Source organism: Methylosinus sp. RM1, from assembly GCF_011378635.1.
In the GTDB taxonomy this organism is placed as follows: Bacteria; Pseudomonadota; Alphaproteobacteria; order Rhizobiales; family Beijerinckiaceae; genus Methylosinus; species Methylosinus sporium.
The window spans coordinates 1-56882 of the sequence record NZ_WOVC01000020.1; the positions used below are offsets into that span (position 1 = coordinate 1).

Genomic DNA, 56882 nt, shown 5'->3' on the forward strand with positions numbered 1-56882 from the left:
AGGAGCGGCGGATCACGCCATAGACTTCATAGCCTTTGCCGAGCAGAAGCTGTGCGAGATAGGCTCCGTCCTGTCCGGTAATGCCCGTCAACAGCGCGCGTTTGGTCATCCGAAGAACCTCGTTTCGGTGTGCTCCGCGCATTCGCAGGGTCCGTTTCGCCTGCGCTCGGATACCCAGTCGGGCGTCGCCGACGAGTCGTTCGTCTCGGCCGCTCGGCGCCGAGGCCCGCGAGCCGTGGCGTATTACAAAAGGCTCCGCCGGAAGGCAAGTCCGCTCGGAATCGCCTGTTCGGAATCGCCTGCTCGAAACCGCCGGCTTTCAGCGGCGGGGCGATTCGTGCTAGCGGATCGCGAGCAGTCGAAAGGCGAAGAAAATGGCGCAGGCGGAAGCAATCGTGACGAGCGAGCGGGCGATCGGCGAGCTGATGTCCACGCTCGGCGCCGGCGCCCGGCGGGCGGCGCGGTCGGTCGCGCTGGCGTCGGCCGAGACCAAAAACGCCGCTCTGCGCGCTGCTGCGGCGGAGCTGCGCCGGCGCATGGGCGAGCTGCTCGCCGCCAATGCGCTGGATGTCGCGGAGGCGAAATCGCGTGGAACCGCCGCCGCTTTTCTCGATCGGCTGACGCTCGATCCCGCGCGCGTCGAGGCGATGGCGCGCGGCCTCGAGGAGATCGCCGAGCTGGCCGATCCCGTCGGCCGGCTGCTGGCGTCCTTCGAGCGCCCCAATGGCCTCCTCATCGAGCGCGTGGCGACGCCGCTCGGCGTCATCGGGGTGATTTACGAGAGCCGGCCCAATGTCACCGCCGACGCCGGCGGCCTCTGCCTCAAGGCCGGCAACGCCGCCATTCTGCGCGGCGGCTCGGAGAGCCTGCGCTCCTCTCGCGCGATCCATGCCTGTCTCGTCGCCGGCCTCGTCGCCGCCGGCCTGCCGGAAGAGGCGATCTCGCTGGTCCCCGTCGCCGATCGCGCCGCCGTCGGCGCCATGCTCGCCGGTCTGGACGGCAATGTCGACGTCATCGTGCCGCGCGGCGGCAAGAGCCTGGTCGCGCGCGTGCAGCATGAGGCGCGCGTGCCGGTCTTCGCGCATCTCGAGGGCATTGTTCATGTCTTCGTCCACGCGCAAGCCGATCTCGACATGGCGAAGCATATATTGCTCAACGCCAAGCTCCGCCGCACCGGCATTTGCGGCGCCGCCGAGACGCTGCTGGTCGATCGCGCCTGCGCGGCCACGCATCTCGAGCCGCTCGTGAAGATGCTGCTCGACGCCGGCTGCGAGGTGCGCGGCGACGCCGCGACGCAGGATGTCGACGTGCTCGTTCTGCCGGCGAGCGAGGAGGATTGGCGCGCCGAATATCTCGACGCCATCATCGCCGTCCGCGTCGTCGATGGGCTGGAGGCGGCGATCGCGCATATAGAGACTTACGGCTCGCATCACACAGATTGCATCATCACGCAGAATGAGGAAGTGGCGCGGCGCTTCATGGCCGAGGTGGATTCGGCGATCGTGCTGCACAACGCCTCGACGCAATTCGCCGATGGCGGCGAGTTCGGCTTCGGCGCCGAGATCGGCATAGCGACGGGCCGCATGCATGCGCGCGGCCCGGTGGGCGTCGAGCAGCTCACCTCGTTCAAATATCGCGTCCACGGCGCCGGGCAGGTGCGGGGATGAGCGCGCGGAATCTTCGTGCGCGCTCCCTTCTCCCACTTGTGGGAGAAGGTGGCCCGACGCAGTCGGGTCGGATGAGGGTCGCCGAGGTTTTCCGTATGCGAGCCGAGTTGGTCCCAAAGAATGCTGTGGCCGCCAGGGCCCTCATCCGACCTCGCTTCGCGAGGCCACCTTCTCCCACAAGTGGGAGAAGGAAGCGCGAGCTTTCGAAGATTTCGCGATGATCCGCCTGCCGCCTCACGCGCCGGGGATGCGCATCGGCCTCTTCGGCGGCTCTTTCGATCCGCCGCATGAAGGCCACGCCCATGTCTCGCAGGTGGCGTTGCAGAGGCTGGCGCTCGATCGCCTCTGGTGGCTGGTGACGCCCGGCAATCCGCTGAAGGAGACCGCCGGCCTGCCGTCTCTGGCGCAGCGCATCGCCGCGGCGCAGAAAGTCGCCCGCGATCCGCGCATAGTGGTCACGGGGCTCGAGGCGGAGATCGGCGCGCGCTATACGGCGGACACGCTGCGTTTTCTGCATCGGCGCTGTCCAGGCGTGCGCTTCGTCTGGATCATGGGCGCGGACAATCTGCTGCAGTTCCACCGCTGGCGCGATTGGCGGGAGATCGCGCAAACGACGCCGATCGCCATCGTCGATCGGCCGGGCGCGACCTTTCGCGCCGCCTCGGCCAAAGCGGCGCAACGCTATGCGTCCGCCCGCCTGCCGGAGAGCGCGGCGGCGCTGCTCGCCGACATGCCGCCGCCCGCTTTCGTCTATCTCCATGCGCCGCGCGTGGCGCAGTCTTCCACCGCGCTGCGCAATGCGCGATTACTTGCCGGCGCTGCGCCGCTGCCACCAGAGCAGCGCGGCCCCTAGGCCGATCATCGGCACGACGACCAGCACATAGGTCCAGATCGTGCCTTCGTCATAAGGGTGACTGTCGTAATAGCCGAACTCGACCGCCTGCTGATACGGATTGCGGAAGAAGAAGGTGACGAACACCCACAAGGCGAGGATGACCGCCGTGAAGAACATCAGCTGACGGCTGGCCAGCAGACGCGGAATGCGGTCCTTCGGGGGTTCTTCGGTCATGGGCGGCGCTCCTCGGTTATTGTTGTTCAGCATTCGTCGTGCGCGCTCCTTCGCCCACTCGTGGGAGAAGGTGGCCTCGCGAAGCGAGGTCGGATGAGGGTCGCTGCGGTTCGTGGCCTATTTTTATCGTTTATCACTCGCTTTCGCGGCCGGGGCCCTCATCCGACCCGGCTTCGCCGGGCCACCTTCTCCCGCAGGCGGGAGAAGGATGCGCGCGCGGCGAGGCTTCGCGCTCTTATATCACACCGCCGCGCCATAGAGATCATAGGCGTCGGCGCGGTCGATCTTCACTGTTACGATGTCGCCGGCGCGCAGTGGGCGGCGCGAGGAGATATGCACGGTTCCGTCGATCTGCGGCGCGTCCGCCTTGCTGCGTCCGCGTGCGAGGCCTGTGGCGCCGCCGCCGGGCTCGTCCACCAGAACTTGCAGGCGCTTGCCGATCTTGCGCTTCAGGAGGCGGGCGCTCACCTTCTGCTGGCGCTCCATGAAGCGCTTCCAGCGCTGGTCCTTCACCTCGGGCGGGATGGCGTCGCGCGGCAGATCGTTGGCCGGCGCGCCGGCCACGGGCTCGTAGCGGAAGGCGCCGGCGCGGTCGATCTCCGCCTCCTCCAGCCAATCGAGCAGATAGGCGAAATCCTCTTCCGTCTCGCCGGGGAAGCCGACGATGAAAGTGGAGCGCAGCGCGAGATCGGGGCAGATGCGTCGCCACGCCTTGATGCGCTCCAGCGTCTTCTCCTCATTGGCGGGACGCTTCATCGCCTTCAGCACGGAAGGGGCGGCGTGCTGAAAGGGAATGTCGAGATAGGGCAGGATATTGCCCTGCGCCATCAGCTCGACGACCTCGTCCACATGCGGATAGGGATAGACATAATGTAGCCGCACCCAGGCCCCGAGCGAGCCCAGCTCCTTTGCGAGGTCGAGGAAACGCGCGCGCACGCTGCGGTCGCCCCATTGGCTTTCGGAGTAGCGCAGATCGCGGCCATAGGCGCTGGTGTCCTGCGAGATGACCAGCAGCTCCTTGACGCCCGCCTTCACCAGCCGCTCGGCCTCGCGCAGCACCTCGCCCGCGGGCCGCGAGGCCAGCGAGCCGCGCAAATGCGGAATGATACAGAAGGAGCAGCTATTGTCGCAGCCTTCCGAGATTTTGAGATAGGCGTAATGGCGCGGCGTGAGCTTGACGCCCTGCTCGGGCACGAGATCGAGAAACGGATCATGGCTCGGCGCGGCGGCGGCGTGGACGGCCTCGACCACGCTCTCATAGGCTTGCGGGCCGGTGATCGCCAACACGTCGGGGAATTGCTCGGCGATCGCCTGCGGCTCGGCGCCCATGCAGCCGGTGACGACGACCTTGCCATTCTCCTTGAGCGCCGCGCCGATCGCCTCCAGCGACTCGGCCTTGGCGCTGTCCAGAAAGCCGCAGGTGTTCACCACCACGACATCGGCCCCCGCATGGGTGCGCGAAAGCTCATAGCCTTCGGCGCGCAGGCGCGTGAGGATGCGCTCGCTGTCGACGAGCGCCTTGGGGCAGCCGAGCGAGACGAAGGAGACGCGCGGCGCCTCTTTGGCGGGCGCGGGCGGGTCGGAGGGGACGTTCTGCATGGGCGAAGGCTTGCCATGGCGCGCGCGCCGTGGCAATCGCCCCCGGCGCGGATCGAAACGTGAACTCCGCCAAACTCGAGCCAGGCGGAACTCGAGCAGGCAATCTCGAGCTAGGCTTGGGGATTAACGAATTTTAAGGTTCGCGCCTCGCCGATCCCTGCTAGGCATGAGGTATCCCCGGCGGCGCACGCTCGCCGGGGTCAGAAGGAAGAGGCTGCACGCCGTTGCTCAGAACCGTCATACTCGGAACCGGATCCTACGCCCCCGCGAAGGTTCTGACCAACGCCGACCTCGAGAAAATGGTCGCGACCAATGGCGCCTGGATCGTCAGCCGCACCGGGATCGAGGAGCGGCGCATCGCCGCGCCGGGCGAATCCACCTCCGATATGGCCGCCGCAGCAGCGAAAAACGCGTTGGAGCTGGCCGGCGTCGATCCACGCGAGCTGGACCTCATCATCGTCGCCACAGTGACCGGCGACGCGCAGACGCCCGCCTGCGCCGCCTTTCTGCAGGCCAAGATCGGCGCCGAGAACGCTTTCGCCTTCGATGTCTCGGCCGCCTGCGCCGGCTCGCTCTATGCGCTCTCCATCGCCGATCAGTTCATCAAGACCGGCAAGGTCCGCCGCGCGCTGGTCGTGGGGGCGGAGACGCTGAGCCGCGTCGTCGATTGGACCAATCGTGAGACCTGTGTGCTGTTCGGCGACGCCGCCGGCGCCATGGTGCTCGGCCCGGGTGAGGAGGAGGGCCGCGGCCTTCTCGCGACCAGCCTGCGCACCGATGGAACATTGACCAGCATTCTCGGCATTCCGCGCGCCTATGATCCGCGTCAGGACGGGCCGACGCCGGGGGAGGCGCATAAGATCAAAATGCGCGGCCGCGAGGTCTATAAGGTCGCGCTGCGCTTGCTGCCGGAGATCGTCACCGAGGCGTTGGCCATGGCCGGCCTCGAGGCGAAGGATGTCGATCACGTCATCGCGCATCAGGCCAACGCCCGCATCATAGAGGCGTCGCTGGCGCAGCTCGGCGTGCCGCTCGAGAAATGCTGGATGAATATTTCCCGCTTCGGCAACACGTCGAGCGCTTCCATGCCGATCACGCTGGACGAGGCCAATCGCGCCGGCCGGCTGAAGAAGGGCGATGTGATCGCCATGATGGCGATCGGCGCCGGAATGACCTGGGGCGGCGCTGTTCTGCGCTGGTGAGGCGCTTTCAGCGTGGGGCCGTCTCCAGCGCTTGCAGCGCTGCGCGGCGACCGGAGCCGATCGCGCTCTCGATAGATGGGGCGCCTTCGACATGCTGGCCCGCGAAAACGATCGGCCCCAGCGGCGCGCAGGCGATGCGCCGCGGCGCCTGGGCGCGGTCGAGCCTGCCGCTCGCGCCTCGCGTCGCGCCGAAGAGGAAATTCGGCGGCGGCCGCAACATGCTGTGGCCCCAGCGATAGAGGAAGAGCGCGCGCACATCGCGATCGAAATCGAAATCCGCGCCGCGCATCAGCCGCGACAGATCGCTGCGGAGGGAGTCTTCGTAATCGGAAAAGGGCGTGTGCAGCAGCTTCATGCGCGCTTCGGCGAGAGCGCCCAGCGGCGCGTCGCAGCCGCCGTAGAAGGTGAGCGTCGTTTGCCGCTGGGGAGCGGCGCGCTTGTCGCTCATCCAATCGGCGACGATGTAATTGACGAAATGCCGGCCGCCCCACCAGCTCTGACTGTAGCCGAGCCCGAGCTGCGCCAAGGGCGCCGCGTGGCGCAGCACGACATTGGCGGTGACGAGCGGCGCCGCATGGAATTGCGTCCATGCCGCTTTGCGCGCGGCGTCGGAAAGATGCGCGACGAGATGGCGCGCGCTCTGCGCCGGCGCGGCGAGGATAATCCGCTCGCCGAAGATGCGATGAAAGCGGCCATCCTGGAAATAGACGACGTTCGCGCCACGCGCCGTCGTCTCGATCCGTAGCGCCGTGGCGTTGGTTTCGAAACGCGGCGGCGTCTCGCTCTGCGTCAGTCGGCGCGAAATGCGGCGCGCGATTTCCGACGTTCCGCCCGGATAGGCGAAGACGGAGCCGCGGGTCAGCTCGCTCGACAAGAATGTGATGGCGCTATGAGCGTTCACCTGCTCGGCCGTTCCGCCGAAAGCGGTCAGCGTATAGGCGGTGAAAAAGCGCGAGACGATCGCGTCGCAGCCGAGCGTCGTCTCGAGATGCTGCGCGAGGCTGACGCTCGAGAGATCGTCGAGCGCCGGGTCGCTCTCATCGGCCGGTTCGGCGAGGCCTTTTTCGCCGAGCGCGCGGATCGCCGCGAAAGCGCGGGCGAAGTCTTCCCGCAGGCGCGCGTCATAGGGAAGATGCGCGGCGCCGCGCTCGAATGTGTCTATGTTCCAGCCGCGCGCGCCGGCGCCGAGGCCGGGCGCGAATTCGTCGAAGTAGAAGCTGCTCTCCGGGCCGGGGACGCTCTGCGCCAGCCAATCGACGTCGATGGCGCGATAGAATTGCGCGAGCCAATCGGCGGAAGGCGCGGCTCCATAGGCGCCGGCGGTGGAGGCCGGGCCGGGGAGGGGCGGGGCGTCGTCACGGCCGGCGTTGCCGCCGAGGACAGGCGCCGCCTCGAGGATCAGCAGGCGCGCCTGCGGGCGCTCGCGCAGCAGATGATGCGCGGCGGAAAGGCCGGACAGGCCGCCGCCGATGACGATGACGTCGAAGCTTCCATTCGTGTCCAGAATGGGAAAAGTTCCGGCGCTCTCGTCGCATCCCGGCGCGAGCGAGACGGAGCCTTTCTCGAACGTCAGGCGACCGTCGCGCAGCCAATGCGAGACGGCGAAAACGGAAGGGAGATTGCCGCCGCGCAGAGCGCGCGGATCGAGGCCGATCGGCCCGTCGCAGGTTCCGCCCGCGAAAGCGCGCGCGGAAACGCTGCGCGAGACAGCGCCGCCCGCGGCGATCAGCAGGCCATTGAGAAAATCGCGTCGCGCTATGCCGCCGATCGAGGGTGTTCGAGCCATTGGTCGCTCCTCCCTCGCCGGCGGCGGTCGTCAGCGGCCGCCGGGCGAAAACATCATGCGCAAGCGCCCGCGGTGGCCTCGTTCCGCGAAAGCGCCGGGGCGCTTGTCGCTCTGGGAGGCCGCCTCCTCCGCCGGAGCGAAGGAGAGCGCGGAAGCGTTGCTCCGCGTGCGGGCGGCCGGGCCGAAGGAGGCGAGACAGCGATTATAGGCGTCCGCCGCCTGTATCTGCTCGCAATCGCCGATATTGCGCGGCGCGGCGGCCGCGGCGGAGCAAAAACCGGCGAGGCAGGCAATGAAGACGAAGCGAATCATGCGAAGCATCGTCAACCTCTGAGTTGGGCGCCCGTTTTCTTGCCCGCCTCTGTGACAATTTTGTGGGCGAGGGCCTCGAGATCGGCGTCGGTGAGCGTTTTGTCGCGGGGCTGCAGCCGCACGGCGACGCCGACGGATTTCTTGCCCTCCGGCACGCCTTGGCCTTCATAGATGTCGAAGACGCTGACATCGGTGATGAGCGCGCGATCGGCGCCCTGCACGGCGCGAATGAGATCGCCGGCCGGCTGGTCGCGATCCAGCAGAAAGGCGAAATCGCGCGAGACCGGCTGGAGATCGGAGAGCTCCAATTTCGCCTTGGCCTTGGTGGGCTTGGCCTTGGGCGCCGGAAGCGCGTCGAGAATAATCTCGAATGCGGCGATCGGCCCCTCGACGTCGAGCGCCTGCAACACGCGCGGGTGCAATTCGCCGAAATGGCCGATGACCGCCTTGGGGCCGAATTGCAGCGTCGCCGAGCGGCCCGGATGGAGCCAGGAGGGGCCGCCGGCGACGATCTGCAAGCCGCCCGTGGCGACGCCGAGCGTCTGCAGCAGCGCGAGCGCGTCGGCCTTCACGTCGAAGACGCCGACCGCGCGCTCCTTGCCCGACCAATGCCGGCCGGCGCCGGCCGGCAGAGCGAAGCCGCGGCGCAGACCCGTGGCGGCGATCTTCTGGCCCTTCTCATCCTCGCCGAGGAAGATTTGCCCGACCTCGAACAGAGCGACATCGGGAAAGCCGCGCGCGGCGTTGCGGCCGGCGGCGGTGACGAGGCCGGGCAGCAGGCTCGGCCGCATGTCCGAGAGTTCCGCCGCGATCGGATTGGCGAGGGCGAAGCGATTTTCGCCGCTGCTACGGAAAGCTTGTGCCTGCTCCTCGGAGACGAAGGACCAGGTGACGGCCTCGACCATCCCGCGCGCCGCCAGCGCGCGTCGCGCCGCGCGCGTGCGCTTCTGCAGCAGGGTGAGAACTGGCTCGGTTACGCCGGCGTTGCGCGGCAGCGGCGCCGCGGCGATGGTGTCGAAGCCGGCGATGCGGGCGATCTCCTCGACGAGATCGGCCTTGCCTTCAATGTCCGGGCGCCAGCTGGGAACGCCCACCAGCGCCTCCTCGCCCGCCGCCTCGATCGTGAAGCCGAGGCGCGTGAGAATGGCGGTCGACTCGTCTTTCGAGACGTCGAGGCCGGTGAGGCGCTTCGTCTCGCTCCAGGGGAAGCGCAGCCGGCGCGTCGGCGTTTCCGCCGCGCCGCAAATGGCGACGTCGGACGCCTCGCCGCCGCAGAATTCCAGCACCAGCTTCGTCGCCAGCTCGAGGCCGGGCAGAGCGAAGGACGGATCGACGCCGCGCTCGAAACGATAGCGCGCGTCGGTGGAGATGCCGAGCTTGCGGCCGGTGTGGGCGATATTGGCGGGATCCCACAGCGCGGTCTCGATCAGCACGTCCGTCGTGTCGTCGGAGCAGCCGGAATGCTCGCCGCCCATGACGCCGGCGAGAGATTCGGGGCCTTTGTGGTCGGCGATGACGACCATGTCGGAATCGAGCTTATAGGTCTTGCCGTCGAGCGCGAGCAGCTCCTCGCCGGCGCGGGCGCGGCGCACCACGAGCTCGCCCGCCACTTTCTTCGCGTCGAAGACATGCAGCGGACGCGCGCGGTCGAAGGTCAGATAATTGGTGATGTCGACGAGCGCGTTGATCGGGCGCAGGCCGATGGCGCGCAGGCGATCCTGCAGCCAGGCCGGGCTCGGGCCATTCTTCACGCCGCGCACCAGACGCAGAGCGAAGAGCGGCGCGAGATGCTCGTCCGCGTCCACGAAATCGAGCGTGACGCGCTGCGGAATGGCGAAGCGGCTTTCGATCGTTTCCACTGGCGGCGTCTTCAGCGTTCCGAGGCCTGCGGCGGCGAGATCGCGCGCAATGCCATAAATGCCGGCGGCGTCGGAGCGGTTGGGCGTCAGATTGATCTCGACGACCGGATCGTCGAGCCCGGCCCATTTGGCATAGACCGCGCCGATGGGGGCGTCCTCCGGCAGCTCTATGATGCCGTCATGCTCGTCGGAGAGCTCCAGCTCGGCGGCCGAGCACAGCATTCCGAGCGATTCGACGCCGCGGATGACGCCCTTGCCGAGCGTGATCTTCTTGGCCGGAATATAGGTTCCGGGCGCGGAGAAGACGGTCTTCAATCCCGTGCGGGCGTTGGGCGCGCCGCAGACGACCTGCACCGGCGCGCCTTCGCCCGTATCGACCATGCAGACGCGCAGGCGATCGGCGTTGGGATGCGGCTTGGCCTCGATCACATGCGCGATGCGGAAATCCTTCAGCTGCGCGGCGGGATCGTGCAAATGCTCGACCTCGAGGCCGATGCGCGTCAGAGTTTCGACGACCTCCTCGAGCGAGGCGCTCGTCTCGAGATGGTCTTTCAGCCAGGAGAGTGTGAGTTTCATGCGGGAACGTTCCGGAAATCTTCGTGCTTTTTGGGCTGCGCGGCGCTGACGCGCAAGGCGCAGTGTAGGACATTGGCGTAGCCGAGCGCATCGTCGATCGCTCTATGCGTGTGCGCATGGCCGCCGAGCCAGTCTTTGGGAAACGAGACGTCATGCGCTTGCGCATAGCTCCAGCCGAAGAGGCCGATGAGCAGGCTGCCGATGTCGAGACCCGCTCCGTGGAACAGCTGTCGCCCTTCCCAGGGCGCGGAGAAGACGCGCGCGCCGGCGAAGCGGCGCAGATATTCGTCGATCCAGACGCCATCGAGCATCAGCGGGCGAGACGCGAAGACGCGGACGGCGGCGAAGCTCTCCACCCAATCGGCGAAGGCGATCATCGCTTCTTCGGCCGCGCGCGGATCGCGCGTCGACGCTTCATAGGCGAGCGGCTGCGTCGCCCACCAGGCGGCCGTATGCGGATCGGGCGAGCGGCCCGCGAGAGGCGCGACATTGACCTCGAATGTCCCGACGACGCCGCTGTCGGCGTCCAGCGCGGCAGAAGCGAAGCTGATCATCGAATTGCGCGACGGATCTGGTCCATCGAGCTCGACGTCGGTGACGAAATAGATCGTTGAGCTCATCTCGGCGAGGCGCCTCGTGCGGCCTGTGCGGGAGGCGTCGCGCCCGGCGCTTTTTGACCGCGCAGCATGCTGGCGACGCTGATGTCTTCGTCGATCTGCGGCCAATGCATTCCCATCGGCATGAATTCGACGACATTGCGCGCCGAAGGCGACGCGCTCGCGAGGCGGGGATACCACCACAGAGGCGTGCGCAGCTCGCGGCCGTCGGCGAGCGTCACATTCAGGAAGTCGTCGTCGCAATGCGCGGCGATCGGGCGGCTGTCCTCGATGTCAATTTGCAAAATAGTCATGCCACGCCTCCAGAAAGATGCCGCGCTCCTCGCGCGTCTTTCGGATGATCTCGTTCAGCTCCTTGGCGGAGTAACCGAGATTGATCGCGAGATTGAGGTCGTTCAGCCAGATTTTCGCTTCCTTGCCGTCCTTGACCACATGGATATGAGGCGGCTCCCATCCATCCGCCGAGTAGAAGAAGAAGCGATAACCTCGCCATCGCAGCAGGGAGGGCATGCCTCACCCGCTCAACCCGCCCGCCAGCGTCGGGAAATCCAGCGGCCTGAATCCATAATGCGTCAGCCAGCGCGCGTCGGCCTCGAAGAAGGCGCGGAGATCCGACATGCCGTATTTCAGCATGGCGAGACGATCTATGCCGACGCCGAAGGCGAAGCCCTGATATTTGTCGGGATCGAGCCCGCAATTGCGCAGCACATTGGGATGCACCATGCCGCAGCCCAATATCTCCATCCAATCCTCTCCCTCGCCGAAGCGAATGTCGCCGTCCTTGCGGCGGCATTGCACATCCACTTCCGCGGAAGGCTCGGTGAAGGGGAAGAAGGAGGGGCGAAAGCGCATCTTCACCGACTTCACCTCGAAGAAGGCCTTCAGAAACTCCTCCAGCACCCATTTCAAATGGCCCATATGGGTCGTCTCGTCGATGACGAGCCCCTCGACCTGATGGAACATGGGCGTATGCGTCTGGTCGCTGTCGCAGCGATAGGTGCGGCCGGGGCAGATCACGCGGATCGGCGGCGCCTTGCTCAGCATTGTGCGCACCTGCACCGGGCTCGTATGCGTGCGCAGCAGCTTGCGCTTGCCGTCCGCGCCCGGCGGAAAGAAGAAAGTGTCGTGCATCTCCCGCGCGGGATGCCCCTCGGGGAAGTTCAGCTTGGTGAAATTATAATCGTCGCTTTCAATGTCCGGCCCTTCGGCGACGGAAAAGCCCATATCGGCGAAGATCGCCGTCAGCTCGTCCATCACCTGCGAGATCGGATGAATGCGCCCCAGCTCCTGGCCGCTCTCCTGCACCGGCAGCGTCACATCCACCGTCTCGGCGGAAAGGCGCTTCTCCAGCGCTTGCGTCTGCAGGACGTCGCGACGCGCGGCGAGCGCCTCTTGAGCCTTGTCCTTCAGCGCATTGATCTTGGCGCCTTCGGTCTTGCGGTCCTCCGGCGACATTTTGCCGAGCGTGGCCAGCAGCGCCGAAATGCTTCCCTTTTTGCCGAGAGCGCCGACGCGCACGGCCTCGAGCGCGGCCTCATCGGCCGCCGCCGCGATCGCCGCCAGAGTCTCGGTCTCCAGTTCCGCTATGTTCGTCATCGTCCCGCCACGGCTTTTTTGAGATTCCGGGGCGGTTTGTGCCACGCTCGGCAGGCGATGTCGAGAACGCGGGCGGCGGGGGGCGTCGCCGCGCCGGGGCCGCCGCGCCCGCACCGACTATTTTAGATTCTCCAGCGCAGCGCCATGCCGGCCTGCCAGTTCTTGGAGAGCTGCGGGCCGTTGAGGCTTTGATAGACGGGGATGCCCGCCTCCAGCGCGATGGTCAGCGCCTCCTGGCCGATGAGCGCGCCGCCGATCGTCGCGCCGCCCCACAGCTCCACGCGCTGGCCGCCGTAGAAATTGGGATTGGCCGCCTGCGCCTTGCCGCGGATCATCGGATCGAGGCCGCGAATCTCGCCCTGCGTCGTGGCGTTGACGCGGAAAGTGGTGGTCAGGCCCTTTATCCAGCTATAGCCGGCCCAGCCGTTGAACTCGTGCAGATCGCCATAGAGATAGCCTTCCGGATTGGCGGCCAGCGGAAAGCGGCCGCGATAGGAGAGGCCCCAGGACCATTTGTCGATATGGCCGGCGTAGACGATTCCGGGCAGCACGTCGAAAGTGCCGGCGCCCGGCTGCAATGCATAGAAGGCGCGGCTCGTCGCATAGCTGCCGTCCGGCAGCAGCAGGCGGAATGTGTTGTGGGTGCTTCCGGTCGGGAAGCTCATGCCGAGATTGAGCTGAATGCGATGTATCTCGTCCTGATAGACGCGATAGATCGTCGAGGCGGTGAAATCGGTGAGGCCGTCGGTTCCCGTATGGCTGAGCCCGAGACGCTCGAGGCTCGTCGGTCCTTTGAACGCGAGCATGTCGAGATTGCGCTCGATCATGCCGCCGGTGACGACGACGGACCAGTCCTTGGTGATTCCATAGGCGAGCGCCAGCGTCTGCGAGGCGACGGAGACATTCTGCGGCACGAGCCTGAGCTTCGATGTCGGATGGCCGAACCAGGGCGTCGTCGCGACCACCTCTTCCGACGAGAGTCGCCGCGTTCCTTTCAATGTATGCGAGAGATTGGCGAATTGCGGGATGATGGAGACGACGAGCTTGCCGGCGGGCGGCATATCGGCGCCGAAGACGCCGAGCGGCGCCGGCGGCAGGGGCGCAGGGGCGGCGACATCGGGCGCAGGCGCGGCGACGAGCTTGGCTGGCGCGTCCGCGCCGGCCGCCTCTCCGACGCAGACGCCGAGCAGAGCGGCGGCGATGGCCAAAGTCTTCGCGCTCACGAGGATCGGGCGCGGCGGAGCGCTTCGTTTCATTCTCATCATTTTGTGTCTGCCCCTCGTCGGCGCCGCGCTCCGTCGGGGCGCGACGGACAAAAAAAGCCGCCGTCCGACGATCGCGTTTTGGGCGCGACACGATCGGAACAGCGGCGTTGCTGATTTTGGCCCCTCTTTGGGCCGCGCCGAAAGCTCGGCTCTCGGCGTCCGACTAGACGCAATCTCCGCGCCATCTCAGTGCGGCCGGCCTCATCTCGACAAATCAGGCGCTTGTGAAAAAGCGGCGCGCGGGCGGCGCGAAAATTAGCCTGCAAAATATGCGACGGGCGCCGAATTGCTGTGCGATTTTCGGCGCTTCGTCGCTCTCAATGGACGCCGAGCAGCGCCTGCGCGGCCTCGGCGATCACCGCTTCCTCATTGGTCGGAAGCACGAGGGTTTCGACGCGGCTCGACGGCGCGCTGATGACTTGCGCATTGGCCGCATTCGTCGCATCGTCCAGCGCGAGGCCGAGAAAGCCGAGATAGGCGCAGATTCGCGCGCGCATGGACGGCGAATTTTCGCCGACGCCGGCCGTGAAGACGAGGCGATCCAGCCCGTTCAGCGCGCTCGCCAGCGAGCCGATCTCGCGCGCCGCGCGATAGGCGAAGAGCGCCATGGCCTCCTCCGCCGCCGGCGAGGCGCTCGCCTCGAGCGCGCGCAGATCGTCGCTGATTTCGGAGACGCCGAGCAGGCCCGATCGCTCATAGAGCAGAGCATGAACCTCTTTCGGCGAATAGCCCTCCTGCATCACGAGATGCAGCAGCAGTCCGGGGTCGATCGCGCCGCTGCGCGTGCCCATCATCAGCCCGTCGAGCGCCGTGAAGCCCATTGTGGTGGCGACGCTCTCGAGATCGTGCATGGCGCAGAGGCTGGCGCCATGGCCGAGATGCGCGACGATCGTGCGGCCCGGAGCGCGCTCGAGGCGGCGCAGCTCTTCCGCGATGAACTGATAGGAGAGGCCGTGAAAGCCGTAGCGCAGCACGCCGCGCTCGGCGAATTCGCGCGGCAGCGGAAACAGCTGCGCGAGACGCGGCTGCGTGCGGTGAAAGGCCGTGTCGAAACAGGCGATCTGCGGCAGCCTGGGCGCGCTGTCGAGCAGGCTGCGGATCGGCGCGAGATTATGCGGCTGATGGCTCGGCGCGAGCGGCGAGAGCGCCTCCAGCCGCCGCAAAATGTCCGGCGTCACCAGGACGGGGCGGTCGAATTCCGCGCCGCCATGGACGACCCTATGCCCCACGGCCGCGAGGGGAAGCTCCGCCAGCCGCTCGCCGATCGCCGCGATGAGCCAGCGCGCCGCGCCCTCATGGTCTGTGTCCGGCGAGGGGCCTTCTCCCGCCATCAGCGCCGTCGCCGCCTCGCCTTTCGCCGAAAAATGGGCGGGCCGGTCCTTCTCCTTTATGGCGGTGACGCCGCCGCGGCACAGAGGCGCGAGCGTCGCTGCGTCGTAGAGCGCGAATTTGAGGCTCGAGGAGCCGGCGTTGAGCGCCAATAGAACTGCAGAAGCGCCGCTCACACACCCTCCACCACGCGATGGGTGAAGAGCTGCGCCAGCGCGCAGGAGACGATGCGGGCGCGCACGCCATCGGCGCGGCTCGTCAGCACGATCGGCACGCGGGCGCCGAGCACAATGCCGGCGTCCTCGGCGTCGGCGAGATAGACGAGCTGTTTGGCGAGTATGTTGCCGGCCTCGAGATCGGGAACGAGGAGAATGTCGGCATAGCCGGCGACGTTGGAGACAATGCCTTTCGCCTTCGCGGCCTCGGGCGAGATGGCATTGTCGAAGGCGAGCGGACCATCGACGTCGGCGCCGGTGATCTGGCCGCGATCGGCCATTTTGCAGAGCGCGGCGGCCTCGATCGTCGACGGGATTTTGGCGTCCACCGTCTCTACGGCGGAAAGAACGGCGAGCTTCGGCCGTTCTATGCCGAGCGCATGGGCGAGGTCTATGGCGTTTTGCGCAATGTCGCGCTTCTCGGCGAGCGTGGGGGCTATGTTGATCGCCGCGTCGGTGACGAGCAGCGGCTTGCAGTAATTGGGCACGTCGAGCACGAAGACATGGCTGACGCGCCGCTCCGTGCGCAGGCCGGTCCCCTCCCGCACCACGGCTCCCATCAGCTCGTCGGTATGCAGCGAGCCTTTCATCAGCGCCTCGAGCTCGCCGCGACGCACCAGCTCGACGCCATTGTCGGCGGCGGCGTGGCTATGCGGCGCATCGACGATCTCGACGCCCTCGAGCGAGAGGTTCGCGGCGGCGGCCGCCGCCGCGAGCTTGGCGCGTGGCCCGACAAGAACGGGCGTGATGAGCCCTCGGTCGCGCGCGGCGAGGGCGCCTTCTATCGACACGGCGTCGCAGGGATGCACCACGCCGATGCGAATGGGCCGCATCGCCCGGCAGCGCTCGAGCAAGCTCTCGAAATACATGCCGCAAGGCGCGGCAGAGGCCAGAGCATCGCGCCGGAACAGCATCACGACCTCCTTGTGCGCCCGCTCGCTCTCGCCGCCGCCGAGTCAATCGGCGGTGGGCGTCGCTTTGGTCTCGCTCTCGGCGCGTCGCGCCGCCGTTTCCGACCGCACGCAGGCGTCGCTCACCCGCTTCTCGGTCGGCTGCAGGCCGATCCAGGCGCCGATCCGCTCGGGATCGAAACCGGCCTCGCAGCGGCCGCCGACCTTCATGAGAGGTCTGCGGATCAATATCGGGTCGATGATCATCATGACCAGCGCCGCCTGCGGCGTGATCCTGTCGATGTCGATCTCGCCGGATTTGACCTTGGGCGCGGCGAGATTGAACCATTCGCGCACCGGCGTCTCGCCGAAATAGGGCCGCAGGCTGGAGACGCTCCAGGGTTCCGCGAGCAGATTTCGCACCTGCAGCGCATGGCCGGAGGCGAGCAGCAGCGCCTTTTGGCGCGCATTCCCGGAGCAGCCGGGTTTCTCGTAGAAGATCACATCGGCCATACGCCACCTCGATGAGCGACTACCGAAGAAGAAAGCTCGTCTCTTTTATAGCGCATTTTTGTGCGTCGCGGAATGGCGTGATTCGGCGGCGCCGAATTTTTAACCGTTCAGAAACCAAGCGGTCGTGACGGGCCGATGACGGCCGCCGTTCCGGGCCTTTCCGGCGCAGATGAAATCATGTCTCGACGAGGGAGAGCGGAGGGACGGCGCGGCGCTATTCGCTCGCGCCGAATTTGTGCAGATGCGCGCCATGCGTGGAGAGCCAGCCCTCGGCGCGATCCGTCTCCGCGCAGAGGCGCCGCGTCAGCGCCCAGAAGCGATCCGAATGATCGAGATATTCGAGATGGGCGACCTCATGCGCGGCGAGATAGTCGAGCACGAAAGCGGGCGCCATGATCAGCCGCCAGGAGAAGTTCAGCGAGCCCGTCGCCGAGCAGGAGCCCCAGCGGCTCACCGTGTCGCGCAGGCCGACACTGCGCGCGGGCAGGCCGAGCGCGCGCGTATGGCGCTCGACCGCGTCTTCCAGATCGCGGCGCGCTTCGCGTTTCAGAAAATCGGTGACGCGGCGATGAATATGCTCCTGCGCTCCGGCGACGCAGAGCTCGGATCCCGCTATGTCGCTCGACGCTTCCGCGAAACGCGTCTGGATCCATACGGTTCCGCGTGCGCCGGGGCGATGCGCGATCGAATGGTCGACGCCGCGCAGAGGCACGATCGCGCCGTCGCGGAAGGGAATCGTCTCCGGCAGCCGACGAAGCCGCGCGGAAATCCAGGCGGCGTGACGTTCGGTGAATTCGCGCGCCTCGCGCAAGGAGGCGCGCGCCGGCATTGTGAGCACCGCGTCACGCGCGGCGAAGCGAACGCGCAGCGTGAAACGCCGCGCGCTGCTCAGGCGCCGCAGCGAGACGGTGAGCGTCTCGCCGGCGTGAGTGACTGTTATGGCGGTGGAGCCCGCGGTTTTGGCGAATCCGTCGCGTCGCAAACGAAGCATGGCGCGATGCTAACGCAAAGCCATGCCGAGTCGCGACAGGGAAGTGTCCGACTTACGCAAAAAAATGTCGACTGTGTCGTCTCTGCGTCGTCGCGTCTGCGCGGCGCGCGCGTCACAAATAGCGTTCGAGATCGCGCGCGGCGTCGGCGGGCTTGCGTCCGACATTGAAGGAGCTGACGAAGCGGCCGTTCTTGTCCATCAGATAGACGACGGTCGTGTGATCGACCGCATAGTCCTCGCCGCTCTCGGCCGCCTTCTTGGCGTAGATGCGATATTCTTTCAGCATCGGATCGAGCTGCGCGCGCTCGCCGGAGACGCCGACGATGCGCGGATCGAAATTGGAGAGATATTCCTTGAGCACGGGGGGCGTGTCGCGCTCGGGATCGACGGTCACGAATAATGCGCCGACATTGGCCTTCGGCCCCAGCGCGCGCAGGATCTCGGAAATCTCGAACAGAGTCGTATGACAAATGTCCGGGCAATGGGTGTAGCCGAAGAAGACCAGGAAGGGCCGGCCGAGAAAATCCTTCTCGGTGACCGTCTGGCCATTATGGGCGACGAGCTGGAATGGACCGCCGATGGCGGAGGCGGGCGGCGGCTTCATGCTGGTGAATACCACCAATGCGGCGAAGGCCGCGAGAAAGACTCCGCCGATCGCGAAGAGAGGCAGTTTGGGAATATTGCCGCCGTCGGCGCGGCCCTTTCGACTCCGGGCGGAACTCTTGGAGGCGTAACTTTTGGACATGCGTTTGCTTCCCGAAAATTTGGCGTCGTTTCTCGTTTATCGCCGTGACCCGACGGCTCGCGGCCTTGTCGCGATCGCCTGTCGTGAGACCTCTTTCGCGCTCGGCGGGCTTTGCGAGACGTGCGCCCTTCGGCGCGGCGCTCCTGCGTGCGATATGGTTCGACGCTCCTCTCTCGCCGCAGAACTTAGCCTGCGGAAGGGCGTTCGCCAAGCGTCGCCGGGGAGCGTCGCCGGGGAGCGAAGCCAACGCTGCGGCGCCGCGTTGCAGCACGCCGCAGGAAAACGCCCGCTCGGGCGACGGCTCGATATATAATGCCGGTTCGGCGATTCTCCCAATGAGTGCAGGCGCGAGAACATGAGCGACGACCCGAACGCCAGCCCCGGAAAAATTCTCGTCGGCGCGAATGCCGATGGCGTTTACAATTACCTCACTCTTTCCGTCGGCAATCGCCACGGCCTCATCGCCGGCGCGACCGGAGGCGGCAAGACGGTGACGCTGCAGAAATTGGCCGAGGGCTTCTCCAATGCGGGATGCCCGGTGTTTCTCGCCGATGTGAAAGGCGATCTCGCCGGCCTGTCGCAGACGGGCGAGATGCGCCAGGCTTTCGTCGATCGTTCGCTCGAGATCGGCCTCGCCTATGCGGTGGACCGCTTTCCCGTCGTCTTCTGGGACGTGTTCGGCGAGCAAGGACACCCGGTGCGCGCCACCATTTCCGAAATGGGGCCGCTGCTGCTCGCGCGCCTGCTCGAGCTCAACGATGTTCAAGAGGGCGTTCTCAATGTGACGTTCCGCGTCGCCGACGAGCAGGGCCTCTTGCTGCTGGACCTCAAGGATCTGCGCGCCGCTCTGACTTATGTCGCCGACAATGCGGGCCGTTTGAAGACCAAATACGGCAATGTCGCGCCGGCGACCGTGGGCGCCATCCAGCGCCAGCTGCTGGTGCTGGAAGCGCAAGGGGCGGAGAAGTTCTTCGGCGAGCCGGCGCTCGACATCGCCGATTTCCTGCGCGTCGATCGCGACGGCCGCGGCGTCATCAATATATTGGCGGCCGACAAGCTCATGCGCTCGCCGCGGCTCTACGCCACTTTCCTGCTGTGGCTCTTGTCGGAGCTGTTCGAGCAGCTGCCCGAGGTCGGCGATCTCGACAAGCCGAAGCTCGTCTTCTTTTTCGACGAGGCGCATCTCCTCTTCGACGATGCGCCCAAGGCGCTGCTGACGGCGATCGAGCAAGTGGTGCGGCTCATCCGATCCAAGGGCGTCGGCGTCTATTTCGTCACGCAAAACCCGCTCGACGTGCCGGACAGCGTGCTCGGCCAGCTCGGCAATCGCGTGCTGCACGCGCTGCGCGCCTTCACGCCGCGCGACCAGAAGGCGGTGCGCGCGGCGGCGGAAACATTCCGGCAAAATCCGGCTTTCGACACGGCGGAGGCGATCATGCAGCTCTCCGTCGGCGAGGGGCTCGTCTCCATGCTCGACGCCAAGGGCAAGCCGGAGATCGTCGATCGCGTGCTCGTCGCGCCGCCGGCCGCGCGCGTCGGGCCGATCACCCCCGAGGAGCGCGCCAATGTGCTGGCGGCGAGTCCGCTGCGCGGCAAATACGACACGCCCATCGATCGCGAATCGGCCTTCGAAGTGTTGCAGAAGCGCGCCGAGGGCCATTTGAGCTCGGCCGGCGCCGGCCCGGCGCGGCCCGGCGAGCAGACGACGCAGGCGAACGCCGGCGGCGGCGTTCTCGGCAAGATCGGCGGCATGGTCGGCGGCGTCGTCGGCGGATTGTTCAAGCGCGAGAATCCCAAGCGCATGTCGACGGGCGAGCTCGCCATGCGCTCGGCGGTGCAATCGGCGGCGCGCTCCATCGGCACGCAGATCGCGAAGGAAGTGCTGCGCGGCGTGCTCGGCGGCATATCGCGCTGATCGCGGCTCTCTCTATTTCTTCGAGCAGGCATCAACGAAGGCCGCGGCGTCGTCCTTGCCGGCCGTGGTCCCATATTGCCGCGTCGTCTTGCCGAGACGATAGCGCAGCTGGCCGCTGCGACCGAAGGAGCGCATGAATTCGGAGCCGGCGTCGACGGTGAAGAGCATGGTCCAGCCATACATATTATTGCTCTCGATCTTGAATTCTAGGTTGTCGAGATCGGGAAGCATTCGGAACTCGGGGGCGCCGTCTCTTTTGATGAGGTCGCCGATCTCGCCGAGATCACCTTTGTCGAGGATGATGGTCGTCTCGACTTCGCCCGAGTGAGCGCGGCATTTGAACGAGAAGCGCCCGACCATATCGGTGCCTTCGGTCGAGGCGCGCACCAGTTGCGCAATCTCTGCATCGCCGTCGAAGCGCCAGCGGTCGTTCTCGACCGTCTGCGCCCGCGCTGCGGCGACCAAAACGGCGAATGCGGGCGGCAAAAACATAATCGGAGGCAATTTCATCGAAAATCCCGCGTCGCTATCGTCAGCCGCGCGCTTCCCGCCCGCGCATGGCGATCAGCCAATAGATCGTGCCGGTCAACGCGCCTGTGAGGAAGAACAGCAGCGCGAAGCGTCCCTCGGCCGCGCTCGCCTCTGCGACGCGAGAGCCCCCGCGCGCGGCGCGGAGAATTGTCGGCGCGGCAGCGGCGAGCAGCGCCGTCGCGCCCGCATACCATGTATAGGCGCGCGCGCCGGCGACCTCGCCGACGAGCGCGACAATGGCGAGCGGCGCCACGCAGCCGGCGATCCCCATCGCCCACAGCACATAGCCGAAGGCTGCGGCGACGTCGTCCGGCTCGGCCCAGAACAGCGCCGCAATGGCCAGGGACGAGCCGGCCTCGCGCGTCGTGGGATCGCTCAGCGCGGCGATGGGCAGGAAGATCATGCCGGCCCCGGCCGCCAGGACGAAGGCGAAAGAGATGACGAGAAGGCGGCGCAGCATAAGGGGATATCAGGGCTCCAGCACCGAATCCCAATAGAGATAGTCGAGCCAGCTGTCATGGAGATAATTGGGCGGGAACAGCCGCCCATTGCGATGCAGATCGGCGACGCTCGGCTGAAACGGCGGCTGCGCCGGAACCATATGCGCCTCATGCGGCAGCCGGTCGGCCTTGCGCAGATTGCAGGCCGAGCAGGCGGCGACGACATTCTCCCAAGTGGTGGCGCCGCCCTTGGAGCGGGGGATCACGTGATCGAAGGTGAGGTCGTCCCGCTGTCCGCAATATTGGCACGTGAAGCGGTCGCGAAGAAAGACGTTGAAGCGGGTGAAGGCGGGATGGCGGGCGGGCTTCACATAGGCTTTGAGAGAAACGACCGAGGGCAATCTGATTTCGAAACTCGGACTTTTGACCGTCTTGTCATATTCCGAGACGATATTGACCCGGTCGAGGAAGACCGCCTTTATCGCGTCTTGCCATCCCCATAGGGACAGAGGGTAGTAGCTCAGCGGCCGATAGTCGGCGTTGAGAACCAGCGCAGGGCAGGCCTGCGGCGAAACATTGGACTGGCGAAAGTGAACGGTCACCTCGGCCCTCTTTCCGCGAATCGATCGGACGCCCTCCAGCCCCCGAGCCGCGGCCATAGTCTATAGGCAGGATGACGCCATTGTGAAGGCTTCTCTCGGCGCCGCGGCGCCGCAGACGCGCGGACCCGCCGCCGCTATTGGTTAATACTATATAAATCAACAGCTTGATGGAATGGCGAGGCTCGGCCGCCGCCCTCTTCTCCCGATTTTGCCGCGATTTCGCCGCCCTGCGGGCAGGCCGTTTGCAGCCAAACTCCCGAAAGCCGGCCAAAACGGGGGAATTGCTCCATTACGGCACGGCGGCAGTATCGGGTTGGAGACGAGGCCGTGTCGAGTATCGCCGATCTTCCCTTTTCGTCGCTCCGTAAAGGCGACGCTCGCGCCAAAGCAGGAGCCGACAGCGCCGCATTGCGCAGCGGCTGGTCGCGCGCCATGCCGAGCCCCAATGCGGCGCTGATGCGCGCCTCCTTCTCGGTGATCGCTGCGCTGGTCGATATGGCGGTCATTCTCGCCACGGCCATCGCCTGCGAGACGCTGTATCACTATTTCGCCTATGGCTATGACGGCTCGACGCTGCCCAATCTGCGGCTGTGCATGTTCGCGGCGATCCTCTTCGTGCTCTCGAATGTGATGCGGCACGAATATGCGATCAAGAATTATCTGACGCTGGAGGGCCATGGCTGGCGCGGCGCGGTTCTGTGGAGCGTCGCCTTCGTCTGCGCCTTGACCTTCGGCTTTCTGGCCAAGGCGACCGAAGAATCCTCGCGCGGCGCCTTCGTGCTCTTCTATGCGACGGGCTTTCTCTCCGTCTATGCGGCGCGCGCGGCGCTGGTCGGCGTGGTTCGGCGCAGCGCCGAGCGCGGCGGCGCCTCGGCGCGCCGCGTGTTTCTCGTCGGCTTCGAGAGCGATATCGACGAATTCACGCGCCGCTATCAGCCCTGGGAGAGCGGCATGAATATCGTCGCCGCCGTGGCGCTGCGCGATCGCGCCGACGCCATGCAGGACGATCTCGCTCTGGCGCAGGCTTCGGCGCGAATGCTGCTGCCCGACGATGTGTTCATCCTCGCGCCCTGGAGCCGCACCGACGTCATCGACGATTGCGTCGCCGCTTTTCTGCGCGTTCCCGCCTCCATTCATCTCGGGCCGGAGCGCGTGCTCGACCGTTTCGCCGATGCGCATATCAACAAGATCGGCTCGATCGCCAGCCTCAATCTGAGCGGCCGCCGGCACGAATCGCTCGAGATCATCGCCAAGCGTCTCTTCGATATCGTCTTGGCGGCGGCGGGCCTCATCGCGCTGTCGCCGCTGCTGCTCGCCGTCGCGGCGGCGATCAAGCTCGACAGCAAAGGCCCGGCGCTGTTTTTCCAGCGTCGCCACGGCTTCAACCGCGAGCCCTTCCGCATCGCCAAATTCCGTTCCATGACGACGATGGAGGACGGCCGCGAGATCACTCAGGCGACGGCCGGCGACAAGCGCGTGACGCGCGTCGGCCGCTTCATCCGCCGCTACAATATCGACGAGTTGCCGCAGCTCTTCAATGTGCTGCGCGGCGACATGTCGCTGGTCGGCCCGCGTCCGCACGCTCTGGCGCACGACCAGCTCTTCGAGCGCAAGATCGCCCTCTATGCGCGCCGCCACAATGTGAAGCCCGGCATCACCGGCTGGGCGCAGGTCAATGGGCTGCGCGGCGAGATCGACTCGCCGGAGAAGATCCGCCTGCGCGTCGAGCATGATCTCTATTACATCGACCATTGGTCGCTGCCGCTCGACGTGTGGATCATCTTCATGACGATCTTCTCGCGCAAGGCCTATCGCAACGCGCTGTGAGGCCTCACACCAGCAGGCCGGCGCGCGCCTCTATGCGCACCGCGCTGCGGCCGCCGCCGCGCTTCTCCACCCTGATCTGCACGGGGATGCGCTGGCGCAGCGACTCCACATGGCTGATGACGCCGACCTTGCGGCCCTGTCCATGCAGCCGCTCCAGCGCATCCATGGCGACGTCGAGCGTTCCTTGATCCAGCGTGCCGAAGCCCTCGTCGATGAACAGAGTGTCGACGAAGGAGCCGCGGCCCTCGAGGCTGCATAGGCCGAGCGCCAGCGCGAGCGAGGCGAGAAAGCGCTCGCCGCCGGAGAGCGAGCGCGTCGAGCGCCGCTCGTCGCAAAGATCGCGATCGACGATCTGCAGGCCGAGATCGGCGGTGTCGCTGGCCGAGCGCTCCAGCCGATAGCGCGTCGTCAGCGTCGCCAGATTGCGATTGGCGAGGGCGACGAGATGCTCCAGCGTCACGCTCTGCGCGAAGCGGCGGAATTTGTCGCCGTTCGCCGAGCCGATGGCGGCGTCGACCTCCGCCCAGCTCTTATGCGTCGCCTCGGCGGCGGCGATCTCGCCGGCCAGCGTCTGCGCGCGACCATGCGCGAGATCATCGGCTGCGAGCCTTTCGCCGATCTCGCCGAGTCGCCGCGCCAGCGCTTCCAATTTCGCTTCCGCTTCGGCGCGGCGCGCGTCCACAATCGCGACATCCTGCTCCGGCCGTCCTGCGCCGAGCGCATCGGCGAGGTCTCTCTCGCGCGCATTCCTTTCTGTTCGCGCGGCGGCGAGCGCGGCGTCCGCCGCTTCCAGCCGCGCGCGCAATTGCGTGCGCTCCTGCGGCGAGACGGCGAGCAGGGCGAGCGCCGCAGGCTCGTCCATTCCCACGGCGACGATAGCCGCGGAAAATTCCTGCGTCGCCGCATCGCTTCGCGTCTGCGCGTCGGCGCGCGCGTCGCTCGCATGGATGAAATCGCGTTCGGCGGCGGCGCGGCGCGCCTCGGCTTCGGCGCTGCTTCGCGTCGCGGCGTCGAGCGCCTGCTGCGCGAGGAGACGCGCCTCGTTGCAGCGCGTGTGATGGATCGCAGTCGCTTCGCCGCCCAGCAATTCGCAGCGCTGCGCGCGCAGTCCCGCGAGGGCGCCGGCGCGATCCTCCTTCTGCCGCTTCGCGATCGCCGCCGCCTCGGCGCGCGCGCGCGTTTCGACGCGCAGCGCGATCAGCGTCTGCGTCATCTCCTCGAGATCGCGCTTCATGCGCGCGGCGCTCTCCTGCGCGTCGCGAAAATCCTCGCCCTTCGTCTTCAGCCGGCGCGTCGCGCCCGCGAGATCGCGCTCGAGATCGGCGGCGACGAGACCGCAGAGCGGCAGAAACAGCGCGAGCGCGCGATCCGCGGCGTTCCGGCTCTCCGTCGCGGCCGCGCGCGCTTCGCCGAGGCGCGCCGCTTCTTCGCGCGCCGAGGCGATGCGCGCGAGACGATCGTCGCGCCTCTGTCGGCGTTCCTCCATCGCTTCGGCGAGGCGATCATATGTCTTGCGCAGCGTGTCCATATCGGCGCGCAGCGCCCGCGCGCGCGCGATCCGTTCGTCGAGCGCGGCGCTCTCGCGCTCGATCGCTTCGGCGGCGACGGCGAGCGCGGCCATATCGTCGATCGCCGCCGGCGCCGCTGGCGCGTCATCGCGCCAGAACGCGCGCGCCGCGTCGAAATCTTTCGCGGCCTCTTCTATCTCGGCCTGCGCTTCGCCGAGGCGGCGCGTCGCGTCGTCGGCGCGGTCCTGCGCCGCGGCGCGGCGCCCGCTCGCAGAGGCCATCGCGCGCTCGGCTTCCGCCATTTCACGGCGTAGCGCGTCGCGCCGTGCGCGCAGCTCGGCGATCAGCGCATTCGCCGCCGCGCTCGAATGCGCATGGGGATGCTCGCTGGCGCCGCAGACAGGGCAGGGCGCGCCGTCGACGAGGCTGGCGCGCAGCGCCAGCGCCTGTTTGGAGACGGCGGCGTCGGCGATTTCTCCGAGCCGCTCCACCTCGCCGCGTCGCGCCTCGCACATCTCGAGCGCGGCGCGCGCCGCGCCGAGCGCGCGCGTCTCGCTCTCCTGCGCGGCGTTCGCCGTCTCGAGATCGAGCGTCGCGCGGCGCGAGGTCTCGCGCGCCTTCGCATGACGGCGCATCTGCGTCTCGATCTGCGCGGCGAGGCGCGCGAGCGCGTCGAGCGCGCGGCGGCGGCCGCTCGCCTCTTCCTCTTTCGACTGCGTCAGCGCGTCGCCCCGCGCTTCGATCTGCTTTGCGAGAGTCGCGCGCCGCTCCTTCGCCGCGCCGTCATCGGCGTCGAGCGCGGCGAGCTCGCGAGCGGCGGCGTCGATCTCGGCGCCGAGCTCCTGCATGCGCGCAGCGTCGCGGGCGAGCGACTTCGTCGCCTCGCTGCGGCGGCCGAGCCATTCGGCGATCTCGTTCCAGCGCGTGAGCAGCGGTTCGGCGCCGGCCAGACGCTCCAGCGCGGCGCGCGCAGTTTCGGCTTGCGACTCGGCGGCGCCGATGCGCTCGATCAGCGCCGCTTCCTCGCTCGTCTTCTGCTGCGCGATCAGCGCCGCGTCGCCTGCGATTTTCGTGGCTTTCGCCGCCTCCTGCTCGGCCGCGAGGATATCGGCGTCGAGCCCTTCGGCCTGCGACCACAAAGGCCCGAATGCTTTGAATTCGGCCTCCGCCGCATCGAGACGAACGCGCTTTTGCGCTTCTGCGGCGCGCGCGTCTTCGAGCGCGGCCTGCGCTTTCTCCAATGTGCCGCGCGCGGCCATCTCATTCGTTGTCGCGCGCGCGAGATTTTGCGCCGCCGCCTCGCGCGCAGCGAGCGGCGCGCGCAGCGGCTCGGCGAGATCGAGGGTCTTTGCCCGCTCGCGCGTTTCCGCCAGTGTTTCCTGCGCGGCGAGCGCCGATCGCTCGCGGCTTTCCGCCTCGGCGAGGCGCGTCTCCATTTGCGTGATCGCCGCATGGCGCAGCAGCAGAGCGGCGGCTTCGTCGCGTTCCCGCGCGGCCTCGGCGCGGGCGGCGGCGGAGGTTTCGCGCTCACTCTCCAGCGCCGCGCGCGCTTCCGCCGGCAGCAGGCCGATCTCGTCGCGGCGGCGGCGCAGATGGTCCAGCGCCTCCAGCGCGGCTTTCGTTCGCAGATAGACGCGCTTGGAAATCTCCGCATAGACCGAGGCGCCGGTGATCTTCTCGAGCAGATCGGCGCGCTCTTTCGAATCGGCGCGCAGGAAAGCGTCGAAATCGCCTTGCGCCAGCAGCACGGTGCGGCGGAATTGCTCGAAGGTGAGATCGGTGAGCTCGACGATTTTGGCGCGCACCGGCTCGACGCCCGAGGCGACAGCCGCGACCACCGCGCCTTCCGCATCCAGACGATGCAGCGCGCGGCTGCGCTGCTGAAGATTGCCGGTCGCGCGGCCGCGAGCGCGCGCAATGTCGCAGCGGGCGCGATAGCGCTCGCCGTCGCGGCCGAGAAAATCCACCTCGGCGAAGCCGCGTCCCGCGCCGCGGCGCAAAATGGAGCGCGGATCGGCGGCGCTCACCGTCTGGCCGCTCGGGTCGGGAACGCTCTCATTGACGCCCTGTGCGGCGACGCGCGGAAAAGCGTCATAGAGCGCGAGGCAGAGCGCGTCGAGAATCGTCGATTTTCCGGCGCCCGTCTCGCCCGTGATGGCGAAGAGGCCGGCGCCGCGCAGAGGCTCCTTCTCGAAATCGATCTCGAAACGCTCGGCGAGGCTCGCGAGATTTTCGCCCCTTATCGTGAGAATGCGCACTATTCCTCCATTGCGGCGGAATGGAACAGAGAGAGATGCTCCGCCGTCGGCTCGGCTTTATGGGTGAGCGCGAAGGCCTCGCGGAACAGCTCGACCGGCTGCCGCTCCGAGAGGCGCAGCGTGGCGGGCGCCGGCGCCTCTGTTTCCGCGCGCTGCGGCCGCTCCACGGTGAGTGAGGCGAGGCGGATCGGGAATTTCTCCGCTATGGCGTCGATCTCGGCGTCCAAGCCGACGATCGGGCCGTCGGCGGCGATGGTCAGATGAACAAAAGGTTTCTCATCCGCAGGCGTCGCCGGATCGAGGGCGAGCGCCGCGAAAGCGGCTTCGACATCTTGCCGCGCCATTCCGCCGCGCGGCGGAATGCGCAGGCAGGCTGTCGGACGCGGCAGCGGGACATGCTCGATCGTCGTCTCGGCCTCTCGAATCGTGACGATCGACACGCCGTGACGATAGTCGATCTCGGTCTTGGAGAGCGGAAACAGCGAGCCGGAATAGCGGATGTTCTCGCGCCCGATCGCCTGCGGCCGATGCAAATGGCCGAGCGCGACATAGGCCACATCCGGCGGAAACATGTCCGGCGGCACGGCGTGCTCGCCGCCGACGAGAATGCGGCGCTCGGCGCCTTCCGATTCGAGGCCGCCGGCGACATGCAAATGGCCGGTGACGATGAGCGGCGCCGCGCCGATGCGCGCCCGCGCCGCGGCGATCAGCTCGCCATAGAGCGCGCGCACGGAGCGCACGACCGGCGAGCCCTCGTTCTCGCCTTCCAGAACCGGCAGATCGGCGGCGCGCGGATAGGGTACGGCGAGGAGATGCGCCTCGACCGCGCCGCCGGCGCCGCGCAGTGGCGCCAGATGCACGTCGGCGTCGATCTCGCCATTCTTGCGCGCGATCACGCCGACGCCGGCGACATTGACGAGATCGAACAGAGCGCGCGGCGCTTCTATGCGGCCGGCAGGATCGTGATTGCCGGCGAGAAGGACGACGGTCGCGGCGGGCAGGGCGGCGCGCAGGTCCTTCAGCGTGTCGTAGAGGAGCTTCTGCGCCTCGGCGGAAGGGTTGAGGCTGTCGAAAATATCGCCGGCGACGATCACCGCATCGACGCGGCGCTCGGCGGCGATGGCGACCAGTGCGCGCAGGACCTTGCGATGCTCCGCCTCGCGCGGCCAGCCTTGCAGCTGCGCGCCGAGATGCCAATCGGCCGTATGGAGGAGGGTGAGCAGCGTCCTGTCCTTCGCGTCTTCGTGGCTCGATCTACCATGAAGACGCGCAAGACAAGAAGGCGATCAGCGCTGCGGAGCCGGCTTTGGCCACAGGCTGGCGCCGGAAGGGCCGACGCCGGTCTCGAGCAGCAGGACCTCGCCGTCCTTCGCCCAGCCGAAATGAACCGTCTCCGCCGGCACGACGATGGAATCACCAGGGCCGAGGAGGCGCAGCGATTTCTCGTCGAATTCACCGCCGACGCCGGCGTGGAAGCGCCCGGAGATCACCGTCACCAGGCGCGCGTCGGGATGCGTATGCGGCGGCGATTTCGCGCCGGCCGCATATTTCACCGAGAGCGCGTAGAGCGCGCCCGGCTGCGTCGCCGTTCCGCTCACCGGCGCGGCGGTGACGCCCGAAAAGATCGGCACGGGCGCATATTTCAATTCGCTCTGCAGCACGGCCGGCGGCGGGCCGTCGGCCAGCGCCGCGCCGGCGCAGAGCGCCAGCGAGGCGACGAGGAGAATGCGCACATGAGGCCCCCGTCAGTGGAAGAGAACGAAGGTCTTCTGCAGCGTGATCGACACGCCCCAGGCGAGCGGAATGCCGACCGCGGCCCAGGCGGCGAAGAGCAGAATGCGCGAGCCGCCATTCTGCGCGGCGGCGGCGCGGCGCGCCTCGGCGGCGGCGGCTTCGGCCGCCTGTCCCTCCTCGACATAATCCTCGAAATCGGCGTGCGGCTCTCTTTCTTCCTGCGCCACGGCGGCGACGCTGGTCTTCTTCTCCGCGGCGACCTCCTCGTCGGTCATGAACAGCTTCTCGGCGACCGGCCGCACGGCGAGATCGCAGATAAGGCCGAGAATGAGCAGGCCGGCGAGAATATACATGGTCTGATTATAGACCGCGTCGCGCGCGACGCCGTGGTCGAGCTGATAGTCGCGCAGATAATTGACCAGCACCGGACCGAGCACGCCCGCCGTCGACCAGGCGGTGAGCAGACGGCCGTGAATCGCGCCCACATAATGCGTGCCGAAAATATCGGCGAGATAGGCCGGAATGGTCGCGAAGCCGCCGCCATACATGGACAGGATCACGCAGAAGAACAGCACGAAGAGCACGATATTGCCCTGCTGCGCGGCGAAGGGCGCGGCCGAATAGAGAATAATGCCGAGGATGAAGAAGATCGCATAGGTCGTCTTGCGGCCGAGCTTGTCGGACCATGTCGCCCAGGCGAGGCGGCCGCCGATGTTGCAGAGGCTGAGCAGGCCGGTGAAGCCGGCGGCGATGGCGGCGATCTTCGCCTTTTGCGCCGCGTCGAGCTCGGAAAAGCCGATGTCGAGGCCGATGAGCTTGCCGCCGAACACTTCCTGCAGCATGGGAGAGGCCATGCCGAGCACGCCGATGCCGGCGCTGACATTGAGCATCAGCACCGCCCACAGCAGCCAGAATTGTGGAGTCTTCCAGGCGACGTTCAGATGGACGTGGCGGCTCGTCACCATCTTGTTGGCGGCCGTCGTGGGCGCCCAGCCCTCCGGTTTCCAGCCCTCGCGCGGCACGCGATAGCCGAGCGAGCCGCCCACCATGAAGACGAAATAGATCGCCGCCATGGTGACGAAGGTCTGCCACACGCCGACCGAGCCGGGCGTCGCGTAAAAGGACATCAGCCTGTCGGCGAGCGGCGCGCCGATCATCGCGCCGCCGCCGAAGCCCATGATCGCCATGCCGGTCGCCATGCCGCGCCGGTCCGGGAACCATTTGATGAGCGTCGAGACCGGCGAAATATAGCCGAGCCCGAGGCCGATGCCGCCGATGACGCCGGAGCCGAGCCACAGCATCCAGATTTGATGCAGATAGACGCCGGCAGCCGAGATCAGCAGGCCGCCGCACCAGCACACCGACGCGGCGAGGCCCGCCTTGCGCGGGCCGGCGGTCTCCAGCCAATGGCCGAACACCGCCGCCGAGGAGCCGAGAAAGACGAAGAACAAAGTGAAGGTCCAGCCGAGCATGCTGATCTTCCAATCGCAGCTCGTGGCGAAGACGGTGGCGAAAAAGCCCATATCCGCGGGGCAGGCCTTGGGCTCGGCGCCGCCGACGACGCGCGACAGCGGCAGCCAGAACACGCTGAATCCATAGGCCATGCCGATGCACAAATGCACGGCGAGAGCCGCCGGCGGCACCAGCCAGCGATTGAAGCCGGGCGCTGCGACGGAGCGCTCCCGGCTGAAAAATTGCCGGGACGGCATTGCGGCTACCGACATCAAATCCTCCAAAAGTCGAGCCGCGCTTCGCGTGGCGTCGTGAGCGTTCCCCCGAACGCCGCTTCCGCAGCGTCCGCTATTCCTAGAGACAATGCCGAGGGCTGCGACTTTTTCAACTCTTTCTATCGGAAAATCGCCACAGCGCCGATCGTCGATCAATGTGCTTTTCTCGTCGCTTTATTTGATTTCTCTATTATGACGCCCATCCGCCGGATTAGACGAGAGCTTTCTATCGGCCGACCGAAATTCGCGCGCGACGCCAATGTTTTTGCGCTTGCGGGCGGGCTTTTGCGTCCATATTCTGTATGACAATATGTAACTGCCGTATATAGCCAAGGCGCGCATGGGAGCGGCGGCGCGCATCTCGAGGCCCTCGCCATGCGGTTCGGCGTCTTCTCCACTTACGAAAACCCGCAGCAGGATTTCGCGCGCTGCTTCGAGACGCAGACGCGGCTGGTGCGCCACGCCGAGGCGCTCGGCTTCGAGGAGGCCTGGGTCGCCGAGCATCATTTCGAGCCGGACGCCGCCTGTCCCTCCATTCTCACGCTTCTCTCCTATCTCGCCGGCGTCACGAGCACGATTCGGCTCGGCTCGGCGGCGGTGCTGCTCGCCTTCCGCAATCCCATTCAAGTGGCGGAGGATGTCGCCACCATCGATCTTCTCTCCAAGGGCAGGTTCGATTTCGGCGTGGCGCGCGGCGGACCTTTCGAATTGCAGAACCGCCATTTCGGCGCCGGCAAGGATTCGACGCGGGAGATGACTCTGGAGGCGCTCGGCCTCGTCAATCGCCTGCTCTATGAGGACAGGGTGACTTTCACCGGCGCGCATTACGAGGCCAATGGCCTCAGCCTCACGCCGCGCCCGCTGCAAAAGCCCATTCCCACCTATCTCGCCACCACCACGCCGGGAGCGATTCGCTACGCCGCGCGCAATGGCCATGGCGTGATGGCCGGCCCGCCTTTCCCCATAGAGCAGATAAAGGAGACCTTGCGCATCTATCGCGAGGCCGCAGGCGCGGAGGGCGATCCGCGCTTCACCATGGCGCGCTTCTATTACGCCGCGCCGCGCCGCGAGCAGGCGCTGGCCGAGGCCATTCCCTTCCTCTCCCGCTTCGCCGAGCGGATGCGCGGCAATTTCGCCCGCCAGGACGGCGCGGCGCCGGCCTCGCTGACCGAGGAGGGGTTGCTGCAACGCTCGCTGATCGGCGATTTCGACGAAGTGGCGGAGAAGATCGCCGCCTATCGCGAGGAGACCGACGCGCGGGCGATATTGCTGAAGCCGATCTCGCGGGATCCGGAGAAGAACTTGCGCTCGCTAGAGGATTTCGCGCGGCATGTGCGGCCGATGCTGGGCGTGGAGGCGGCGGCGGCGCAGTGAGGGGAGCAGATGAAAGATGGGCGGGAAGCCCATCCAGCCCACTGTGCCTGCGGCTCGCAAATATTAGAATAATATATTATGTCGATCATGGCGAACGATTCGGCGTTCGCAAAGAATTGGGCTGACCAGATTGTCCACCGATACATCGTCGCGCCGTAATTGCGCTTCGGCTACCATAAAGGGCTGGTTTGATGACAGCCGGCGCGACGATGTATGGGCAATTGGTGGCTATGCCGGCGCAGATCATAGATGGGAATATTTTGACCACCATTGGCCGATCGCGCTTGCCAAGCATGGTGTTCCCTATCTGCATATGAAGGAAGCGAATGAGGCAAAAGGGGTCTACGCGAAGTGGTGGCCCTCCAAAGAACACCAAGCAGAGTGGAGCGCCTTTCTCAATGAACTCGCAGAAATAATTTATGAAAGCCGGCTCCAGTTCTTCGCCTCAATCGTTCGTCTTGAGGATTTGGAGAGGTTTAACCGTGAGCATGGCGTCGGACTGAAGCCGTACGCATTGGCAGCGTATGGCTGTATGGTGGTTGTAGCAAGAGAGTATGGAGAACTAAGCTCTGAGCTTGTCTTTGATCATCTAGAAAAAGTTGACTCTAAACTTAGCGAGGCAAAGAGATACGCAGATCTTGATTCGTATAATCGTGGTGATTTTGATCGAATGTCGATCACAGCCTTAGCGAAGACCAGAACCTTTCGAGACCTGCCGGCGATGCAGGCTGCGGACTTTGCGGTCTGGGAACTCCGAAAACATCACGAGAAGAATGGTGAATGGTTCGATTTACCTGATAGGCCGTTGAATGAGGATGAGCGTTGGGAGCACTTTCAACGTTGGTCAATTGCTAAGTTTCAGACTTTAATTCCGCCTCCGCGTAAATCGCTATCCGCATTGGTCGAGGGGAATCAAATATTTCCACTCATTTGGGATTATGACCGTCTTTGCGAAGCACATCGATTGAGAAACGGGCTGTGGTGCTAATTGGTGTTGAATGATGACGCCCTTGCGGAACGCACCGAGAACGCCTATCCTCCCGTTCATGATTTGTTTATGAACCCGCGCCATCATGGCCGGGTTCGGACGTGGCGCGCCGCGGGCGGGGCGGCGCCAGGGGGCTCTCATGCTGACCAAGAAACAGAGCGATTTGCTGCGCTTCATCCATGAGCGCCTGAAGGAGACCGGCGTGCCGCCCTCCTTCGACGAGATGAAGGACGCGCTCGATCTGCGCTCCAAATCCGGCATTCACAGGCTCATTCTCGCGCTCGAGGAGCGCGGCTTCATTCGCCGTCTGCCCAATCGCGCCCGCGCGCTCGAGGTGCTGCGCCTGCCCGAATCGGCGACGCCCCGCGTCGCCGCGCGCGGCGGCAAATTCTCGCCCTCGGTCATAGAGGGCGCGCTCGGCCGCGTGCGGCCCGTCCCGGCCGGCGAGCCGGAGTCCGATCAGCAGGTGGCGATCCCGGTCATGGGCCGCATCGCCGCCGGCACGCCCATCTCCGCGCTGCAGAATCGCAGCCACACCATCAGCCTGCCGCCGGACATGCTCGGCGGCGGCGAGCATTTCGCGCTCGAGGTGCGCGGCGATTCGATGATCGAGGCCGGCATTCTCGACGGCGACGTCGTCGTGGTGAGAAAGCAGGACAGCGCCGACACCGGCGATATCGTCGTCGCCCTCATCGACGACGAGGAGGCGACTTTGAAACGCCTGCGCAAGCGCGGCGCGTCAATAGCGCTAGAGGCCGCCAATCCGGCCTATGAGACGCGCATTTTCGGGCCGGATCGCGTCCGCATCCAGGGCCGTCTGGTCAGCCTTCTGCGCAAATACTGAGGGCCTCGCGCCGCCACGATCTCGCCGCCCTTTGCCGCCATGGTCCGGCCTCGCGCGCTATTGGCGCGCGGGCCTGTCGGCGCGGCCGCCCTTTCGAAAGAAGCGCGCTCCGTCGCGCGCGGCCGTGCGGCCCGGCCCGCCTCTTTCTGCCCCGCCTCTTTCTGCATGGACGATGGAATGTCGCACTCGACCGGCCCAATGCGCGAAATCGAAGGATCGAAACCCTCGAGCCTCGGTCGCCGCCTGCCTTTCGCGCGTCTTTCCCGGCGCTGGCTGATCGTGATGGGCGCCGTCGTGGCGGTGGCGCTCGGCGCGGCCCTCGCGCCCTGGACCTTCTCCACCAGCGCTCTGCTCGAGGAGATTTCCGGCCAGCTCAATTCCTCCTCTGGTCTCTTCATCGCCGCCAAGGGGCGCTCGACCTTCTCGGTGCTGCCCCGTCCGCACATCACCATAGACAGCATCGCCTTCGCCGACCCGACCGCGGCGCTCACCATCGAGGCGGAGCGATTGCACGGCAATGTGCTGCTGCTGCCGCTGCTCGCCGGCCGTCTCGAGATCGCCGACATAGAGCTCGTTCGCCCCGCCATCGAGATCGATCTCGACCGCAAGCCGATGAGCGCGGCGGGCGCCGCCGTGCGCGCGGCGGCGGCGCGGCCCTCGACTGCCGCGGCGGAAAAGGCCGATCGCGCCCGGCTCGGCGGCGTCGCCATCGTTTCCGGCGTGGCCCATGTCAAATATGCCGGCGGCGAAGAGACACTGCGCGACATAGAGGCCAGTCTCGACTGGCGCACGGTCGGCTCGCCCGCGACGCTCGACATCGCCTTCTCCTGGCGCGGCGAGCGACCGCGCGGCACGCTGTGGGTGCTCAAGCCCGGCGCCCTTCTGCGTGGCGAGCAGACGGCGGTCACCGTGCGGCTCGATTCCGACAGCTTGCGGGCGGAGGCGGAGGGCTTCGGCCAGCTCGGCCCCAAGCCCCGCTATATGGGGCGGCTCACCGCCTCCTCGCCCTCGCTGCGCCATGCGCTCGCCCTCGCCAATGTGAGCGCGCCGCTGCCCGGGCCTTTCGAGAATGTCCAGCTTTCCGCCAAAGCCAGCGTCGGCCTGCGCGATTTCCAGCTCACCGATCTGAAGCTCTCGGCCGACGACAATGAATTCGAGGGCTCCTTCGGTCTGCGCCACGAGGGCGACAAGCCGATCGTCCATGCGACGCTCGCCAGCAATTACGTGTCGCTGAAGCCGATGGTCGCCGATCTGCCGCCGCTCTCCGGCGCCGACGGCCAGTGGAGCCGCGACGCTTTCGTTTTGCCGGATATTCAGAACGCCGATGTCGATCTGCGCCTTTCGGCGACGCGCGCCCGCGTTCTGCGGCTCAATCTCGAGGACGCCGCTCTGTCCTTGCTGCTGCGCGGCGGCCGGCTCGAGCTCGCCCTCGCCGAGGCGGCGGCTTATAAGGGAACCGTGAAGGGCCGCGCCATTTTCGCCGCCAATGCGGCGGGCGCGCTGGAATTCCACGCCAATGCGCAGCTGACCGGCGTCGACGCCGGCGCGCTCGCCTGGGACGCCGCCGCGCGGCCCGATCTCGGCGGCGCGCTGGACGCCAATTTCACGCTCGACGCCACTGGCGACAGCGTCTCGCAGCTCATGCGCGATCTCGACGGCCGCGCCACCCTCACGCTGAGTGAGGGCGAGGTCGACGGCATAGACCTGGAGCGCGCGCTCCGCCGCATCGACAAACGGCCCTTGTCGAGCGCGATGGACATTCGCTCCGGTCACTCGCTGGTGGATCGCGCCAGCGCGACCATCAAAATCGTCAAGGGAACCGCGAATATAGAGGATGGCCAAGCGCATGGGCCGGGCTTCGCGCTGGCCTTCGCCGGCCAGGCGCGCATCCCGGAGCGCAGCCTCGCGATGAAGGCGCAGGCCAATGAGGCCGACGCCGCTGGCAAGCCGCGCGAGAAGGGCGTGCAGATCGGCTTCGATCTCTCCGGCGCCTGGGACGATCCCGTCTTCGCGCCGGACGCCGCCGCGCTGATCAAGCGCTCCGGCGCCGCCGCGCCGCTGCTGCCGCGCGTGGAGCCGGAGGCGGGCGCGGCGAAGGAGCGGTGAGAGGACGTCTCGAACCAGTCGTCGACGGTGACGGCAACCGAGCGCTTCTGCTATAAAACGCGGCGTCCATCCTCGGTTTCGAAGTGGCGCACATGACTGACGAATTTTTCTCAAATCGCCTGCTCGACGGGGAGCGTGTTCTCTGGTCGGGCCAGCCGGCTTGCGGCCTGTCGCTGCGTAATCGCGACGTTTTTCTGATCCCCTTCAGCCTGCTCTGGTGTGGCTTCGCAGTGTTCTGGACGATTTCCGCCGGCCGGATGAACGCGCCCTGGTTCTTCATTACCGTGGGCGGTTTCTTTGTCTGCATGGGGCTCTATTTCGTCTTCGGTAGATTCCTGTTCGACGCTTGGCTCAGGAGCGATATGCGCTATGCCGTCACGAATTTGCGCATTTTGATCATGCGACCGGAGCCTTTCGGACGATTCACGGCGCTCGCGCTCGACCGGCTGCCGGCGGTCGATTTGAACGAGCGCGTCGACGGAAGCGGCTCCATCCGTTTCGGCGTCCCGGCGCCCGTGTGGGGAAACCGAGGCTGGACGGATTTGACGCCCGCGCTCGATCCCACGCCGCAATTTCTGATGATCGACGATGCGCGGCGTGTGTTCGATCTCATTCAAGAAAATGCGAGGAAAAGCGCGACGGCATGAAGGGCGGCCTCACCCCGCCCCGCCGCCCTTGGCGCGCCCGCGCGTGAGCAGCGCCGAGAGACCGAGCGCGACGGCCACGAAGCCGAGCAGCAGCGTCGAGATGGCGTTGACCTCCGGTGACACGCCGAGCCGCACTTGCGAGTAGATGCGCATCGGCAAGGTGGTGGCGCCGGGGCCGGTGGTGAAGCTCGCGATCACGAGATCGTCGAGCGAGATGATGAAGGCGAGGAGATAGGCGCTGACGACGGAGGGCGCGATCAGCGGCAAAGTGACGAGCGCGAAGGCGCGCACCGGCGTCGCGCCGAGATCCATCGCCGCCTCCTCGAGCGTGCGGTCGCAGCCTTTCAGCGCGGCGTGGATCATCACAGTGGCGAAGCACATTGTGAAGGAGGCGTGCGCCAGCACCAGGGTGAGAAAGCCCCGCTCGACGTCGAAGGCGACGAAGACCAGCAGCAGCCCGAGGCCGAGCACCACTTCCGGCATCACCAGCGGCGCATAGATGGAGCCCGCGAAGAGCGTGCGCGAGCGGAAGCCGCCGAAACGCGCCAGCGCCAGCGCCGCCAGCAATCCGTTGATCGTCGCGATCAGCGCGGACAGCGCCGCGGCGGAGAGGCTGATCTGCGCGGCGCGCAACATTTGCTCGTCATGGAGGAGGGCGGCGTACCATTTGGTGGAGAAGCCGCCCCACACTGTCACCAGCCGCGAGGCGTTGAAGCTCATCGTCGCCAATATGGCGATCGGCCCATAGAGAAAGCCGAAGCCGAGCAAAAGCGCGGCGAGGCGCAGAAGACGCGCGCCGCTCATCGCTCGCCCTCGCGCAATTGCGCGCGCTCATAGAGAAGAATGGGGACGAGCAGCAGCGCTAGCAGCGCCACCGCCGCGGCGGAGGCCGCCGGCCAATCGCGATTGGCGAAGAAATCATTCCAGAGCGTGCGGCCGATCATCAGAGTGTCGGAGCCGCCGAGCAGATCGGGAATGACGAATTCGCCGACCGAGGGAATGAATACGAGCAGTGCGCCGGCGATGATTCCGCGTCGCGACAGTGGCAAAGTGACATGCAGAAAGACTTGGAAAGGCGTCGCGCCGAGATCGGCGGCGGCCTCGCGTAGCGACGCGTCTTGTCTCTCGATCGCCGCATAGAGCGGCAGCAGCATGAAGGGCAGATAGGAATAGACGATGCCGACGACCACCGCGCCGCTGGTCGCGAACATGGGCAGCGGCGCGTCGATGAGGCAGAGCGCCATCAATGCATGATTGATGATCCCTTCGTCCTTCAGCAGCGTGATCCAGGCATAGACGCGGATCAGAAAGCTCGTCCAAAAGGGCGCAACGGCGAAGCCGATCAGCACGGGGCGCAAGCGGCGCGGCGCGCGCGCTATGGCGAGCGCGAAAGGATAGGCGATGAGAAGGCAGATCAGCGTCGCGACGCCGGCGATGGTCAGCGAGGAGAGATAGGAGTCGAGATAGAGCGAATCCTCGGCGAGGCCGCGATAGGCGTCGAGGCCGAGCTGCGAGAGCTTCTCGAAAAAGCCGGCGAGGCCGGCGCCCTCGAAGACGGGCTCATAGGGCGGGCGCGTCTGCGCCGGATGCGACAGCGAAATTTTGACGATCAGCGCGAAGGGCGCGAGGAAGAACAGCGTGATCCAGGCGTAAGGCGCGGCGATGACCAGCATCTCGCCGCGCGTGAGCCTGCGTCTTTTGCCGCCCTCCGGCATCATTCGCTCGCGAAAATGCGCCCGGCTTCGGGCGCGATGGAGATGCGCGCCGCATCGCCGACGCAAAAAGGCGCGCCGCTGTTGGCGCCGCGCGAGACGCGCAAGGCCTCGCCGCCCGGCAGGCGCAGGCGGAAATGCGTCGTCTCGCCGCGAAAGGCGACGTCTTCCACCACGCCGTCCAAGCCTGCGTTTTCATCGGTCGCCGGCGCGATGGCGATCCGCTCCGGCCGCACGGCGAGCACGGCTTTCGCGCCTTGCGAGAGACCGCCGCCTTCCACCGGCAGACGGCCGAAGGGGCCGACGAAGGCGCCGTTCTCGATGTGGCCCTCGAGGAAATTCATCTGGCCGATGAAGCCGGCGACGAAGCGCGTCGCGGGGCGCTCATAGACCTCTGTCGGCGCGCCGATCTGCTCTATGCGGCCGGCGCGCATCACGGCGATGCGATCGGCCATCACCAGCGCCTCGTCTTGATCGTGCGTGACGACGACGAAGCTCGTCTTCAGCCGGCGTTGGATTTCCTTGATCTGAAATTGCGTCTCCTCGCGCAATTGGCGATCGAGCGCGCCCAAGGGCTCGTCGAGCAGCAGCAGTCGCGGGCCGGGCGCGAGGGCTCTCGCGAGCGCCACGCGTTGGCGCTGGCCGCCGGAGAGAAGGTCGGGCCGGCGCGTCTCGACGCCCTCGAGCCGCACGATCTGCAGCAGCTCGGCGACGCGGGCGGCGATCTCCGCTCTGCCCTTGCCCTGCCGGCGCAGGCCGAAGGCGATGTTCTCGAACACCGAGAGATGCGGAAACAGCGCGTAGGATTGGAACATGAGATTGACCGGCCGCCGATGCGGCGGCGCGCCGCTCATATCGGCGCCGCCGATCTCGATGCGGCCGGCGTCCAAGGTCTCGAAGCCGGCGACGAGGCGCATCAGCGTGGTCTTGCCGCAGCCAGAGGGGCCGAGCAGCGCGAAAAACTCGCCGGCGCCCACCTCGAGCGACACGTCCTCGAGCGCCGCGAACGCGCCGAAGCGCTTGGACGCGCCTTTGATCGAGAGTAGCGGCGCGTCGGTCATTTCGCTCCCGTCCCGTCAGCCGTCCCGGCGGAAGGCCGCGCGCCAATGGCGGACCATGGCGTTCGTCGCGGAAATATCCTCGAGCGTCTCGCAACGCAAGCCGCCCACGGCGAGCGCTTCCATGCGGCTCGGCGGCAGCGGCCAGGGCGGGCCGCCCACCTCCTGGCCCTCGTCGCGGGCGCGGGCGATGACCAGCAGCAATCCGCCCGGCGCGACGAGGCCGGCGAGCGCCTCCGCCGCTCTATCCAGCAGCGTGTCGGGCAGGGCTTGCAGCGTGTAGCACTCATGGACGAGATCGAAGCCGCCGCGCCATTCCTCCGGCGCGGCGAAGAGATCGGCGGCGCGATAATCGACGTCGCTCTGCGGAAAGCGGCGCTTCGCCCAGGCGACGGCGTCCCCGACGAGGTCGAAGGCGGTCACATTCGCGCCGGCGGCGGCGAGCGCCTCGGCGTTGTCGCCGAGCCCGCAGCCGACATCGAGCGCGCGCAGACCGTCGAGGCGTCGGGTCGCGAGCCAGTCGGCGAGCAGCGGATGCGGCGCGAGATGCGCCCATGGCACGCCGGCGGCGTCGCCCTCGGCGAGGCGATAGACGGCCTCGAACCAATCCTTGCGCTGCGGATCGGCCTCGACGCCGCCGGGCCTCTTATGTGGGTCGATCTCGTCGAGACGGGCGCGCGCGGCGGCGCGGCGCGCGAAAAACTCTTCGGTCACGCCTGCTTCTCCCATTTGCCTTCCTCGCTCTGGCGCCAGTAGGAGAGCGTGTGGCCTTCCGTCTTCAGCTGCCGCCATTGCGCGCGCGCGGCCTGCACCGCCGCTTCGTCATTGCCGTCGAACATGAGTATTGCGCGCGCTTCCGGCGCGCTCGCAGAGTCGGCGAGCACGGGGGAGAGCTCCGCATTTTCGACGAAGAAGCGGACATGGGCGCGATTGGGATTGTCCGCGCCGATGGTGAGGAAGATCGGCTGCGTCTCGGGATCATCGTCCTTGGCCGAGCCATGCGGCAGAAAACTCTCCCCCGCATAGGACCAGAGCAGATCGTCGAGCGCCTCCAGCCGCCGCGCGCTGGTCGCCTGCACCACGACGCGCCAGTCGCGCGCCAGCGACAGCTCGAGCAGCTTGGGCAGAGCGCTCTCCAGCGGGAGGCGCTGGAGATGGTAGAACCAGACATCGGTCATGGCGTGAGCTTCCATGCTTCGCGCGTCGAGGGGCTATGGGATTTCACACGTCGCGAAACACAATGGCCGTCATGGCCGGGCTCGTCCCGGCCATCCACGCCAAGCAGCTGCAAAACCCAAGGAAAGCGCCCGCGATCCACGGATTCATTCCACGGCCGGCGTCGTCGGAGGGGCAACGTTCCGCTGAGCATTTTAGACGCCTCGGCCTCCTGGCGTGGGTGGCCGGGACAAGCCCGGCCATGACGCCGCGGGTGCGAGCAGGATGGCGCATTCGACGGCGCTCGAGGGGGAAGCTCCGCTGCTGGGGTCCTCGTGACGACGTCCATCATTCCAGCTCGCATCTTATCGGCACATGGTCGGAGGGCTTTGCGCCGGCGCGCAGCTCCTTGTCTATGGTCACGCTCTGCAGGCGGTCGGCGGCCTGCGGCGAGAGCAGAAGATGGTCGATGCGAATGCCATTGTTTTTCTGCCAGGCGCCGGCCTGATAGTCCCAGAATGTGTAGAGGCCGGTGGCGTCGGTGGAGGCGCGCAGCGCCTCCGTATAGCCGAGGTTCAGCAGCTCCTGGAATTTGGCGCGCGTCTGCGGCAGGAACAGCGCGTCGCCGGCCCAGGCTTTGGGGTCATGGACGTCGCCGGCCGCGGGAATGACATTATAGTCGCCGGCCAGAACCACGGGCTCCTCCAGCGCCAGAAGGCTCGCCGCATGGGCGATGAGGCAGTCCATGAAGGCGAGCTTATAGGTGTATTTTTCCGTGTCCGGCGGATTGCCATTGGGCAGATAGATGCTGGCGACGCGCAGCGCGCCATGATCGGTGGAGACGACGGCTTCTATGTAGCGGGCCTGCGGATCATGCTCGAATTTCGGCAGGCCGCGCACAACCTCTATCGGCGTCTTGGACAGAATGGCGACGCCGTTGAAGGTCTTTTGCCCATGCGTCTCGACATTATAGCCGAGATCCTCGATCTCGGCGCGCGGGAAGGCTTTGTCCTCGCATTTGATCTCTTGCAGGCACAGCACGTCCGGCGCGACCTCGCGCAGATAGGCGGTGAGCGGCTCCAGCCGCTGGCGGACGGAATTGACGTTCCAAGTGGCGATGCGCAAGGCGGGCTCCCGGTCATGGACCGGACCTCGTCATAGCGCGCGCGCCGATGGAATGAAACGTTCCGCTCCAATTGTCGTCACAGGTCGGGGCTATATGCTCGCCTCGAGCCCGGAGTCCCCGCATGTTCGTGAAATCCCACGTCACCACCGTCGTCTTCGATGTCGGCAATGTGCTGGTCGATTGGAATCCCCGCTACCTCTATCGCAAGCTCTTCGACGATTCGCAGGCGATGGAGCGATTCCTCGGCGAGGTCTGCACCTCGGATTGGAATCTGGAATTGGATCGCGGCCGCCCCTTTGCCGAGGCGGTGGCCGAGCGCATCGCGCTCTATCCCGATCTCGCCGATCTCATTCGCGCCTATGACGCGCGCTGGGACGAGATGATCGCCGGGCCGATCGCCGGCACGGTGGCGCTGCTGGAACGGCTCGCCGCGCGCGGGACGCCGCTCTATGCGCTCACCAATTTCTCGGATGAGAAATATGTGGAGACATTCCCGCGCTTCGATTTTTTCCAGCGCTTCGCGGGCGTCGTCGTCTCGGGGCGGGTGGGGCTGCTGAAGCCCGACGCCGCCATTTATCGGCTGCTGCTCGAGAGCTATGGGCTCGATCCGGCGGCCTGCATTTTCATCGATGATTCGGCGGCCAATGTGGAGGGCGCCCGCGCTGTCGGCATGCATGCGACGCGCTTCGAGAGCCCAGAGCAGGTCGAGCGGGATTTGCGGGAGCTGGCGCTGCTGTGAAGGGCGCGCTCAGCCGCCGATAGCGGCGGAAATTTCCGCGACGATTCGTTCGGCGGCGGCGCGCGGGTCGGGCGCCTGCGTCACCGGGCGGCCGACGACGAGATGGTCCGCCCCGGCGGCGATGGCCTCGCCCGGCGTCATCACGCGCTTCTGATCGCCGAGAGCGGCGCCGGCGGGGCGCACGCCCGGCGTCACCAGCGCCATTCGCTGCCCGACCAGAGCGCGTATCGGCGCCACTTCCTGCGGCGACAGGATCAGCCCGTCGATTCCCGCATCCTTCGCCTGAATAGCGCGGCGTGACACCAGCTCGGCGACGCCGACGGAATAGCCGGCCTCGGCGAGATCGGAATCGTCATAGGAGGTCATCACCGTGACGGCGAGCAGCCGCAGGCCGCGGTCGCTCGCGCCCAGGCGGGCGGCGCGCATCGTCTGCGGAAAGCCGTGAATGGTGAGGAAATCCGCGCCGAGCCGGGCGATCTGCCGCGTCGCGCGCTCCACCGTCTGGCCGATGTCGTGCAGCTTCAGATCGACGAAGACTTTTTTGCCGCCGGCCTTCAGCTCCTCGACCAGCGGCAGGCCGCCGCCATAGGCGAGCTCCATGCCGATCTTGTAGAAGGAGACCGAATCGCCGAGCCGCGCGACGAGCGCGCGCGCCGTCTCCACGCTATCGACGTCCAGCGCGACGATGAGGCGATCTCGCGCCGGGATCGTTGCGCCGCCCGTCATCTCAGCCGGCCTTGCGGCCGTAGCGCCACACGCGCGCCGGCGGAATATTCGCCCAGACCTGCGAGCCCACGGCCGTGAAGGCGGAGCCGTTCGGATGGCGTTTCAGCGGCATGGGCGAGAACAGGCCATAGGTGAACTGGATGATGATGCCGCCCGGCGCCATCATCTCGAAGCCCTGATCGAGCAGGCGCAGCCGGTCCGATTCGGGCTGGTTGAGCAGCGGCAGGCTCGAGACGATCGTGGAGATCGGCCCTTCGACCTTGCCGGCGAGCGTCTGCTTCAGCGAATAGGCGTCGCCCTGCACCACTTCGACGCCCGGAAAGCGCTGGCGCAGGAGATCGCAGAACGCCGTCTCATATTCGACCAGCAGCAGGCGCGAGGCGGGGACCCCATGCTCGAGCAGCGCCTGCGTGACCGGGCCGGTGCCCGGTCCGAGCTCGACGATCGGCCCCTCGCGGGAGAGATCGACATAGCTCGCCATGGCGCGGGCGAGCATAGGCCCCGAGGGCGAGACGGCCCCGACGCCGCGAGGATTTTCCATCCAGGACCGCAGAAAGCGCGCATTATCGGCGAGAGCGGATTTCAGTGGCTCGATATTCAGTGACACGCTGAGACAGCCCCTCGATCGTTCCAAACGCGCGCGACCATGTATGAGGTCGCACGCCCGGTCAATGGCGTCCGCCTCATTTGCCGAACAGCTCTTTCATCTTGGCGAAGAAGCCGGTGGCCTCGGGATGCGTCTGGTGGGACGATTCCTCCTCGAACTCGGTGAGCAGCTCGCGTTGGCGCTTGGTGAGATTTTGCGGCGTCTCGACGCTGATCTGCACATAGAGATCGCCCGATTCGCGCCCCCGCAGCAGCGGCATCCCCTTGGCTTTCACCTTGATCTGCTTGCCTGTTTGGGCGCCTTCGGGGATTTTGATCTCGGTCTCGCCGCCGTCGATCGTATGCACGGTGATCTTGCCGCCGAGCGCCGCGCGCACCATGGAGATCGGCACGCGGCAATAGAGATCGGCGCCGTCGCGCTGGAAGAAGGTATGCGGCTTCACCGACAGGAAAATATAGAGATCGCCGGATGGGCCGCCGCGCAGCCCGGCCTCGCCCTCGCCGGCGAGGCGGATGCGCGTGCCGTCCTCGACGCCGGGCGGCACATTGACGGAGAGCGTGCGCTCTATGGTGGCGCGGCCGGTTCCCGAGCAGACGCTGCAGGGATTGTCGATCACCTCGCCGCGGCCCTGGCAGGTGGGGCAGGTGCGCTCTATGGCGAAAAAGCCCTGCTGCGCCCGCACGCGGCCATGGCCGGCGCAGGTCGGGCAGGTCTTGGGCTTGGAGCCCTTTTTGGCGCCGGTCCCGTCGCAAGCCTCGCAGGAGACGGAGGTCGGCAGCTTCAAAGTCGCGGCCTTGCCGTGGAAGGCCTCCTCCAGCGTGATCTCCATATTGTAGCGCAGGTCCGAGCCGCGCTCGCGAGCGGAGCCGCGGCCGCCGCCGCGCCGCCCCATCACCTCGCCGAAGAGATCGTCGAAAATATCGGCCATGGAGGCGGCGAAGCCGTCGCCGCCGCCGAAGCCGCCGCCCTGCTCGAAAGCCGCATGGCCGAAACGGTCATAGGCGGCGCGCTTCTGCGTGTCGGAGAGGCATTGATAGGCCTCGTTGACCTCCTTGAAGCGCGCCTCGGCCTCGGAGTCGCCGGGGTTGCGGTCGGGATGATATTGCATCGCGGCCTTGCGAAAGGCGATCTTGAGCTCGACGTCGGTCGAGGTTTTGGCGACGCCGAGAATTTCGTAGAAGTCGCGTTTGGACATGGGGTCGGTCGATAGGAGTTGAGGAAGGCGTCCTGCAGGCGGGAGGCGCCGAGGATCGCAGCCGATATAGGAACTCGGAAAATTTGTTACCACGGTTTGACGGACGCGCCAAAGTCGTGTTTCCGGACCCGCTGGGGTCTTTCACGCCTCGGCGAAATTGCGCCTCCAACCTGTTCGTCAGCATCTGACTGTCAGCGCGAAAAGCGTGGCAGGCCGTGAGGCGACGTCGCCAAGCTCGCTCCCGCCTGTCTTTTTCCCGCTCGTAGGTGCCGGGTCGGGCACCGCGAATTTTGTGCGTCGCGAATGTTGGCGGAGGAATGCGCCCTCGCTGACGCGAAGGCGCCGCCGTCTCCCGAGGAGCGGGAGACGGCGGCGCCTTTTCTTCCGGCGAACCGGTCTACTTCACTTCTTCTTCTCGTCGCCGCCGACTTCCTTGAAATCCGCGTCGATGACATCGTCCTGCGCATGGGTTTCGCCCGCCGGGGCGGCGCCTTCGGACTGCTGGGCCTTGTACATCGCCTCGCCGAGCTTCATCGAAGCCTGGGTCAGCTCATTGGTCTTGGCCTTGATCGCCTCGGCGTCCTCGCCTTCGAGCGCGGTCTTCAGCGCTGCAATGGCGGCCTCGATCGCGCTCTTGTCGGCGGCGGACACCTTGTCGCCGAACTCGGCCAGCGATTTCTCGGCCGAATGCACGGCCGCCTCGCCATGGTTCTTGGTGTCGACGAGCTCGCGACGCGCCTTGTCCTCGGTCGCGTGCGCCTCGGCGTCCTTGACCATCTTGTCGATGTCGGCGTCCGACAGGCCGCCAGAGGCCTGGATGCGGATCTGCTGCTCCTTATTGGTGGCCTTGTCCTTCGCCGTCACATTGACGATGCCATTGGCGTCGATGTCGAAGGTCACCTCGATCTGCGGCATTCCGCGCGGCGCCGGCGGAATGCCGACGAGGTCGAACTGGCCGAGCAGCTTATTGTCCTGCGCCATCTCGCGCTCGCCCTGGAAGACGCGAATGGTGACGGCGGTCTGATTGTCTTCGGCCGTCGAGAACACCTGGCTCTTCTTGGTGGGGATCGTCGTGTTGCGGTCGATGAGACGCGTGAACACGCCGCCCAGCGTCTCGATGCCGAGCGACAGAGGCGTCACATCGAGCAGCAGAACGTCCTTCACATCGCCCTGCAGAACGCCGGCCTGCACCGCGGCGCCGATGGCGACGACCTCGTCCGGATTGACGCCCTTGTGCGGCTCCTTGCCGAAGAACTGCTTCACCACCTCCTGCACTTTCGGCATACGGGTCATGCCGCCGACGAGCACCACTTCGCCGATCTCGGCCGCCGAGAGGCCGGCGTCCTTGAGCGCCTTGCGGCAGGGCTCGATCGTGCGCTGGATGAGGTCGTCGACCAGCGCCTCGAATTTGGCGCGCGTCAGCTTCAGGGTCAGATGCTTCGGGCCGGAGGAGTCGGCAGTGATATAGGGCAGGTTGATCTCGGTCTGCGTCGCCGAGGAGAGCTCGATTTTCGCCTTTTCGGAAGCTTCCTTCAGGCGCTGCAGGGCGAGCTTGTCCTTGGTCAGGTCGATGCCCTGCTCCTTTTTGAACTCGCCCGCGAGATATTCGACGAGGCGGCTGTCGAAGTCCTCGCCGCCCAGGAAGGTGTCGCCATTGGTGGACTTCACCTCGAACACGCCGTCGCCGATCTCGAGGATGGAGACGTCGAAAGTGCCGCCGCCGAGGTCATAGACCGCGATCGTGCCGGAGCCCTTCTTGTCGAGGCCATAGGCGAGCGCCGCCGCCGTCGGCTCGTTGATGATGCGCAGCACCTCGAGGCCGGCGATTTTGCCGGCGTCCTTGGTGGCCTGGCGCTGAGCGTCGTTGAAGTAAGCGGGAACGGTGATGACCGCCTGAGTGACGGTCTGGCCGAGATAGGCCTCGGCCGTCTCCTTCATCTTCTGCAGGATGAAGGCGGAAATCTGCGAGGGCGAATATTGCTTGCCGTCCGACTGCACCCAGGCGTCGCCATTGGGGGCCTTGACGATCTTATAGGGGACGAGGCCGATGTCCTTCTTGGTCATCGGGTCCTCGAAGGAGCGGCCGATGAGGCGCTTGATCGCGAAGAAGGTACGCTCGGGATTGGTCACCGCCTGACGCTTGGCGGGCTGGCCGACGAGACGCTCTCCGTCCTCTGTGAAAGCGACGATGGACGGCGTGGTGCGCGCGCCTTCCGCGTTCTCGATGACCTTGGGGCTCGACCCTTCCATGACGGCCACGCAGGAATTGGTCGTGCCGAGGTCGATGCCGATGATTTTAGCCATATCGCCGTTCCTTTCGTTCATTCGAAATCGGGTCCCGAAGCGGCCCGTATGTCGCCGATCCCTCGGCGGCTCGCATTTTCAGCCCGCCGCGCATCGGCTGTTCACCGTCCCTTCAGATTGTAATCGGCCTGCATCGGCGCAAGTGCCCTCTGAATAGAGAGTGCGCTCTGCATATAGAGTGCGGCGGGCATATAGAATGAAGCCTCCGGCGCCGGCAAGCTCCGTCGCAGCCGCGGCTTCTCTCGCATTGCGAGCGGCTTTATCGCTCCCGTCCGCTTTCGCTTATTCTGCGGCGAGTGATTCGCGAAGCGAAGGTCGGCCGCGGCCGAGCTCGCGTCCATTTTCGAACTTTGGTTGCGAACGGACCGAGGCGTGCTTCTCCAATCGATCGAACCCATCGTCCCGATCGTCGTCGTCTTCGGAGACGCCGGCTTCGTCCTGCCGGCGAGCGTCGGCCTCGCCGCGGCGCTATGGGCCGCCGGCGATCGCCGCGCGGCCGTCGCGTTCCTCGCGGCCATCATGGTCTGCGGCGTCATGGCGACCTTCGCCAAAATCCTCTCCATGGCCTTTGGCCCGCCGGCGCTTCACAGCCCGAGCGGCCACGCCGCGCTGGCGGCGGCCTTCTTCCTGCCGCTCTCCGCAATTTTCATGCGCGTTCGCGAAAAATGGGCCGGAATTTTCGCCGCTCTCCTCTGCGTGGCCGTGGCGGCGCTCGTCGCCATCGGCCGGGTGGCGCAGGGCGCGCATACGGAACCGGAGGCTTTCGCCGGATTTTTCATAGGCTTGGCGTCTTTCGGCTTGTTCTTCGGCCTCGTCCCCGCGCGGATCTCGATCGGCGCTCCGGCTCTGATCGTCTTCTTTGCCGCGGCCGTCGCCATCCACGCTCATATGGGGCTCACGATAGAGGTGGAGGGGCCGCTCGAGCGCATAGCGACACGGCTCGTCCAGATGCTGGCGCTCTAGCGTCGCGTCGCCTCGCCTCGACGGCGGCTCCGGCTGTTTCGCTTGCGCTTTCGCGCGGGGCCGCCAAGGGGCGCGGGCGACGCCCGGCAATATTTGATTTCCGACACGAAGCGTGCGATTCGACGCGTAAGGACAGGCGTTTTTTGGCGGAGACTCGCCGCAATGAAGAATAGTCGATCGTTGTTGCGGTCTGCGTCGGCGTTATGCGTTCTCCTCTTCCTGTCGGCTTGTGACAATTCCGCCCGCAAGGCCGAGGAGCCGGCGCGGGTCGTGCTCGTCGCGCCGGTTCATTACGCGCCGCGCACGCCGACACGCCAATTCGTCGCCGCCATCCGTCCTCGCGTCGAGACCGACCAATCCTTCCGCGTCGCCGGCAAGGTGGTGCGCCGCCTCGTCGAGAATGGGCAATCCGTCAAGGCCGGCGATCTTCTGGCCGTGCTGGACGAGGCCGATCTGCGCCTGCAGAAGGAGCAGGCCGAGGCGGAGCTTTCCGCCGCGCGCATGGCGCTGGAGCAGGCCGCCGCCGACGAGCGCCGCGCGCAGACCTTGCGCAAGGACGGCTGGACCGCGCAGGCCGCGCTCGATCGCCAGAAAGCCCAGGCCGAGGAGGCGCGCGGCCGCCAGCAGCGTGCGCTGCGGGCCGTCGAGCTCGCCAAGAATGCGCTGGATTACGCCTCGCTGCGCGCCGATTCGGACGGCGTGGCGACAGCGACCTTCATCGAGCCGGGGCAGGTGGTCGCGGCGGGGCAGGCGGCGGTGCGCGTCGCTCGCGCTGGCGCGCTCGAGGCCGTCGTCGCTCTGCCGGAGGCATTCGCCTCCGTCGCCGGAGCGGGGGAGGCGAGCCTCTTTCTCTGGTCCGATCCGGCCAAGATCTATCGCGCCAGCCTGCGCGAGCTCGGCGCCTCCGCCGACGCCGCCACCCGCACTTTCTCCGCGCGCTATTCGATCGTCGGCGCCGATGAGAAGGTCGGGCTCGGCATGAGCGCGACGCTGACGCTCGCCGGCAAGGATCAGGGCGTCGCCGCGGCGCTCCCGCTCGCCGCTCTGTTCGATCAGGGTTCCGGCCCCAGCGTCTGGAAGGTGGAGGAGGGCGGCAAGCTCGCGCTCGTCCCCGTCTCCGTGCTTCGCTACGAGGCCAAGACGGCGCTGATCTCCTCCGGCGTCGCCGAGGGGGATCGGATCGTGGTGCTCGGCGCCCATAAGCTCGACCCGGGCCAGCGCGTGCGTCCGGTCGACGCCGAGACTCTGTGAGGCGCTGGGCGAATGGGCTTCAATCTCTCGCTCTGGGCGGTCAAGCGTCAGACGCTCACTCTGGCGCTGATTCTGGCCGTGGCCATCGCCGGGGTCTTCTCCTATTTCCGCCTCGGCCGCGCCGAGGACCCGTCCTTCACCATCAAGGTCGCCAATCTCACCGCGATTTGGCCGGGCGTCACCGCGCTCGAGATGCGCGATCAGGTCGCCGACCTCCTGGAGAAGAAGCTGCAGGAGCTTCCCTATCTCGAGAAGATCGAGACCTATGTGAAGCCGAGCTTCCTCGCCATGCAGGTGACGTTCAAGGACACGACGCCGCCCGCGCAGGTGCCGAGCCTCTTCTATCAATTACGCAAGAAGCTCCACGACATTCAGCCGGAGCTGCCGCAGGGCGTGATCGGCCCCGACGTCAATGACGAGTTCGGCGACGTCGACGCCGTGCTCTACGCGGTTCATGGCGAGGGCGCCGATTATCGCCAGCTCGATCGTGTGGTGGAGATGTTCCGCCAGCGCCTGCTGGAGACGCCGGACATTGTGAAGGTGAATGTCTATGGCGAGCAGGACCGCAAGATCTTCGTCGAGTTCAGCCAGGCCAAGCTCGCCAATCTCGGCGTCACGCCGCAATCGCTGTTCGAATCGCTGGCCAAACAGAATGCGGTGAACGCCGCCGGCGTGTTCGAGACGCCGGCCAATCGCGTCGCCTTGCGCGTCACCGGCGCGCTGAAGGGCGCGGACGCCATCGCCGCGACGCCGGTGGAGGCTGGCGGCCATGTGTTTCGCCTCGGCGACGTCGCCGATGTCGTTCCCGGCTATGAGGACCCGCCCAATTTCATCGCGCGCTACAAGGGCGAGCCGACCATCGTCGTCGGCGCGGTGATGGCGCGCGGCGGCAATGTCCTCACTTTGGGCGAGAATCTCGAGGCCACAATGGCCGAGATTCGCGCCGAGACGCCGGTCGGCATAGAAATCACGCAGATCGCCGATCAGCCGACCGTCGTCTCCCATGCGGTCGGCGAGTTCACGCGCTCCTTCGTCGAGGCGCTGGTCATCGTCCTTTTCGTGAGCTTCGTCTCGCTCGGCTTTCGCACCGGAATCATCGTCGCTCTGTCGGCGCCGCTGGTGCTCGCCGTCGTCTTCGTGTTCATGAACGCCTTTGGCGTCGATCTTCAGCGCATCTCGCTCGGCGCGCTCATCATCGCGCTCGGCCTGCTCGTCGATGACGCCATCATCGCCGTCGAGATGATGACGGTGAAGATGGAGCAGGGCGAAGATCGCATCAGCGCCGCCACCTTCGCCTGGACGTCCACGGCCTTTCCCATGCTCACCGGCACTCTGGTGACGGTGGCGGGCTTTATGCCGGTCGGCTTCGCCGCTTCCTCGACCGGCGAATATACGGGCTCGCTGTTCTTCGTGCTGGCCGTGGCGCTCGTCGCCTCCTGGTTCGTCGCTGTGCTGTTCACGCCCTATCTCGGGGTGAAGCTGCTGCCCGATTTCTCGCGCCAAGCCCATCACGATCCCGACGCGATCTATTCCACGCCCTTCTATCTCGGCCTGCGCCGTCTCATCACCTGGGCGGTCGACAATCGCCTGCTCGTCGTCTGCGCCACGGGCGGGATTTTCATCGCCGCCGTCCTCGGCTTCGGCCATGTGCAGAAGCAGTTCTTCCCCATTTCCGAGCGGCCGGAGCTGTTCTTCCAGCTGCGCATGCCGGAGGGCTCGTCCATATTCGCGACGGCCGCGGCGGTGGACGAGGCCGAGAAGCTGCTGAAGGGCGATGAGGACGCTGTCCATTACACGAGCTATATCGGCCGCGGCCCGCCACGCTTCTGGCTCGGCCTCAGCCCGGCGCTGCCCAATGAGGCCTATGCGGAGATCGTCATCGTCGCCAAGGATCTCGAGGCGCGCGAGCGGCTGAAGGCCCGCCTGTCCAAGGCGCTGGAGGATGGCGCCGTCTCGCAGGCCCGCGCCCGCGTCGATCGCTTCAACTTCGGCCCGCCGGTCGGCTTTCCGGTGCAGTTTCGCGTCATCGGCCGCGATCCGGCGGAGGTGCGCGCCATCGCCTATCGCGTGCGCGACGTGATGCGCGAGGACAAGGCCGTCGTCGAGCCGCATCTGCAATGGAACGAGCAGACGCCGGCGGTGCGGCTCGTCATCGATCAAGACCGCGCGCGCGTCATGGGCCTCACGCCGCAAGACGTGGCGAATCGGCTGCAGATGATGGTCTCCGGCGTGACGATCACCAGCCTGCGCGACGGCATAGACCGCGTCGATGTGGTCGCCCGCGCCACGCCCGGCGAGCGCGGCGATCTCGGGCGGCTCGACGACATTGTGATCTTGACGCGCGCCGGCGCGCCCGTGCCCGTCTCACAGATCGCCAAGATCGTCTATGAGCATGAGGAGCCGATCATCTGGCGGCGCAATCGCAACATGCTCGTCACCGCGCGCGCCGATGTGAAGGACGGCGTGCAGGCGCCGGACGTCACCAATCGCATTTGGCCGCGCCTCGCCGAGATTCGCGAGCATCTGCCGGCGGGCTATCGGCTCGAGATCGGCGGCGCCATCGAGGAGTCCGCCAAGGCCAATTCCTCCATCGCCGCCGTGGCGCCGGTCATGATTCTCGTCATGCTGGTGATCGTGATGTTCCAGCTGCAGGATTTCACGCGGCTCGGCCTCGTGATGATGAGCGCGCCGCTCGGCCTCATCGGCTCCTCGCTGGCGCTCAATCTCGCGAGCGCGCCTTTCGGCTTCGTCGCTCTGCTCGGCCTCATCGCGCTCTCCGGCATGGACATGCGCAACTCGATCATATTGGTCGATCAGGTGCGACAGGATCTCGAGAAGGGCGTCAATTATCGCGAGGCCATCATCGGCGCCACGGTGCGCCGCGCCCGGCCGGTGGCGCTCACCGCGATGGCCGCCATTCTCGGCATGATTCCGCTGACGCGCTCGCTGTTCTGGGGGCCGATGGCGCTCACCATAATGGGCGGCCTCTTCGTCGCGACCTTTCTGACGGTGCTGTTCCTGCCGGCGCTCTATGCGATGTGGTTCCGCCGCAAGCTGGGCGACGTGCTGGTCGAGACGCCGCCCGTGTCGTCGCAGGGCTTCGGCGCGCTCGCGGAGAGGGCGGCCGAATGAGCGGGCGGGCGCAGCCCGCGCCCAATTCGCTGTAAGAGAAGGGGTAGCGGTTTCCTTCTTCTCCCCGCTCGCGGGGAGAAGAAAGGCGATGGCGCGGCGAAGCGACAGAGGCTTCGATCAGCCGCCGTTCTTCTTCTTGCTCTGATCGCTGGCGATGGGCGAGGCGTCGGAGAGGCCCTTGTCGATCTTCTCCAGGATCTTCGGCAGATCATCGGGATCAGGATTCATGTCGCGCGCGTGATTCCATTGGAAGCGCGCCTCGAGCTTGCGATTGACGCGCCAATAGGCGTCGCCGAGATGGTCGTTGATGACCGGATCGGAGGGCTTGAGATCGACCGCCTTCTCGAGCTCGCGCACCGCCTCGTCATAGCGGCCGAGCCGGTAATAGGCCCAGCCGAGACTGTCGACGACATAGCCGTCGCGGGCGCGCAGATCGACGGCGCGGCGCAGCATTTTGAACGCCTCGTCGAGATTGACGCCCTGGTCCACCCAGGAATAGCCGAGATAGTTCAGCACCAGGGGCTGGTCGGGATAGAGCTCCAGCGCCTTTTTGAGATCGGACTCGGCGGTCGGCCAGTTCTTGCGGCGCTCATTGGCGATGCCGCGATAATAATAGAGCAGCCACTGGCTCTTGTCGGTCTGCGGCTGCAGGTCCAACACTTTGGTGTAGGTCGTGACCGAATCGGCGAACAGCTTGCGCGAGCGCTGAATATTGCCGAGCGCGGTCAGCGCTTCCTGATCCTTCGGATTTTCGGCGATGACGGATTGGAGATGGTCGGTCGCCTCTTTGGTCTTGCCGAGCGTCTCCAGCAGCAGCGCCGCCTGCACATCGGCGTTGACGCGCAGAGGGCTGTCCTTGGGCACGCTGTCGTAGAGATCGATAGCGATCTCTTCCTGCTTCATGCGCTCGTAAATATCGGCGAGGGTGATCGTCGCCAGCGCATTATTCGGCGCGAGGAAGAGCGAGAGGCGCAGATAGATCAGCGAGGCGAGCTCGTCGCCCTGGCGTCCGCCGATCGCGCCGAGGCCATAGAGCACCTCCGCCGCGCCGGCGTCGGCGTCGCGCACGAAGGGGATGAGCGGCTTGCCCGTGTCTATGTCGGCGATCGCCGCGGTGACGATCGGATGGCGCGGGGCGAGATCGTCGAAGGAACGATAGACGCGGCGCGCCTCCTCGCGGCTGCCGCGGGAGACGAGGAAACGCCCATAGGCGTCGACGAGGCGCAAAGTATTGCGCTCGGACCCATAGGCGGATTTGAAGCGCTTGGTCGCTTCGGCCTTGTCGCCATTCTTGGCGGCGTCGGCGATCAGCGCCGCATGATAGTCGCGGAAGACGGCGAAAGCGTCTTCCTTGAGCTTGTCGGCCGTGGCCAGCGCCTGCTTGGTCTCACCGGCGCCGGCATAGGCCCAGGCGGTGAGCAGGGTGGAGGTCACGTCATGCTTGCGATCGAGCCCGCCCTTGGCGAGCACGGCGCGGGCCTTGGCGAATTTCTTGGTCTTGATCGCTTCGACGCCCAGCGTCAGATTGGCGAGGCCGTTGTTCTTGTCGAAGGTCGCGACGCGGGCGGCGAGGGCGAAGGCCTCCTGCATATTGCCATTGGCGAGAGCGGCGACGAAGGCGCGTTCGGTCAGCTCGCGGTTGCGCGGATCGCTGCGCAGCGCCTCGCGAAAAAACGTCGAGGCGGCGAGCGTGTCGCGCTCCGCGCCGGCGACGATGGCGGCGAGATAATTGCCGGACGCGCTCTCGCCGACCTCGAAGGGCGTGGCGACGGAGAGGCTCGATTCGCGGGCGTGAGCCGAGCCCTTGCCGACGAAAAAGCTCGTGCCGACGAAATCATCGACCCCGAGCGAAAGCGCGCAGAAGGCCGCGGCGGCATAGGCCGCGCGGGTCGAGAAAGAGCGAACGCGGCGCCGCCTCGGCGCATCGGACGAGAAAATTCTGTTCACGTGCTGTTTCCCGCATTCGGCCGCAGCGGCGCGGCGCCGGCGCGCCCCGAAAGAGGCCGCCGAGCGCCACCATCATGTGGGAAGATGGCTGTTTTGAGCCGCCCCCGCAAGTGCGAAATATCCCAACGGGGGCGGGCCGCTTTTGCCGCAAAAGCGTCGCGTCAGCTCCGTCCGCGCACGGCGGCGACGATTTTCTGCGCCGCGTCGTCGAGGTCGTCGGCGGGAATCACATCGAGGCCCGAGCTCGAGATAATCTCTTTGCCGAGATCGACATTGGTGCCCTCGAGCCGCACCACCAGCGGCACGGCGAGGCCGACGTCCCTCACCGCGGCGATGACGCCCTCGGCGATGACGTCGCAGCGCATGATGCCGCCGAAGATGTTGACGAGAATGCCCTTCACCTTGGGATCGGCGGTGATGATCTTGAAGGCGGCCGTCACCTTCTCCTTGGTGGCGCCGCCGCCGACGTCGAGGAAGTTGGCGGGGTTCTCGCCATAGAGCTTGATGATGTCCATCGTCGCCATCGCGAGGCCGGCGCCGTTCACCATGCAGCCGATGGTGCCGTCGAGCGCGATATAGGCGAGCTCATATTTGGAGGCCTCGATCTCCTTCTCGTCCTCCTCGGTCTTGTCGCGCAGCGCGACCACGTCGGGATGACGATAGAGCGCGTTGTCGTCGAAGGAGATCTTCGCGTCGAGGCAGCGCAGGCGGCCGTCCTTGGTGACGATCAGCGGATTGATCTCGAGCAGCTCCATATCCTTGGCGACAAAGGCCGAGAACAGGCGCTCGGTGAGCGAGACCGCCTCCTTCACCAGCGGGCCGGTGAGGCCGAGCGCATCGGCGACGCGGCGGCCGTGATGCGGCAGAACGCCGGTCGCCGGATCGACGGAGAAGGTCACGATCTTCTCGGGCGTCGCATGGGCGACGGCCTCGATATCTGTGCCGCCCTCGGTGGAGACGACGAAGGAGACGCGCGAGGTGGCGCGATCGATTAGCAGCGAGAGGTAGAATTCTTTGTCGATATCGGCGCCGTCCTCGATATAGAGGCGGTTGACCTGCTTGCCGGCCTCGCCGGTCTGCACCGTGACCAGCGTCGAGCCCAGCATCTCTTTGGCGAAGGTCTCGACCTCGTCGAGCGAGCGGGCGAGGCGCACGCCGCCCTTCTCGCCGGCCGAAGCCTCCTTGAACTTGCCCTTGCCGCGGCCGCCGGCGTGTATTTGCGCCTTCACCACATAGACAGGGCCGGGCAGGCCGCTCGCGGCCTGGCGCGCCTCGTCGGCGGCGAGCGCCGGAGCGCCTTCGGCGACCGGGGCGCCGAACTCACGCAGGATGGCCTTGGCCTGATATTCGTGGATGTTCATTTCTCACCGATCCTGATTGCGACCTTACGTCGCGACAACGCGCCCCTCGCCGGGGGCGGAAACGGGGCTCAGCGCGCTCAGGCGAAGGCAGGGTCGAGCGCCTTGCTGGCGGCGATCAGCGTCTTAACCGAGCCGACGGATTTGTCGAACATCTGCCGCTCGGCGGCGTCGAGCGCGATCTCGACGACGCGCTCCACGCCATTGGCGCCGATCACCACCGGCACGCCGACATAGAGCCCGCTGACGCCATATTGGCCGTCGAGATAGGCGGCGCAGGGCAGCACGCGGCGCTTGTCCTTCAGATAGCTCTCCGCCATGGCGATGGCCGCGGAGGCCGGCGCATAATAGGCGGAGCCGGTCTTCAGCAGGCCGACGATCTCGCCTCCGCCCTTGCGCGTGCGGTCGACGATGGCGTCGATCTTCGCCTGAGTCGTCCAGCCCATGGCGACGAGATCGGGCAGCGGAATTCCGGCCACGGTCGAATAGCGCACGGAGGGAACCATATCGTCGCCATGGCCGCCGAGCACGAAGGCGCTCACATCCTCCACCGAGACGTTCAACTCCTCGGCCAAAAAGAATCGGAAGCGCGCCGAATCGAGCACGCCCGCCATGCCGACGACCTTGTTGGTCGGCATGCCGCTCGCCTTCTGCAGCGCCCAGACCATGACGTCGAGCGGATTGGTGATGCAGATGACGAAAGCGCCCGGCGCATAGGCCTTGATGCCGGCGCCGACCTTGGAGACGACGCCGAGATTGATGGTGAGCAGATCGTCGCGGCTCATGCCCGGCTGGCGTGGCACGCCCGCCGTCACGATGACGACATCGGCGCCGGCGATGGCGGAATAATCGCTCGCGCCCTCGATACGCGCGTCGA

At 66.5% G+C, this 56882-nt stretch carries 51 protein-coding genes (1 of these 51 running past the window's edge); 15 read left to right on the forward strand and 36 right to left on the reverse strand.

The genetic code is table 11. From position 1 onward, the window contains the following. Positions 1–109: GDP-mannose 4,6-dehydratase (locus tag FMZ75_RS13935; protein ID WP_166143603.1), on the reverse strand; the 109-nt coding region annotated here is incomplete at its 3' end. Between the two features lie 265 nt (positions 110–374). Between FMZ75_RS13935 and FMZ75_RS13940 the strand changes: the two genes are divergently transcribed. Together FMZ75_RS13940 and FMZ75_RS13945 are read left to right on the forward strand one after the other, a co-directional pair. Further along, positions 375–1667, forward strand: coding sequence for a glutamate-5-semialdehyde dehydrogenase (locus FMZ75_RS13940; protein WP_166143605.1), 1293 nt, complete (start codon positions 375–377; stop codon positions 1665–1667). 217 nt (positions 1668–1884) lie between these two features. Further along, positions 1885–2520 (forward strand): nicotinate-nucleotide adenylyltransferase, encoded by a 636-nt coding sequence (locus FMZ75_RS13945; protein WP_166143607.1) that lies wholly within the window; start codon positions 1885–1887, stop codon positions 2518–2520. On the opposite strand, the gene FMZ75_RS13950 is transcribed toward FMZ75_RS13945, so the two are convergent. Continuing rightward, complete coding sequence (locus FMZ75_RS13950) at positions 2473–2736, reverse strand: hypothetical protein (RefSeq protein WP_018264358.1); 264 nt, start codon at positions 2734–2736, stop codon at positions 2473–2475. The two genes, FMZ75_RS13945 and FMZ75_RS13950, sit on opposite strands and share 48 nt — an antisense overlap. Before the next feature lie 240 nt (positions 2737–2976). Beyond that, positions 2977–4335, reverse strand: a complete 1359-nt coding sequence (gene rimO, locus FMZ75_RS13955; protein WP_166143609.1) for a 30S ribosomal protein S12 methylthiotransferase RimO — start codon at positions 4333–4335, stop codon at positions 2977–2979. 224 nt (positions 4336–4559) lie between these two features. Here rimO and FMZ75_RS13960 point away from each other — a divergent pair, with 224 nt between their 5' ends. Next, positions 4560–5537, forward strand: coding sequence for a beta-ketoacyl-ACP synthase III (locus FMZ75_RS13960; RefSeq protein WP_166143611.1), 978 nt, complete (start codon positions 4560–4562; stop codon positions 5535–5537). A 7-nt stretch (positions 5538–5544) separates the two neighbouring features. On the opposite strand, the gene FMZ75_RS13965 is transcribed toward FMZ75_RS13960, so the two are convergent. From FMZ75_RS13965 to FMZ75_RS14025, 13 genes are all read right to left on the reverse strand, one after another. Continuing rightward, positions 5545–7323 (reverse strand): FAD-dependent oxidoreductase, encoded by a 1779-nt coding sequence (locus FMZ75_RS13965; RefSeq protein WP_166143613.1) that lies wholly within the window; start codon positions 7321–7323, stop codon positions 5545–5547. 30 nt (positions 7324–7353) lie between these two features. Beyond that, positions 7354–7635: a hypothetical protein gene (locus FMZ75_RS13970; RefSeq protein WP_166143615.1), complete on the reverse strand. Its 282-nt coding sequence runs from the start codon at positions 7633–7635 to the stop codon at positions 7354–7356. Between the two features lie 11 nt (positions 7636–7646). Next, positions 7647–10070 (reverse strand): phenylalanine--tRNA ligase subunit beta, encoded by a 2424-nt coding sequence (gene pheT / locus FMZ75_RS13975; protein ID WP_166143617.1) that lies wholly within the window; start codon positions 10068–10070, stop codon positions 7647–7649. Then, positions 10067–10690: a DNA polymerase III subunit epsilon gene (locus FMZ75_RS13980; protein ID WP_166143619.1), complete on the reverse strand. Its 624-nt coding sequence runs from the start codon at positions 10688–10690 to the stop codon at positions 10067–10069. Before FMZ75_RS13980 ends, pheT begins: the two co-directional genes overlap by 4 nt. Continuing rightward, positions 10687–10980: a DUF2442 domain-containing protein gene (locus FMZ75_RS13985; protein WP_166143621.1), complete on the reverse strand. Its 294-nt coding sequence runs from the start codon at positions 10978–10980 to the stop codon at positions 10687–10689. Before FMZ75_RS13985 ends, FMZ75_RS13980 begins: the two co-directional genes overlap by 4 nt. Next, the gene (locus FMZ75_RS13990) at positions 10961–11197 is read right to left on the reverse strand and encodes a DUF4160 domain-containing protein (protein WP_166143623.1); all 237 of its coding nucleotides are present in this window, start codon (positions 11195–11197) and stop codon (positions 10961–10963) included. Before FMZ75_RS13990 ends, FMZ75_RS13985 begins: the two co-directional genes overlap by 20 nt. 3 nt (positions 11198–11200) lie before the next feature. After that, the gene (gene pheS, locus FMZ75_RS13995) at positions 11201–12283 is read right to left on the reverse strand and encodes a phenylalanine--tRNA ligase subunit alpha (RefSeq protein ID WP_166143625.1); all 1083 of its coding nucleotides are present in this window, start codon (positions 12281–12283) and stop codon (positions 11201–11203) included. 122 nt (positions 12284–12405) lie between these two features. Beyond that, positions 12406–13539 carry an alpha-amylase gene (locus FMZ75_RS14000; protein ID WP_166143627.1) on the reverse strand — a complete coding sequence of 378 codons (1134 nt, stop codon included), beginning with the start codon at positions 13537–13539 and terminating at the stop codon, positions 12406–12408. A 326-nt stretch (positions 13540–13865) separates the two neighbouring features. After that, entirely contained in the window at positions 13866–15053 is a 1188-nt protein-coding gene (locus FMZ75_RS14005) for an acetate/propionate family kinase (protein WP_166143629.1), read from the reverse strand. Further along, positions 15050–16006, reverse strand: coding sequence for a bifunctional enoyl-CoA hydratase/phosphate acetyltransferase (locus FMZ75_RS14010; RefSeq protein ID WP_166143632.1), 957 nt, complete (start codon positions 16004–16006; stop codon positions 15050–15052). Before FMZ75_RS14010 ends, FMZ75_RS14005 begins: the two co-directional genes overlap by 4 nt. Before the next feature lie 42 nt (positions 16007–16048). Further along, a complete protein-coding gene (locus FMZ75_RS14015) occupies positions 16049–16495 on the reverse strand; it encodes an ArsC/Spx/MgsR family protein (protein WP_166143634.1) in 447 nt (148 codons plus the stop codon). Between the two features lie 214 nt (positions 16496–16709). Then, positions 16710–17486, reverse strand: a complete 777-nt coding sequence (locus FMZ75_RS14020) for a M48 family metallopeptidase (protein WP_166143636.1) — start codon at positions 17484–17486, stop codon at positions 16710–16712. Positions 17487–17598: 112 nt separating this feature from the next. Beyond that, entirely contained in the window at positions 17599–18231 is a 633-nt protein-coding gene (locus FMZ75_RS14025; RefSeq protein ID WP_166143638.1) for an SCO family protein, read from the reverse strand. A gap of 355 nt (positions 18232–18586) precedes the next feature. Between FMZ75_RS14025 and FMZ75_RS14030 the strand changes: the two genes are divergently transcribed. Next, positions 18587–20146 carry a helicase HerA-like domain-containing protein gene (locus tag FMZ75_RS14030; protein ID WP_207783440.1) on the forward strand — a complete coding sequence of 520 codons (1560 nt, stop codon included), beginning with the start codon at positions 18587–18589 and terminating at the stop codon, positions 20144–20146. 12 nt (positions 20147–20158) lie between these two features. On the opposite strand, the gene FMZ75_RS14035 is transcribed toward FMZ75_RS14030, so the two are convergent. The 3 genes from FMZ75_RS14035 to FMZ75_RS14045 are packed head-to-tail and all read right to left on the reverse strand — an operon-like array spanning position 20159 to position 21719. Then, a complete protein-coding gene (locus FMZ75_RS14035) occupies positions 20159–20656 on the reverse strand; it encodes a hypothetical protein (protein ID WP_142861442.1) in 498 nt (165 codons plus the stop codon). Positions 20657–20678: 22 nt separating this feature from the next. Then, positions 20679–21137 (reverse strand): hypothetical protein, encoded by a 459-nt coding sequence (locus FMZ75_RS14040; protein ID WP_108916588.1) that lies wholly within the window; start codon positions 21135–21137, stop codon positions 20679–20681. A gap of 9 nt (positions 21138–21146) precedes the next feature. After that, positions 21147–21719 carry an HNH endonuclease gene (locus FMZ75_RS14045; RefSeq protein WP_174800236.1) on the reverse strand — a complete coding sequence of 191 codons (573 nt, stop codon included), beginning with the start codon at positions 21717–21719 and terminating at the stop codon, positions 21147–21149. Positions 21720–22046: 327 nt separating this feature from the next. Here FMZ75_RS14045 and FMZ75_RS14050 point away from each other — a divergent pair, with 327 nt between their 5' ends. Further along, complete coding sequence (locus FMZ75_RS14050; RefSeq protein WP_142861441.1) at positions 22047–23546, forward strand: exopolysaccharide biosynthesis polyprenyl glycosylphosphotransferase; 1500 nt, start codon at positions 22047–22049, stop codon at positions 23544–23546. A 4-nt stretch (positions 23547–23550) separates the two neighbouring features. Here the strand turns inward: FMZ75_RS14050 and FMZ75_RS22170 are convergent, their stop codons facing one another. From FMZ75_RS22170 to FMZ75_RS14070, 4 genes are all read right to left on the reverse strand, one after another. Beyond that, entirely contained in the window at positions 23551–27312 is a 3762-nt protein-coding gene (locus FMZ75_RS22170; RefSeq protein WP_166143640.1) for an AAA family ATPase, read from the reverse strand. Then, entirely contained in the window at positions 27312–28535 is a 1224-nt protein-coding gene (locus FMZ75_RS14060) for an exonuclease SbcCD subunit D C-terminal domain-containing protein (RefSeq protein WP_166143709.1), read from the reverse strand. The genes FMZ75_RS22170 and FMZ75_RS14060 overlap by 1 nt, the downstream gene beginning before the upstream one ends. A 63-nt stretch (positions 28536–28598) precedes the next feature. Next, a complete protein-coding gene (locus tag FMZ75_RS14065; RefSeq protein ID WP_166143642.1) occupies positions 28599–29045 on the reverse strand; it encodes a cupin domain-containing protein in 447 nt (148 codons plus the stop codon). A gap of 12 nt (positions 29046–29057) precedes the next feature. Beyond that, positions 29058–30770, reverse strand: coding sequence for an OFA family MFS transporter (locus FMZ75_RS14070; RefSeq protein ID WP_166143644.1), 1713 nt, complete (start codon positions 30768–30770; stop codon positions 29058–29060). Positions 30771–30809: 39 nt separating this feature from the next. Between FMZ75_RS14070 and FMZ75_RS14075 the strand changes: the two genes are divergently transcribed. The 6 genes from FMZ75_RS14075 (at position 30810) to FMZ75_RS14100 (ending at position 36732) form a co-directional block, all read left to right on the forward strand. Further along, a complete protein-coding gene (locus FMZ75_RS14075) occupies positions 30810–31079 on the forward strand; it encodes a hypothetical protein (protein WP_142861436.1) in 270 nt (89 codons plus the stop codon). A 69-nt stretch (positions 31080–31148) separates the two neighbouring features. Next, the gene (locus FMZ75_RS14080; RefSeq protein ID WP_166143646.1) at positions 31149–32147 is read left to right on the forward strand and encodes an LLM class flavin-dependent oxidoreductase; all 999 of its coding nucleotides are present in this window, start codon (positions 31149–31151) and stop codon (positions 32145–32147) included. Positions 32148–32277: 130 nt separating this feature from the next. Further along, positions 32278–33135, forward strand: coding sequence for a hypothetical protein (locus tag FMZ75_RS14085; RefSeq protein ID WP_166143648.1), 858 nt, complete (start codon positions 32278–32280; stop codon positions 33133–33135). Between the two features lie 139 nt (positions 33136–33274). Next, positions 33275–33979, forward strand: coding sequence for a transcriptional repressor LexA (gene lexA / locus FMZ75_RS14090; protein WP_024878951.1), 705 nt, complete (start codon positions 33275–33277; stop codon positions 33977–33979). A gap of 198 nt (positions 33980–34177) precedes the next feature. Next, complete coding sequence (locus FMZ75_RS14095) at positions 34178–36085, forward strand: AsmA family protein (RefSeq protein WP_166143650.1); 1908 nt, start codon at positions 34178–34180, stop codon at positions 36083–36085. A 92-nt stretch (positions 36086–36177) separates the two neighbouring features. Further along, complete coding sequence (locus FMZ75_RS14100; protein ID WP_166143652.1) at positions 36178–36732, forward strand: PH domain-containing protein; 555 nt, start codon at positions 36178–36180, stop codon at positions 36730–36732. Between the two features lie 9 nt (positions 36733–36741). On the opposite strand, the gene FMZ75_RS14105 is transcribed toward FMZ75_RS14100, so the two are convergent. The 6 genes from FMZ75_RS14105 to xth all read right to left on the reverse strand — a co-directional run bounded on the left by FMZ75_RS14105 (position 36742) and on the right by xth (position 41782). Next, positions 36742–37536 (reverse strand): ABC transporter permease subunit, encoded by a 795-nt coding sequence (locus FMZ75_RS14105; RefSeq protein ID WP_166143654.1) that lies wholly within the window; start codon positions 37534–37536, stop codon positions 36742–36744. Beyond that, a complete protein-coding gene (locus FMZ75_RS14110; protein WP_166143656.1) occupies positions 37533–38450 on the reverse strand; it encodes an ABC transporter permease subunit in 918 nt (305 codons plus the stop codon). Before FMZ75_RS14110 ends, FMZ75_RS14105 begins: the two co-directional genes overlap by 4 nt. Continuing rightward, entirely contained in the window at positions 38447–39505 is a 1059-nt protein-coding gene (locus FMZ75_RS14115) for an ABC transporter ATP-binding protein (protein WP_166143658.1), read from the reverse strand. Before FMZ75_RS14115 ends, FMZ75_RS14110 begins: the two co-directional genes overlap by 4 nt. Positions 39506–39520: 15 nt before the next feature. Continuing rightward, positions 39521–40231 (reverse strand): bifunctional 2-polyprenyl-6-hydroxyphenol methylase/3-demethylubiquinol 3-O-methyltransferase UbiG, encoded by a 711-nt coding sequence (locus FMZ75_RS14120; RefSeq protein WP_166143660.1) that lies wholly within the window; start codon positions 40229–40231, stop codon positions 39521–39523. Continuing rightward, positions 40213–40680 (reverse strand): DNA polymerase III subunit chi, encoded by a 468-nt coding sequence (locus tag FMZ75_RS14125; RefSeq protein WP_142861427.1) that lies wholly within the window; start codon positions 40678–40680, stop codon positions 40213–40215. Before FMZ75_RS14125 ends, FMZ75_RS14120 begins: the two co-directional genes overlap by 19 nt. A gap of 325 nt (positions 40681–41005) precedes the next feature. Next, entirely contained in the window at positions 41006–41782 is a 777-nt protein-coding gene (xth, locus tag FMZ75_RS14130) for an exodeoxyribonuclease III (protein ID WP_166143662.1), read from the reverse strand. A 122-nt stretch (positions 41783–41904) separates the two neighbouring features. Between xth and FMZ75_RS14135 the strand changes: the two genes are divergently transcribed. After that, positions 41905–42522: an HAD family phosphatase gene (locus tag FMZ75_RS14135; protein ID WP_166143664.1), complete on the forward strand. Its 618-nt coding sequence runs from the start codon at positions 41905–41907 to the stop codon at positions 42520–42522. A gap of 9 nt (positions 42523–42531) precedes the next feature. Here FMZ75_RS14135 and pyrF read toward each other — a convergent pair whose 3' ends face one another. The 4 genes from pyrF to dnaK form a co-directional block, all read right to left on the reverse strand. Further along, positions 42532–43248 carry an orotidine-5'-phosphate decarboxylase gene (pyrF, locus tag FMZ75_RS14140; protein WP_166143666.1) on the reverse strand — a complete coding sequence of 239 codons (717 nt, stop codon included), beginning with the start codon at positions 43246–43248 and terminating at the stop codon, positions 42532–42534. A gap of 1 nt (position 43249) precedes the next feature. Continuing rightward, positions 43250–43855 (reverse strand): class I SAM-dependent methyltransferase, encoded by a 606-nt coding sequence (locus FMZ75_RS14145; RefSeq protein WP_142861423.1) that lies wholly within the window; start codon positions 43853–43855, stop codon positions 43250–43252. Between the two features lie 76 nt (positions 43856–43931). Continuing rightward, positions 43932–45050 (reverse strand): molecular chaperone DnaJ, encoded by a 1119-nt coding sequence (gene dnaJ / locus FMZ75_RS14150; protein WP_166143668.1) that lies wholly within the window; start codon positions 45048–45050, stop codon positions 43932–43934. 402 nt (positions 45051–45452) lie between these two features. Then, positions 45453–47354, reverse strand: a complete 1902-nt coding sequence (gene dnaK, locus FMZ75_RS14155) for a molecular chaperone DnaK (RefSeq protein WP_142861421.1) — start codon at positions 47352–47354, stop codon at positions 45453–45455. Between the two features lie 372 nt (positions 47355–47726). Between dnaK and FMZ75_RS14160 the strand changes: the two genes are divergently transcribed. The 3 genes from FMZ75_RS14160 (at position 47727) to FMZ75_RS14170 (ending at position 52700) form a co-directional block, all read left to right on the forward strand. Then, positions 47727–48317 carry a phosphatase PAP2 family protein gene (locus FMZ75_RS14160; RefSeq protein ID WP_166143670.1) on the forward strand — a complete coding sequence of 197 codons (591 nt, stop codon included), beginning with the start codon at positions 47727–47729 and terminating at the stop codon, positions 48315–48317. Between the two features lie 162 nt (positions 48318–48479). Continuing rightward, the gene (locus FMZ75_RS14165; protein ID WP_166143672.1) at positions 48480–49568 is read left to right on the forward strand and encodes an efflux RND transporter periplasmic adaptor subunit; all 1089 of its coding nucleotides are present in this window, start codon (positions 48480–48482) and stop codon (positions 49566–49568) included. 12 nt (positions 49569–49580) lie between these two features. Beyond that, complete coding sequence (locus tag FMZ75_RS14170; RefSeq protein ID WP_166143674.1) at positions 49581–52700, forward strand: efflux RND transporter permease subunit; 3120 nt, start codon at positions 49581–49583, stop codon at positions 52698–52700. A gap of 117 nt (positions 52701–52817) precedes the next feature. Here FMZ75_RS14170 and FMZ75_RS14175 read toward each other — a convergent pair whose 3' ends face one another. From FMZ75_RS14175 to mdh, 3 genes are all read right to left on the reverse strand, one after another. Then, positions 52818–54647, reverse strand: coding sequence for a tetratricopeptide repeat protein (locus FMZ75_RS14175; RefSeq protein ID WP_166143676.1), 1830 nt, complete (start codon positions 54645–54647; stop codon positions 52818–52820). Positions 54648–54808: 161 nt separating this feature from the next. Continuing rightward, positions 54809–56008, reverse strand: a complete 1200-nt coding sequence (gene sucC / locus FMZ75_RS14180) for an ADP-forming succinate--CoA ligase subunit beta (protein ID WP_142861416.1) — start codon at positions 56006–56008, stop codon at positions 54809–54811. 77 nt (positions 56009–56085) lie between these two features. Further along, on the reverse strand, positions 56086–56882 hold the 3' portion of the coding sequence (mdh, locus tag FMZ75_RS14185; RefSeq protein ID WP_166143678.1) for a malate dehydrogenase. 166 nt of this gene lie beyond the right edge of the window; 797 of the gene's 963 nt are visible here — the last part of the coding sequence; its start codon lies off the right edge, out of view; the stop codon is at positions 56086–56088.

Excerpts from the sequence above, each read along its gene's own strand:
- FMZ75_RS13940 (WP_166143605.1), top strand. The coding sequence starts at position 375 with ATGGCGCAGGCGGAAGCAATCGTGACGAGCGAGCGGGCGATCGGCGAG.
- FMZ75_RS13945 (WP_166143607.1), top strand. The coding sequence starts at position 1,885 with ATGATCCGCCTGCCGCCTCACGCGCCGGGGATGCGCATCGGCCTCTTC.
- FMZ75_RS13950 (WP_018264358.1), bottom strand. The coding sequence starts at position 2,736 with ATGACCGAAGAACCCCCGAAGGACCGCATTCCGCGTCTGCTGGCCAGC.
- rimO (WP_166143609.1), bottom strand. The coding sequence starts at position 4,335 with ATGCAGAACGTCCCCTCCGACCCGCCCGCGCCCGCCAAAGAGGCGCCG.
- FMZ75_RS13965 (WP_166143613.1), bottom strand. The coding sequence starts at position 7,323 with ATGGCTCGAACACCCTCGATCGGCGGCATAGCGCGACGCGATTTTCTC.
- FMZ75_RS13970 (WP_166143615.1), bottom strand. The coding sequence starts at position 7,635 with ATGATTCGCTTCGTCTTCATTGCCTGCCTCGCCGGTTTTTGCTCCGCC.
- pheT (WP_166143617.1), bottom strand. The coding sequence starts at position 10,070 with ATGAAACTCACACTCTCCTGGCTGAAAGACCATCTCGAGACGAGCGCC.
- FMZ75_RS13980 (WP_166143619.1), bottom strand. The coding sequence starts at position 10,690 with ATGAGCTCAACGATCTATTTCGTCACCGACGTCGAGCTCGATGGACCA.
- FMZ75_RS13985 (WP_166143621.1), bottom strand. The coding sequence starts at position 10,980 with ATGACTATTTTGCAAATTGACATCGAGGACAGCCGCCCGATCGCCGCG.
- FMZ75_RS13990 (WP_166143623.1), bottom strand. The coding sequence starts at position 11,197 with ATGCCCTCCCTGCTGCGATGGCGAGGTTATCGCTTCTTCTTCTACTCG.
- pheS (WP_166143625.1), bottom strand. The coding sequence starts at position 12,283 with ATGACGAACATAGCGGAACTGGAGACCGAGACTCTGGCGGCGATCGCG.
- FMZ75_RS14000 (WP_166143627.1), bottom strand. The coding sequence starts at position 13,539 with ATGAAACGAAGCGCTCCGCCGCGCCCGATCCTCGTGAGCGCGAAGACT.
- FMZ75_RS14010 (WP_166143632.1), bottom strand. The coding sequence starts at position 16,006 with ATGCTGTTCCGGCGCGATGCTCTGGCCTCTGCCGCGCCTTGCGGCATG.
- FMZ75_RS14015 (WP_166143634.1), bottom strand. The coding sequence starts at position 16,495 with ATGGCCGATGTGATCTTCTACGAGAAACCCGGCTGCTCCGGGAATGCG.
- FMZ75_RS14020 (WP_166143636.1), bottom strand. The coding sequence starts at position 17,486 with ATGCTTCGTTTGCGACGCGACGGATTCGCCAAAACCGCGGGCTCCACC.
- FMZ75_RS14025 (WP_166143638.1), bottom strand. The coding sequence starts at position 18,231 with ATGTCCAAAAGTTACGCCTCCAAGAGTTCCGCCCGGAGTCGAAAGGGC.
- FMZ75_RS14030 (WP_207783440.1), top strand. The coding sequence starts at position 18,587 with ATGAGCGACGACCCGAACGCCAGCCCCGGAAAAATTCTCGTCGGCGCG.
- FMZ75_RS14035 (WP_142861442.1), bottom strand. The coding sequence starts at position 20,656 with ATGAAATTGCCTCCGATTATGTTTTTGCCGCCCGCATTCGCCGTTTTG.
- FMZ75_RS14040 (WP_108916588.1), bottom strand. The coding sequence starts at position 21,137 with ATGCTGCGCCGCCTTCTCGTCATCTCTTTCGCCTTCGTCCTGGCGGCC.
- FMZ75_RS14070 (WP_166143644.1), bottom strand. The coding sequence starts at position 30,770 with ATGTCGGTAGCCGCAATGCCGTCCCGGCAATTTTTCAGCCGGGAGCGC.
- FMZ75_RS14080 (WP_166143646.1), top strand. The coding sequence starts at position 31,149 with ATGCGGTTCGGCGTCTTCTCCACTTACGAAAACCCGCAGCAGGATTTC.
- lexA (WP_024878951.1), top strand. The coding sequence starts at position 33,275 with ATGCTGACCAAGAAACAGAGCGATTTGCTGCGCTTCATCCATGAGCGC.
- FMZ75_RS14095 (WP_166143650.1), top strand. The coding sequence starts at position 34,178 with ATGCGCGAAATCGAAGGATCGAAACCCTCGAGCCTCGGTCGCCGCCTG.
- FMZ75_RS14100 (WP_166143652.1), top strand. The coding sequence starts at position 36,178 with ATGACTGACGAATTTTTCTCAAATCGCCTGCTCGACGGGGAGCGTGTT.
- FMZ75_RS14105 (WP_166143654.1), bottom strand. The coding sequence starts at position 37,536 with ATGAGCGGCGCGCGTCTTCTGCGCCTCGCCGCGCTTTTGCTCGGCTTC.
- FMZ75_RS14110 (WP_166143656.1), bottom strand. The coding sequence starts at position 38,450 with ATGATGCCGGAGGGCGGCAAAAGACGCAGGCTCACGCGCGGCGAGATG.
- FMZ75_RS14115 (WP_166143658.1), bottom strand. The coding sequence starts at position 39,505 with ATGACCGACGCGCCGCTACTCTCGATCAAAGGCGCGTCCAAGCGCTTC.
- FMZ75_RS14120 (WP_166143660.1), bottom strand. The coding sequence starts at position 40,231 with ATGGGAGAAGCAGGCGTGACCGAAGAGTTTTTCGCGCGCCGCGCCGCC.
- FMZ75_RS14125 (WP_142861427.1), bottom strand. The coding sequence starts at position 40,680 with ATGACCGATGTCTGGTTCTACCATCTCCAGCGCCTCCCGCTGGAGAGC.
- FMZ75_RS14135 (WP_166143664.1), top strand. The coding sequence starts at position 41,905 with ATGTTCGTGAAATCCCACGTCACCACCGTCGTCTTCGATGTCGGCAAT.
- pyrF (WP_166143666.1), bottom strand. The coding sequence starts at position 43,248 with ATGACGGGCGGCGCAACGATCCCGGCGCGAGATCGCCTCATCGTCGCG.
- dnaJ (WP_166143668.1), bottom strand. The coding sequence starts at position 45,050 with ATGTCCAAACGCGACTTCTACGAAATTCTCGGCGTCGCCAAAACCTCG.
- dnaK (WP_142861421.1), bottom strand. The coding sequence starts at position 47,354 with ATGGCTAAAATCATCGGCATCGACCTCGGCACGACCAATTCCTGCGTG.
- FMZ75_RS14165 (WP_166143672.1), top strand. The coding sequence starts at position 48,480 with ATGAAGAATAGTCGATCGTTGTTGCGGTCTGCGTCGGCGTTATGCGTT.
- FMZ75_RS14170 (WP_166143674.1), top strand. The coding sequence starts at position 49,581 with ATGGGCTTCAATCTCTCGCTCTGGGCGGTCAAGCGTCAGACGCTCACT.
- sucC (WP_142861416.1), bottom strand. The coding sequence starts at position 56,008 with ATGAACATCCACGAATATCAGGCCAAGGCCATCCTGCGTGAGTTCGGC.